48 protein-coding genes are annotated in these 56,795 nt (G+C 67.6%); 17 read left to right on the forward strand and 31 right to left on the reverse strand.

Going from position 1 to position 56,795, the window contains the following annotated elements; translation table 11 throughout:
* On the forward strand, window positions 1–402 hold a 402-nt coding region (locus HMPREF9056_RS03225; protein ID WP_034513605.1), incomplete at its 5' end, for a hydrolase.
* 103 nt (window positions 403–505) lie between these two features.
* On the forward strand, window positions 506–1,819 hold the full coding sequence (locus HMPREF9056_RS03230) for an AI-2E family transporter (RefSeq protein ID WP_009402757.1): 1,314 nt from the start codon (window positions 506–508) through the stop codon (window positions 1,817–1,819).
* A gap of 114 nt (window positions 1,820–1,933) precedes the next feature.
* Here HMPREF9056_RS03230 and HMPREF9056_RS13405 read toward each other — a convergent pair whose 3' ends face one another.
* The 8 genes from HMPREF9056_RS13405 to HMPREF9056_RS03265 form a co-directional block, all read right to left on the reverse strand.
* Window positions 1,934–2,203, reverse strand: coding sequence for a HepT-like ribonuclease domain-containing protein (locus tag HMPREF9056_RS13405; RefSeq protein WP_087942173.1), 270 nt, complete (start codon window positions 2,201–2,203; stop codon window positions 1,934–1,936).
* A gap of 57 nt (window positions 2,204–2,260) precedes the next feature.
* Window positions 2,261–2,746, reverse strand: coding sequence for a nucleotidyltransferase domain-containing protein (locus tag HMPREF9056_RS03235; RefSeq protein ID WP_009402759.1), 486 nt, complete (start codon window positions 2,744–2,746; stop codon window positions 2,261–2,263).
* Window positions 2,747–2,803: 57 nt separating this feature from the next.
* Window positions 2,804–3,751 carry a siderophore-interacting protein gene (locus HMPREF9056_RS03240; RefSeq protein WP_034513606.1) on the reverse strand — a complete coding sequence of 316 codons (948 nt, stop codon included), beginning with the start codon at window positions 3,749–3,751 and terminating at the stop codon, window positions 2,804–2,806.
* 370 nt (window positions 3,752–4,121) lie between these two features.
* The gene (locus tag HMPREF9056_RS03245; protein ID WP_009402762.1) at window positions 4,122–5,069 is read right to left on the reverse strand and encodes an ROK family glucokinase; all 948 of its coding nucleotides are present in this window, start codon (window positions 5,067–5,069) and stop codon (window positions 4,122–4,124) included.
* Between the two features lie 144 nt (window positions 5,070–5,213).
* Complete coding sequence (locus HMPREF9056_RS03250) at window positions 5,214–6,056, reverse strand: thioredoxin domain-containing protein (protein WP_172635233.1); 843 nt, start codon at window positions 6,054–6,056, stop codon at window positions 5,214–5,216.
* Between the two features lie 187 nt (window positions 6,057–6,243).
* Entirely contained in the window at window positions 6,244–6,717 is a 474-nt protein-coding gene (locus tag HMPREF9056_RS03255; RefSeq protein ID WP_009402764.1) for a CrcB family protein, read from the reverse strand.
* Window positions 6,714–7,136 carry a CrcB family protein gene (locus HMPREF9056_RS03260; RefSeq protein WP_009402765.1) on the reverse strand — a complete coding sequence of 141 codons (423 nt, stop codon included), beginning with the start codon at window positions 7,134–7,136 and terminating at the stop codon, window positions 6,714–6,716. The genes HMPREF9056_RS03255 and HMPREF9056_RS03260 overlap by 4 nt, the downstream gene beginning before the upstream one ends.
* A 139-nt stretch (window positions 7,137–7,275) precedes the next feature.
* Complete coding sequence (locus HMPREF9056_RS03265) at window positions 7,276–8,943, reverse strand: DUF2079 domain-containing protein (RefSeq protein WP_009402766.1); 1,668 nt, start codon at window positions 8,941–8,943, stop codon at window positions 7,276–7,278.
* A gap of 80 nt (window positions 8,944–9,023) precedes the next feature.
* Between HMPREF9056_RS03265 and HMPREF9056_RS03270 the strand changes: the two genes are divergently transcribed.
* From HMPREF9056_RS03270 to HMPREF9056_RS03280, 3 genes are all read left to right on the forward strand, one after another.
* Window positions 9,024–10,493, forward strand: coding sequence for an amino acid permease (locus HMPREF9056_RS03270; RefSeq protein ID WP_009402767.1), 1,470 nt, complete (start codon window positions 9,024–9,026; stop codon window positions 10,491–10,493).
* Window positions 10,490–11,344 (forward strand): inositol monophosphatase, encoded by an 855-nt coding sequence (locus tag HMPREF9056_RS03275; protein ID WP_009402768.1) that lies wholly within the window; start codon window positions 10,490–10,492, stop codon window positions 11,342–11,344. Before HMPREF9056_RS03270 ends, HMPREF9056_RS03275 begins: the two co-directional genes overlap by 4 nt.
* A 70-nt stretch (window positions 11,345–11,414) precedes the next feature.
* The gene (locus HMPREF9056_RS03280; RefSeq protein ID WP_009402771.1) at window positions 11,415–12,977 is read left to right on the forward strand and encodes an MFS transporter; all 1,563 of its coding nucleotides are present in this window, start codon (window positions 11,415–11,417) and stop codon (window positions 12,975–12,977) included.
* 119 nt (window positions 12,978–13,096) lie between these two features.
* Here HMPREF9056_RS03280 and HMPREF9056_RS03285 read toward each other — a convergent pair whose 3' ends face one another.
* On the reverse strand, window positions 13,097–14,365 hold the full coding sequence (locus HMPREF9056_RS03285; protein WP_034513609.1) for an SGNH/GDSL hydrolase family protein: 1,269 nt from the start codon (window positions 14,363–14,365) through the stop codon (window positions 13,097–13,099).
* Between the two features lie 287 nt (window positions 14,366–14,652).
* Here HMPREF9056_RS03285 and HMPREF9056_RS03290 point away from each other — a divergent pair, with 287 nt between their 5' ends.
* Window positions 14,653–16,410 carry an alpha/beta hydrolase gene (locus HMPREF9056_RS03290; RefSeq protein WP_253269912.1) on the forward strand — a complete coding sequence of 586 codons (1,758 nt, stop codon included), beginning with the start codon at window positions 14,653–14,655 and terminating at the stop codon, window positions 16,408–16,410.
* A gap of 48 nt (window positions 16,411–16,458) precedes the next feature.
* On the opposite strand, the gene HMPREF9056_RS03295 is transcribed toward HMPREF9056_RS03290, so the two are convergent.
* The 7 genes from HMPREF9056_RS03295 to HMPREF9056_RS03325 all read right to left on the reverse strand — a co-directional run bounded on the left by HMPREF9056_RS03295 (window position 16,459) and on the right by HMPREF9056_RS03325 (window position 24,030).
* Window positions 16,459–17,640 (reverse strand): SGNH/GDSL hydrolase family protein, encoded by a 1,182-nt coding sequence (locus HMPREF9056_RS03295; protein ID WP_009402777.1) that lies wholly within the window; start codon window positions 17,638–17,640, stop codon window positions 16,459–16,461.
* A gap of 375 nt (window positions 17,641–18,015) precedes the next feature.
* Complete coding sequence (locus tag HMPREF9056_RS03300; RefSeq protein ID WP_009402779.1) at window positions 18,016–18,720, reverse strand: response regulator transcription factor; 705 nt, start codon at window positions 18,718–18,720, stop codon at window positions 18,016–18,018.
* Window positions 18,717–19,901: a sensor histidine kinase gene (locus HMPREF9056_RS03305; RefSeq protein ID WP_157184997.1), complete on the reverse strand. Its 1,185-nt coding sequence runs from the start codon at window positions 19,899–19,901 to the stop codon at window positions 18,717–18,719. The genes HMPREF9056_RS03300 and HMPREF9056_RS03305 overlap by 4 nt, the downstream gene beginning before the upstream one ends.
* Window positions 19,902–20,070: 169 nt before the next feature.
* Window positions 20,071–20,823: a daptide-type RiPP biosynthesis methyltransferase gene (mpaM, locus tag HMPREF9056_RS03310; protein ID WP_009402782.1), complete on the reverse strand. Its 753-nt coding sequence runs from the start codon at window positions 20,821–20,823 to the stop codon at window positions 20,071–20,073.
* A 400-nt stretch (window positions 20,824–21,223) separates the two neighbouring features.
* Window positions 21,224–22,063, reverse strand: coding sequence for an ABC transporter permease (locus HMPREF9056_RS03315; RefSeq protein WP_034513611.1), 840 nt, complete (start codon window positions 22,061–22,063; stop codon window positions 21,224–21,226).
* Between the two features lie 54 nt (window positions 22,064–22,117).
* On the reverse strand, window positions 22,118–22,876 hold the full coding sequence (locus HMPREF9056_RS03320) for an ABC transporter permease (RefSeq protein WP_009402786.1): 759 nt from the start codon (window positions 22,874–22,876) through the stop codon (window positions 22,118–22,120).
* On the reverse strand, window positions 22,873–24,030 hold the full coding sequence (locus tag HMPREF9056_RS03325; RefSeq protein ID WP_009402787.1) for an ABC transporter ATP-binding protein: 1,158 nt from the start codon (window positions 24,028–24,030) through the stop codon (window positions 22,873–22,875). Before HMPREF9056_RS03325 ends, HMPREF9056_RS03320 begins: the two co-directional genes overlap by 4 nt.
* A 488-nt stretch (window positions 24,031–24,518) precedes the next feature.
* On the opposite strand from HMPREF9056_RS03325, the gene HMPREF9056_RS03330 reads away from it, so the two are divergent.
* From HMPREF9056_RS03330 to HMPREF9056_RS03340, 3 genes are all read left to right on the forward strand, one after another.
* The gene (locus HMPREF9056_RS03330) at window positions 24,519–24,674 is read left to right on the forward strand and encodes a lacticin 481 family lantibiotic (RefSeq protein WP_009402788.1); all 156 of its coding nucleotides are present in this window, start codon (window positions 24,519–24,521) and stop codon (window positions 24,672–24,674) included.
* Window positions 24,675–24,909: 235 nt separating this feature from the next.
* Complete coding sequence (locus HMPREF9056_RS03335; protein WP_087942174.1) at window positions 24,910–27,693, forward strand: type 2 lanthipeptide synthetase LanM family protein; 2,784 nt, start codon at window positions 24,910–24,912, stop codon at window positions 27,691–27,693.
* Complete coding sequence (locus HMPREF9056_RS03340) at window positions 27,683–29,782, forward strand: cysteine peptidase family C39 domain-containing protein (RefSeq protein WP_009402790.1); 2,100 nt, start codon at window positions 27,683–27,685, stop codon at window positions 29,780–29,782. The genes HMPREF9056_RS03335 and HMPREF9056_RS03340 overlap by 11 nt, the downstream gene beginning before the upstream one ends.
* A gap of 45 nt (window positions 29,783–29,827) precedes the next feature.
* Here HMPREF9056_RS03340 and HMPREF9056_RS03345 read toward each other — a convergent pair whose 3' ends face one another.
* The 9 genes from HMPREF9056_RS03345 to HMPREF9056_RS03385 form a co-directional block, all read right to left on the reverse strand.
* A complete protein-coding gene (locus HMPREF9056_RS03345) occupies window positions 29,828–30,577 on the reverse strand; it encodes an ABC transporter permease (protein WP_009402791.1) in 750 nt (249 codons plus the stop codon).
* Between the two features lies 1 nt (window position 30,578).
* Window positions 30,579–31,346 (reverse strand): lantibiotic ABC transporter permease, encoded by a 768-nt coding sequence (locus HMPREF9056_RS03350; protein WP_009402792.1) that lies wholly within the window; start codon window positions 31,344–31,346, stop codon window positions 30,579–30,581.
* Complete coding sequence (locus HMPREF9056_RS03355; protein ID WP_009402793.1) at window positions 31,343–32,251, reverse strand: ABC transporter ATP-binding protein; 909 nt, start codon at window positions 32,249–32,251, stop codon at window positions 31,343–31,345. Before HMPREF9056_RS03355 ends, HMPREF9056_RS03350 begins: the two co-directional genes overlap by 4 nt.
* A 264-nt stretch (window positions 32,252–32,515) precedes the next feature.
* Window positions 32,516–33,160 carry a methylated-DNA--[protein]-cysteine S-methyltransferase gene (locus HMPREF9056_RS03360; protein ID WP_009402794.1) on the reverse strand — a complete coding sequence of 215 codons (645 nt, stop codon included), beginning with the start codon at window positions 33,158–33,160 and terminating at the stop codon, window positions 32,516–32,518.
* Entirely contained in the window at window positions 33,157–33,651 is a 495-nt protein-coding gene (locus HMPREF9056_RS03365; RefSeq protein ID WP_157184999.1) for an RNA polymerase sigma factor, read from the reverse strand. The genes HMPREF9056_RS03360 and HMPREF9056_RS03365 overlap by 4 nt, the downstream gene beginning before the upstream one ends.
* A 161-nt stretch (window positions 33,652–33,812) precedes the next feature.
* Window positions 33,813–34,535: an SDR family NAD(P)-dependent oxidoreductase gene (locus tag HMPREF9056_RS03370; protein ID WP_034513615.1), complete on the reverse strand. Its 723-nt coding sequence runs from the start codon at window positions 34,533–34,535 to the stop codon at window positions 33,813–33,815.
* Window positions 34,536–34,681: 146 nt separating this feature from the next.
* Complete coding sequence (locus HMPREF9056_RS03375; protein ID WP_009402797.1) at window positions 34,682–35,404, reverse strand: response regulator transcription factor; 723 nt, start codon at window positions 35,402–35,404, stop codon at window positions 34,682–34,684.
* Window positions 35,401–36,675 (reverse strand): sensor histidine kinase, encoded by a 1,275-nt coding sequence (locus HMPREF9056_RS03380; RefSeq protein WP_009402798.1) that lies wholly within the window; start codon window positions 36,673–36,675, stop codon window positions 35,401–35,403. Before HMPREF9056_RS03380 ends, HMPREF9056_RS03375 begins: the two co-directional genes overlap by 4 nt.
* Before the next feature lie 39 nt (window positions 36,676–36,714).
* Window positions 36,715–39,669: a lysylphosphatidylglycerol synthase domain-containing protein gene (locus tag HMPREF9056_RS03385; protein ID WP_087942175.1), complete on the reverse strand. Its 2,955-nt coding sequence runs from the start codon at window positions 39,667–39,669 to the stop codon at window positions 36,715–36,717.
* Between the two features lie 157 nt (window positions 39,670–39,826).
* On the opposite strand from HMPREF9056_RS03385, the gene HMPREF9056_RS03390 reads away from it, so the two are divergent.
* The 3 genes from HMPREF9056_RS03390 (at window position 39,827) to HMPREF9056_RS03400 (ending at window position 41,869) form a co-directional block, all read left to right on the forward strand.
* A complete protein-coding gene (locus HMPREF9056_RS03390) occupies window positions 39,827–40,261 on the forward strand; it encodes a hypothetical protein (protein WP_034513617.1) in 435 nt (144 codons plus the stop codon).
* Between the two features lies 1 nt (window position 40,262).
* Window positions 40,263–40,649 carry a transcriptional regulator gene (locus HMPREF9056_RS03395; RefSeq protein ID WP_009402802.1) on the forward strand — a complete coding sequence of 129 codons (387 nt, stop codon included), beginning with the start codon at window positions 40,263–40,265 and terminating at the stop codon, window positions 40,647–40,649.
* Between the two features lie 236 nt (window positions 40,650–40,885).
* Window positions 40,886–41,869: an alpha/beta hydrolase family protein gene (locus HMPREF9056_RS03400; protein WP_009402803.1), complete on the forward strand. Its 984-nt coding sequence runs from the start codon at window positions 40,886–40,888 to the stop codon at window positions 41,867–41,869.
* Between the two features lie 183 nt (window positions 41,870–42,052).
* Here the strand turns inward: HMPREF9056_RS03400 and HMPREF9056_RS03405 are convergent, their stop codons facing one another.
* Genes HMPREF9056_RS03405 through HMPREF9056_RS03415 form a run of 3 tightly spaced genes read right to left on the reverse strand, consistent with a single transcriptional unit; the run spans window position 42,053 to window position 45,080 of the window.
* The gene (locus tag HMPREF9056_RS03405; protein ID WP_157185000.1) at window positions 42,053–42,940 is read right to left on the reverse strand and encodes an ABC transporter permease; all 888 of its coding nucleotides are present in this window, start codon (window positions 42,938–42,940) and stop codon (window positions 42,053–42,055) included.
* Between the two features lie 5 nt (window positions 42,941–42,945).
* Window positions 42,946–43,836, reverse strand: a complete 891-nt coding sequence (locus HMPREF9056_RS03410; protein ID WP_172635234.1) for an ABC transporter permease — start codon at window positions 43,834–43,836, stop codon at window positions 42,946–42,948.
* The gene (locus HMPREF9056_RS03415) at window positions 43,836–45,080 is read right to left on the reverse strand and encodes an ABC transporter ATP-binding protein (protein WP_034513640.1); all 1,245 of its coding nucleotides are present in this window, start codon (window positions 45,078–45,080) and stop codon (window positions 43,836–43,838) included. The genes HMPREF9056_RS03410 and HMPREF9056_RS03415 overlap by 1 nt, the downstream gene beginning before the upstream one ends.
* A gap of 143 nt (window positions 45,081–45,223) precedes the next feature.
* Here HMPREF9056_RS03415 and HMPREF9056_RS03420 point away from each other — a divergent pair, with 143 nt between their 5' ends.
* Window positions 45,224–46,849, forward strand: coding sequence for a sensor histidine kinase (locus HMPREF9056_RS03420; RefSeq protein ID WP_087942176.1), 1,626 nt, complete (start codon window positions 45,224–45,226; stop codon window positions 46,847–46,849).
* A gap of 127 nt (window positions 46,850–46,976) precedes the next feature.
* Entirely contained in the window at window positions 46,977–47,711 is a 735-nt protein-coding gene (locus HMPREF9056_RS03425) for a response regulator transcription factor (RefSeq protein ID WP_009402808.1), read from the forward strand.
* Between the two features lie 10 nt (window positions 47,712–47,721).
* Here HMPREF9056_RS03425 and pulA read toward each other — a convergent pair whose 3' ends face one another.
* Complete coding sequence (gene pulA, locus HMPREF9056_RS03430) at window positions 47,722–50,646, reverse strand: pullulanase-type alpha-1,6-glucosidase (protein ID WP_009402809.1); 2,925 nt, start codon at window positions 50,644–50,646, stop codon at window positions 47,722–47,724.
* Between the two features lie 341 nt (window positions 50,647–50,987).
* On the opposite strand from pulA, the gene HMPREF9056_RS13410 reads away from it, so the two are divergent.
* Both HMPREF9056_RS13410 and HMPREF9056_RS03435 read left to right on the forward strand, forming a co-directional pair.
* Window positions 50,988–53,105 (forward strand): hypothetical protein, encoded by a 2,118-nt coding sequence (locus HMPREF9056_RS13410; RefSeq protein ID WP_009402810.1) that lies wholly within the window; start codon window positions 50,988–50,990, stop codon window positions 53,103–53,105.
* Between the two features lie 358 nt (window positions 53,106–53,463).
* On the forward strand, window positions 53,464–53,886 hold the full coding sequence (locus tag HMPREF9056_RS03435; protein ID WP_009402812.1) for a hypothetical protein: 423 nt from the start codon (window positions 53,464–53,466) through the stop codon (window positions 53,884–53,886).
* Between the two features lie 77 nt (window positions 53,887–53,963).
* On the opposite strand, the gene HMPREF9056_RS03440 is transcribed toward HMPREF9056_RS03435, so the two are convergent.
* Together HMPREF9056_RS03440 and HMPREF9056_RS03445 are read right to left on the reverse strand one after the other, a co-directional pair.
* Entirely contained in the window at window positions 53,964–54,233 is a 270-nt protein-coding gene (locus HMPREF9056_RS03440) for a hypothetical protein (RefSeq protein WP_009402813.1), read from the reverse strand.
* A 3-nt stretch (window positions 54,234–54,236) separates the two neighbouring features.
* Window positions 54,237–55,208: an SPFH domain-containing protein gene (locus tag HMPREF9056_RS03445; protein ID WP_009402814.1), complete on the reverse strand. Its 972-nt coding sequence runs from the start codon at window positions 55,206–55,208 to the stop codon at window positions 54,237–54,239.
* 147 nt (window positions 55,209–55,355) lie between these two features.
* Here HMPREF9056_RS03445 and HMPREF9056_RS03450 point away from each other — a divergent pair, with 147 nt between their 5' ends.
* On the forward strand, window positions 55,356–56,708 hold the full coding sequence (locus HMPREF9056_RS03450; protein WP_034513619.1) for a replication-associated recombination protein A: 1,353 nt from the start codon (window positions 55,356–55,358) through the stop codon (window positions 56,706–56,708).
* Window positions 56,709–56,795 lie beyond the last annotated feature (87 nt).

Raw genomic sequence — 56,795 nt, forward strand, 5'->3', positions numbered from 1 at the left:
CTGGCCCGCGGTGCCGCCCGAGAGCGGGCCCGCGCCGCCGAGGTCGCCGATCTGCCGGCCGCCGTCGGCCGCGCCCTGGAGACCATGCCCGATGCCGAGGCCCTCCCGGGCGTATGGGCCTCCCAGCGTACCGACCCGGGCCTGCTGCTCTCCGGCGTCGTCACCCCCGAGATCCCCTGGGACGAGGCGATGGCCGCGCTCGACGTCCCCGCCCTGCTGCTCACCGGTGACCGGCCCGGCAGCGCCCGCGTGGGCCGCGAGGGCCTGGCCACCGCCGCCCGCAACCCCCGCATCACCCCGGTCCTCATCCCCGGAGCCGGCCACCAGGTGCGCCGCAGTGACCCGGAGACCTTCTACCGCGCCGTCGACCCCTGGCTGGCCGAGGTGCTGCCGGTGGGCTGAGCCCGCGGAACGCCGGCGCCCGAGCCTCGGGAGAGACGGAGAACTCCCGCGGCGCGCAGGGCCGCGTCGTTGGTCAGCTGCGCGCCCGTGGGAGGATGCGGGCATGGCAGCTGTGTCCGAGAAAGCCCGGAAGGCCTCCGTCCCCGTCCCTGGGGAGCGCACGCAGGGGGAGACCATCGCCTACCTCTTAGCGATGCTGACCATCGGCGCGGTGGGGCTCTACCTCATCAAGGACCTCTTCGCCCCGGCCTTTTTCGCCCTCACCCTCGTGGTGACGGTCCGGCCGCTGGTGTCCTGGATGACGCGCCACCACGTGCCCCGGGTGCTGGCGGCGACGACGGCGATCCTGCTCATCTTCACCTTCGTCGTCCTGCTGTTTGCGGCCCTGGCCGTCGCGGTGGCCCAGCTCGTCGACACTCTTCCGCAGTACGCCCCCAAGTTCCAGGCGATCTGGCGTCAGGCCGAGACCCAGCTCAACGGCATGGGGGTCGACCAGTCCACGGTGCTCAAGCAGGTCACCAACGTCCTGGACACCTCCAGGCTCGTCACGGTGGCGCAGACGATTCTGGCGCAGGTGACCTCGGCCAGCGCGATGCTCAGTGTTATGGCGATGGTGGTCGTCTTCCTCATGTTCGACACCGCCAAGATCGAGATCCGCACCGCGGCCCTCAACGTCCTCAAGCCGGGCATGGCCTCCGCCCTCGTCTCCTTCTGTGAGGCGGTGCGCTCCTACTGGATGGTCTCGACGGTGTTCGGCCTCATTGTGGCCGTCATCAACGTGCTGACTCTGTGGTACCTGGATGTGCCGATGGCCATCACCTGGGGCGTGGTCTCCTTCATCACCAACTACATCCCGAACATCGGGTTCGTCCTGGGCGTGGTCCCACCGGCGATCCTGGGGCTGGTGGACTCCGGGCCCTGGACGGCGCTGTGGGTCGTTCTGTCCTACGTGGTGGCGAACTTCGTCATCCAGTCCCTCGTCCAGCCCAAGTTCACCGGGGACGCGGTGGGGCTCAACACGACGACGACGTTCCTGTGCCTGCTGTTCTGGTCCACTGTCATCGGGGCGCTGGGGACGATCCTGGCGGTACCGCTGACCCTGTTCGTCAAGGCCCTCCTCATCGACTCCGACCCGCGCTCGCGCTGGGTGGGGATCTTCCTGTCCGCCGGCGACTCGCCTGTGCGCGACCCCGACGAGCTGGACGAGGACGTGCTCGATGAGCTGGACCTCGACGGTGACGGCGTCGGGGAGGCGGACCCCGACCACGGCCGTTCCGTCGTCGAGCAGGTTACCGAGAAGGCTGAGGCGGCACAGAAGCCTGAGAAGGCCGGGAAGGTTGAGAAGGCGGCCAGGGGCGCCGACGACGTCGATGGATCCATGCCGTCCGGCAGCCATCAACGCTTCCAGGCGGACTGATCGTCTGAGGGTTCGCCGGTCACCTCGGGGAATCGGCGACTGCGCCTTGCCACGAGAACGCAGTCCTGGCGGTAAAAGTAGTCCTCGACCAGGATCAGTGCATCAGGTCGCGGGTCAGGTCTCGTTCCAGGTACGGAGAGCCTCGACGACCGGTGGCAGATTGACTAAGACTGTCTGTCGGACGATGGCGTCGTCGATGAAACCGTAGTCGTGAGCGATGCGGTTACGCATTCCCCGCATCTTCGGCCACTGGCTGCCAAGAAGGTGTGCGCGGATGTCGGGGTCCAATGCTCCGAGTGCTTCCACCCCGGCCGAGAGTCTCATCGCGATCGCATCGATGACGATCTGGTCGGAGAGATCCCTCTCCGAGTGACTGATGGCGATATCAAAATGCTCGAGGGTTTTCCGAGATGATCTCGGTGGCCGTTCTACTGACGGGGCTCATAGCGGGACCGCCTCGGAGATGATTCGCTCGCGCATCGTCGGACGGATATTGGTGTCGGGCACCAGATCGACGTCGGTGTCGAGCACCGATCCCAGCTCCATCTCCAGCCCGGCCAGGTCCATGAGCCCGAGTGGTTGGTCCATGTGGAAGAGCAGGTCGATGTCGGAGCCCTCGTGCTCTCGGCCGGTGGCCACGGAGCCGAAGACACGGACATTCGAGCCGCCGGCAGCCTTGACCGTCTCGATGACCTCGTGGCGCGCGGACCGCAGGCGCCGGGCCAGTGGCGTGGTGCCGTGAAAGCGCAGAAGGCGGGAGACCTCCGGCTGGCTTCGACCGATCTGTCGGGCGATCTCCTTCTGGGACATGCCGTCTCTGGAGGCCTTGCGCACGGCCGTAACCAGCCGCTCCCGCGCCTGGCGGACCGCCTTATCCGTCTCCTGGGCGACGGCTGCCAGGTTCTCGGCCGGATCAGCGACAGACATGATCTCATCATAGCAAGTGCTATATCCGTGTCATCGAGGGTGTCGGAGCCCTCGGGCTCAGCCCTCGGCGCGGCCCTGGCGCCAGTAGCCCATGAAGGCCACGGAGCGCCGGTCGATGCCGCGCTCGCTGACCAGGTGACGGCGCATCGTCCGCACGGCGGCCGCCTCCCCGGCGAGCCACGCGTACAGGGTCGTGCGCTTGAGCGCGTCCCCGCCCTTGGCGTGGCGCGGCACGTCCCACAGCAGCTCACGGTCGACGTCGATCTCCTCGACCTCCTGCGGCACCCCCACCGGGCACAGCTCCTTGGCGGCCCGGCGCACACCCTCGACGAGCAGCTCACCGTGTGCGCGCCCGTTGCGCCCAACCACCCGCACCTCGATCCTGGGATGCACGGGCAGGTAAGGAGCATCCTCGTCACCGGGCATCTCGACGACGGCGACTCCCCGGGCGCTCGACGGCAGGTCCTCCAGGATCCGGGCGATCGCTGGTGCCGCCGTCTCGTCCCCGCCCAGCAGGTAGCGCTCGGTCACCCGCGGTGGCACGAAGTCCACGCCCCCGGCGTCGCCGTCCCACTGCCGGTTCGGTCCCAGCAGGACCGCCTCGGTACCGACCTCGGCCTCAAGGATCCACCGCGCGGCCGGGCCGAGCGGGTCGTGCACCACCATGTCGACATCCACCTCCGCACGCGTTCCGCCCGGACCCTCCGCCTCGTGGCGAACCGTGCGCGTCGTATAGGTGCGGATCGAGCACCGGTGCTCCTCGGGCAGCTTCATCAACCGGCCGTACCAGTCCTCGCCGTCGGGCAGCTGCTCATAACCCGACGCCGGCGCCGGCAGCACCAGCTTGATCCGCTGGTCCCAGCCCGGGTCGGCGTAGTGGACCAGATCGTCCCCGATGAAGGTGAAGCGTCGCATGGACGGCGTCACGTCGCGGATTGCCGCCACCGTGACATGGAAGAAGCGGAACGGGGACGTCGGTGAGGCGGACGGTCTGGCTGGGCTCATCTCGGGACTCCTTCGTGCGTCTGGCGGTGTGGTGTTGGGAAGCGCCTACGAGACCGCTCTGAGGACTGCTTGAGGCGGCTATCAGACGGCACCGGTGGTTGGCGATCGGATGGGGCTGCTCCCGTTCCTCCTCCGGTGCCGTGCGCGTCATGGCGGCCCTTGGGGAGGATGGTGGGCGTGGCGAAGACCGGACCGGAGATGGCCCCGGGGGACAGAGCGAGTATGGCGATGCTAACCGAGGGGAGGCATACCTAACAATGGGTGGGTTGGTGCAGTGCGGCACGCTGACGCCGCGTCATCGTCCGCGGTTCTCGCGGAAGACCGAACGGCCGCTGGTCTCCAAGGCGGGACCGAGGGTGGTGCCGGTTGCTCAGGGCTGGCGGGCCAGGTCCGCGGCGCCCACGAGTCCGGCCTCCTGGCCGCCCTCGGCCAGCACCACCGGGATGGTGGGACGATGGCCGCCCGCGGTGAGGTTGGCGGCGAAGGCCTTGCGCGTGGGGGCCAGCAGGATGTCGCCGGCCTCGGCCAGGCCCCCGGCGATGACGATGACCTCGGGGTCCAGCAGCGCGCACATGTCCGCCAGCCCCACCCCCAGCCAGTGGGTGAGCTGCTCGTAGCACTCCAGGGCGGCCGGGTCCCCCTCGCGGGCGGCCGCGGTGACGGCCTTGCCGGAGATGTGCTCCGGGTCGCCGCCGGAGAGCTCGATGATGCGGGCGGCGTAGGCCGGGCGGAACTGCGCCAGCTCCCAGCCGTTGACCCCCAGGGCCGTGCCGGCGCTGTAACGCTCCAGGCAGCCGCGCAGTCCGCAGCCGCAGGGGCGCCCGCCGGGGACGACGGTGATGTGCCCGATCTCCCCGCCGAAGCCGGCCGCCCCGCGCAGGAGGCGCCCGTCGACGATGATCGCCCCGCCCACGCCGGTGCCGATGGCCACGATCAGGGCGTTGCGCTTGCCGCGGGCCGCTCCGAAGCGGGCCTCGGCCCACCCGAAGGCGTTGGCGTCGTTCTCGACGACGACCGGCAGGCCCACACCCTCGGAGACGACGTCGCCGACGCGCATCCCCGTCCAGTCCAGGTTGGTGCCGTGCGCCATCGTGTTGCGGTCGGAGGACACGAAGCCCGCTGCCCCGATACCCACGGTGGCCGCGTCCGGGAAGTCCTCGCGCAGGCGCCGCACCACCGTGGTGATCGTGTCGATGATCGCCTGGCGGTCGGCGGCGGGCGAGTCACGCCGAATGGTCTGCAGAACCTGTCCGTCGTCGTCGACGACGCCGGCCGCGATCTTCGTCCCGCCGACATCCACGCCAATGCTCAGTGCCATGCCCCTGCTCCTTGTGAAAACGACCGTTGTTGACGTTGCCATCCGCGCCGCCGCTTGCTCAACGACCGATGAGATGAGTAGGGGAAGAATAACGTCCCCGGGCCCGCCGTGGTGACGAGTTCGGGGGACGGGAGGACGAGGTCGTCAGCGCGACGCCGTCGGCGCCGCGGAGGTCGTCGAGGTCGTGGCAGCCTTGGCCTTGGCGGCCTGGCTGTTGATGACGGCCTTCATGTAGTCGGCGTCCTGGAAGCCGCTGATGAAGGTCTCGCCCACGATCATGAACGGGGTGCCCGTGATGCCGATCGAGTGGGCGTGGTTCTTGGCCTCGGTGACGGCACTGACGGTCTCGGCGGCGTTCATGTCGCTGCGGAACTTCTCGATGTCCGCCACCCCGGCCCGCTTGGCGAAGGCGACCAGCGAGTCCTCGGTGTACTCCGGGTGGCCCTGGGGGTCGGCGGCGGCGTAGACGGCGTCGTGGAGCTCCCAGAACCTGCCCTGCTTGGCGGCGGCCCGGCCGGCCTGGGCGGCCAGGGGCGAGGTGGGGCTGATCTGGGCCAGATCGCGCCACTCGATGCGCAAGGTGCCCTGGTCCACCAGGTCGGCGAGCTCGGGCTCGACCTTCTGGGCGAACTGGGTGCAGTAGGGGCAGGCGAAGTCGGAGTAGATGACCATGACGACCGGGGCGTCGACCTTGCCCTTGGCCTGGGCGTCGGCGGGGTCGCGGTGGGTCTCGGCGTGAATGAGCTCCAGGGTCTGCGCGTCGGCCACCGGCGGTGCCGGCGTCGGCTCGGGGACCGCTGTGGCCGAGGCGGAGGTGGCCGCCCGGCCGGCGGCGGCGCCGTTATGGTGCCGGGAGGCGACGTTCTGCAGCAGCAGCGCGGCGAGGACCGCCAGGATGACGGCGATGACCACGAGGACGATCACCGTGGTGCGGTTGCCCCTCGACTGAGCAGGTGTCGGCGTCGGAGAAGGCGGCTGAACACTCATGGCAGGGAGTCTGTCAGAGGAGCGCCTCCCGGCGACACGCCTGATAGGGCTGGTGGGAGCACACTTCGTCACAGCCGTCTCAGAGGTGTCTCAGCGGCGGTCCCAACCTCACGGGCCGCTCACGAGCGGCTCACAGGGCGCTCACGAATGTCACTGGATGTCATCGGCGTCGGGCTGACGTCGTCGCTCACCTCAGGGCGGCACCCGCGAGCAGCCCGAGCCCGACGGTGCCCAGAGTCCCCGCCGTCATGAGGGCGGTGTGCCCGAGGGCCGGTCCCCACCGGCCCGCCAGGAGCAACCGCGCCCCCTCGACGCAGGCCGTGGAGAAGGTCGAGTACCCGCCCAGGAACCCGGTCCCCAGGACGGTCAGCGCCGTGGCGGCCCAGGACCCGGAGTCCGGGGACTCGCCCGCCCAGCCCACGAGCAGGCCCATGAGAAGGCAAGCCGACACGTTGACGACGACGGTGCCCCAGGGCATCCGCGGCGCCTGGGATACGCCGGAACGACGCCGTGTCGAAGCAGCCGCTGAGGCGGCCGCTCTCAGCCGGTTCACGTGGGTGTCGACACTCCAGCGGCAGGCCGCTCCCGCTCCGCCGGCCAGCGCCAGGGGGAGCCAGTCGGCGAGCCACCCCATCAGCCCGGTGGCCCCGGCCCCGCTCATGACGCCTCCCTGAGGGAGGGGCCGCCTTGACGGCCCCGGCGTCCCACCCGGCCGGCCAGCCACAGCCCGAGGCCGGCCGCCACCAGTCCGATCGCCGTCGACCCCAGGAGGTAGGCGGCACCGAGGGCCGGGTGCCCGCCGGCCTCCCCGGAGGCCAGGATCCGGTGGCTCTCCAGGATGAAGGTCGAGTGCGTCGTCAGGGCGCCGAGCACCCCTGTGCCCAGGGCCAGTCGCAGACGGGGGCGCTGCTCGCCGAGCGACCCGAGCAACAGCCCCAGGGCCAGGGCGCCGACGACGTTGATGGCCAGCGTCGTCGTCGGCAGGTGCCCGGGTGCAGCGGGCCAGGATCGCTCGAGGGCCGCGCGCACCAGGGTGCCCGCGCAGCCTCCCACGGCGACCAGGGTGAGCGATCCGGCCACCGACGGGGCCCGTCCGGCTGCTGAAGGGGAGGGCGGGGGTGCTGGCTCAGCTGCTGGAGTGGCAGACGGTGCGGGTACTTCCGTCTCGGGCTCGGAACCGGACACGGACCTGGTTCCGGTCGCGGACTCGGGCTCCGCCTCAGCCATTGCGCTTGGCGATCTGGAAGCCGTTCTTGTTGTAGATGACGCTGTAGCTCGCCCCCTGCTTGGAGTGCTGCTCGCCCCAGGCCGCGGCGTCGGAGACGTTCCACTGGTTGCCACCGCCGTTGCGGTTCATGACGACGTACTCCTTGTCCGGCCCGCTCGTCCCCATCCAGGAGACCTCGGCCCGGGGCACCAGGTAGGCCAGCATCGACAGGTCGGTCACCACTGTGGACCCCTCCGGGATGGTGGCGATGACCTCGCGAGCGGCGGCCACCCGCCGCGCCTCGGGGTCCTCCTTCTTGGTCTGGGCGTTGGGTGTGTTGAAGTTCTGGTTGGTGGCCTCCCACAGGGGCAGGTAGGGACCGGTCAGAACACCGGTGGCCACGACGGTCAGGATGCTCGTCGCGGTGACAGCGCGGTGCCGCAGCGGCACCGTGAGCCAGGTCGGGAAGGCGAGCGGCCGCCGGTACGGGCCCTCGGCGTCGGACTCACCGACGGCGGTACCGGCGCTGCCGGCATCCTCGGCCGGCGACTCGACGACGGCCCGGCCGTCGAGCCCCACCACCCTGACTGGGCGGCCGGCCAGGTAAGCGCCGTGCGCGCGGCGCCGGGCCACGACGTCGAGCAGCGCCCCGATCGCGATGGGCATGAGGGTGACGTTGTAGTGCCAGTTGTCCCACGCCCAGTAGAAGTCCACCGAGCCCAGAAACCGCCATGCCAACGTCGGCAGCACCACGAGCAGCCAGGGCGAGGTCAGCCCGACGACGCCGCTGGTGAGGATCAGCATGACGACGACCTTGACCTTCTGGATCAGGGCGTCGGGGGCGGCGGGCTTGTTCTCCGAGCTCAGTCCGTAGTCCCACACACCGTTGATGTTGAAGGCCGGCAGGAACACCAGGACGGAGAAGAGGAAGGCCGCGACCCCGCCGACGATCATGCCCACGCCCAGGCGCACGCCCCGACGCCGGTTGCGGGCGGCGGCATCGTCGGCCTCGCCGTCGGCTCCGTCGGCACGGGGCCCGCCGACCGTGCAGGTCCGGTAGCAGGTCGGCACCAGCGAGGTGAGGATGACGGCCACCCCGATCATGAGAACCGTCAGCCCCATGTCCTCCTTGACCAGGACCAGGGGCGCCGACCATGCAGTCACCGCCACCCAGCGCCGCTCCACGAAGGCCGCCGAGGCGAAGGCCAGCATCGGCATCGCGAAGGCGATCTCGTGGAACTGCGCAGCCACCGCCCCCTGCATCCCCCAGGACAAAACGTAGACGAGCCCCAGCGCGCCGCCCACCCACTGGTTCGTCAGCCGGCCGGCCAGGCGGGTCAGCGGCCAGGCCGAGACCGCCAGCAGCAGGTCCTGGGTGATGAGCAGGCTCAGGGGGGTGGGGAAGAGCCGCCAGATCGGCCCCAGCGTGATGAGGATCGGGTGGAAGTGGTCGCCCAAAAGGTTGAACCCGTCGCCCTTGACCGGCACGATCGGCGCCTGGAAGTGGGCGTAGGCCTTGGCCAGCTCGGAGAAGATCGCCAGGTCCCAGCTGGGGACCTGTTTCATCGTCTCCCACTGGACGATCGAGTAGTAGATCATCACCCAGGCGCCGATGACGACGACGATCGTGGCCGGGATCGAGTGGCGGATCTGGTCCCTGAGGTTCGCGGCGAGGTTCACGGCGCTGAGCCTACCCGTGTGAATCCGGGATGAACCTGGTGCCGCTAGGCTCGTGGCGTCACCCACGATCAGGAGACGAGATGTCCCAGACGCCGCAGTCCGCCGAATCCAGCCCGGCGGCCGACTCCTCAGCGCCGCATCCGCGGCCTGACCTCGACCAGCTGGTGGAGCACGACGCCGAGCCCCAGCTCCAGCGCCACCTCACCAACCGCCACGTCCAGCTCATCGCCATCGGCGGGGCGATCGGAACCGGACTGTTCATGGGCTCGGGAAAGACGATCTCCCTGGCCGGCCCGGGCGTGTTCGTCGTCTACGCGGTCATCGGCGCCGTCCTCTTCCTGGTCATGCGGGCCCTGGGCGAGGTGCTCCTGTCCAATCTGTCCTACAAGTCCTTCGCCGACGTCGCCCACGACCTCATTGGGCCGTGGGCCGGTTTCTTCGTGGGCTGGACCTACTACGTGTGCTGGCTGGTGACGGCGGTGGCCGAGGTCATCGTCATCACCGGGTACGTGAGGTTCTGGTGGCCGCACCTGCCGCTGTGGATCACGCCGGTGCTCACCGTGGTCCTGCTGTTCAGCCTCAACCTGGCCACCGTCAAGGCCTTCGGGGAGATCGAGTTCTGGTTCTCCATCATCAAGATCGTGGCCATCATGGCGCTCGTCGTCGTCGGGATCCTCATGGTGCTGCGCGGCTTCACGGCGCCCAACGGGGCCCCGGCCCAGCTGTCCAACATCTGGGAGGGCGGCCTGTTCCCCAATGGCCTGAGCGGATTCTTCGGAGCCTTCCAGATCGCCATCTTCGCCTTCGTGGGCACCGAGCTCGTGGGGACCGCCGCCGCTGAGGCCAAAGACCCCGAGGTCACCCTGCCCCGGGCCATCAACGCCATCCCGGTGCGCATCGTCCTGTTCTACCTGGGGGCGCTCGCGGCCATCATGGCCGTCACGCCGTGGCGGGAGATCGACCCCAAGGAGAGCCCCTTCGTGGCCATGTTCGCTCTGGCGGGGCTCGGCGTGGCCGCCAGTGTCGTCAACTTCGTGGTGCTCACGGCCGCGGCGTCGTCGGCCAACTCGGGGGTGTACTCCACCTCCCGGATGCTGTTCGGCCTGTCCTGGGCGGACAACGCGCCCCACCTCTTCCGCAGGCTGACGGCCCGCTCGGTGCCGGGCGTGTCCCTCATCGTCACCTGCGTCAGCCTGCTGACCTCGATCCCGCTGCTCTACACCTCCAAGTCCATCATCGACGCCTTCACGACGGTGACGACCGTGGCCAGCGTCCTGTTCATCCTCGTGTGGTGCGTCATCGTCGTGTGCTACCTGAGGTTCCTGAGCCTGCGGCCCGAGCTGCACGAGGCCAGCACCTTCCGCCTGCCCGGTGAGCGTGCGGCGGCCTGGCTGTGCCTGGCCTTCTTCGTGTTCGTCATCTGGACCCTCACCCAGGCCCACGACACCCGCGTCGCGGTCTTCGCCTCGCCCCTGTGGCTGGTCGCCCTCGGAGTGGCGTGGGTGGTTCACAGCCGTCGGCTCGCCAGGCAGCAGGAGCCTCGGCCGTGAGTGCGTCCGGTGGTGGGCGCAAGGCGGCTTCGACGTCGTCGGCGGACCTGGTGGACCTGCTCGCCCGTGCGGTGGGCGCGGTCCGTGAGGCGGCCGCCTTCGCCCTGGACCCGGGCGAGGAGCTGCGCGTCGAGGCCAAGGCGCACCGCAACGACCTGGTCACCCAGGTCGACCGTGGTGCCGAAGAGCGCATCGTCCGCCGCCTGGAGGCCACCGGCATTCCCATCCACGGCGAGGAGGCGCACCGCGTCGAGGACTTCGAGACCTATCGCGGGCGGGTCTGGGTGCTCGACCCCATCGACGGGACCCTCAACTACGTGTCCACCCACCGGGACTGGGCCATCTCGCTGGCCCTCGTCGACGACGGCGTGCCCGTGGTGGCGGTCGTCGCCGACCCCGTGGCCGGCCGGCTCTACACGGCCGTCCGCGGTCGGGGCGCCCGGGTCGAGCCGCTGACGGAGGGCGCAGCGGGCGCCGTCGGTGCCGCGCCGCGGGTCCTGGAGACGGTGGAGGACCTGCCCCTGAGCGAGGGCATGGTCATCGCCCACTACCAGCTCACGCAGGACGCGGGCATCGGTCGGGCCATCGAGGCCTCGCGGGGCATGCGCTGCTACGGGGCGGCCGCCCTGGAGATGACGGAGGTGGCTGCCGGCGGTGCGGTCGTCTACGCCCAGCCGCGGCTCCAGCCCTGGGACGTCGCGGCCGCCGCGCTTCTGTGCACCGAGACCGGGGTGGTCCTCACCCGGATGGACGGGGCGCCCTTCGACGTGCGCCGCGCCGGGTCGTTGCTCGTGGGCACGCCCGCCGCCCACGCCGAGGTACTGGAGTATCTCAGCCCTGATCGGTGCTAACCTTTGTAGCGGTCGTTTAGGTGTGGGGTCGCTTGCCGCCACCCGAGAACCCTCGCGAAAGGTGCGCCGCGTGAGGCAGGCACTCATCTTGCTACTGATATGCACCGCCAACTTCATGAACGTCCTGGACGTCACGGTCGTCTCCGTCGCGCTTCCCGACATGGGCGCCACCCTGGGCGCGTCGCTGAGCGAGCTCCAGTGGGTCGTCAACGCCTACACCCTGCCGCTCGGGACGCTTCTGATGTCGGCGGCGACGCTGAGCGGATCGGTGGGGCGGCTGCGCCTCTTCCGGTGGGGAATCGCCCTGTTCACGGCCGGTTCCCTGACCTGCGCGCTGGCACCGTCGGTGGACGTCCTGGACTGGAGCCGCTTCATCCAGGGCGCGGGTGGAGCGATCTTCCTGGGCGTCGGCGTCCCCATGATCTCCGACCGCTACCCGACCGGCCCCGCCCGAGCCCGGGCGATCGGGGTCTACGGGGCGGTCTCCGGCGCGGCCATCGCCCTGGGACCGCTCATCGGGGGCGGCCTCGTGCTACTGGCGGGCTGGCGCTCGATCTTCTGGGCCAACGTCCCAGTGGGCCTGGCGGTCTGGCTGGGCTCGCGCTGGGTTCCCGAGGCCGGAGCGGACCTGGGTGCCGCGGCGGCAGGCGCAGCAGCCAGGAAGGTCGACTGGCCGGGCACGGCCCTGTGCGTCGCTATGACAGGAGCGCTCACCCTCGCGCTCCTGCAGGGCAACACGTGGGGGTGGACCTCGCCCGCGATCGTCTCCCTGCTGGTTGGCTCCGTGGCACTGTTCGGTGCGTTCTACCTCGTCGAGAGACGGGCTGCCAGCCCCATGGTCGACGTCGGTATCCTCACCGAACCCACCTATGCCGGCAGCGTCATGGTCGGGTTCATCATCCAGGCGGCCCTCATCGGCCCGATGGCCTTCCTGTCCCTGTACGCGCAGAATATCTACCGGCTCACCCCGGCCCAGACCGGCCTGTGCTTTCTGCCCTTCAGCGCCTCCGCCCTCGTTGTCGCCGCCACCTGCGGGGGAGCGGTCCGACGGCGCGGGGCCAGGGCGAGCCTGCTGGGGATTGTGCTGGGCGGTGTCGTCGGCTCCTGCCTGCTCATGCTTCTGCGCGGATCGAGCACCTGGCTGGTCCTCATCCCCGGGCTGGTCCTGGCGGGTGCCGCCACGGGGGCCACGGGCACGATCGTCAACCAGCTGGCGGTCTCCTCAGCCGACGAGGACACTGCCGGAATGACCTCAGGGTTCTCCGCCTCTGCTCGTCAGCTCGGCATTGTCATGGGGGTCGCGGTCGTGGGCGTGAGCTACGAGCGTGTCATCCGGCGGGTGATGACTGCCTCCCTGGAGATCAGCGCCCTGGGTCGCGCGTCGGACCGGGAACATCTCGTCTCCCTGGTGGCCTCCGGTCAGGGGCTGCGCGCCCTGGACGGCTGGCCCACCGCGATGCCGGCCGGCGTGCGCTCGCAGCTGACGTCACTGGTCCGCGCCGCTACGGATGCGGGCCTCACCGTCAGCCTGGCGGTCGGGGTTGCCGCGATGCTCGCCGTGGCGATCTACCTGGCGCTCACCGTGCCCGGTCGGCGCGCGATGGCCGAGGACCCGCACATGTTCGCCTCGTGACCATGCACCTGTGCGGTCGTACCTTATGTCGCGCGTTCGAGGGGTAGAGGGTACGAGCAGGCGACCTACCCGACGAACGCGTGGGCGGTCGGGCCGTGCCGCTCGCCTGCCGCGGGTGGTCAGCCGGCGGCGGGGGAGGTCTGCGTGGTGAACTCCTCCTTGCCCTGGTTGTCGGTGACGACGGCGGTGATGACGGCCTGTTGGTCAGCGGGGACCATGACGGTGGCCCGGGCGCCGGTGAGGACCTCCTCGGTGCCGTCGGCGTGCTGGATGTACCAGTCGATGTTCGCGACCGCGCCGTCGGCGTCAGTGGAGGCCGAGGCGTCCAGGGAGAGCCGGTCATCGTCGCGGGTGAGGGTGAAGGCGCCGGTGGGGCGCATGTTGTCCGCCTGTGCCTGTGCGGCGGCGGGCTGATCCTGCGCGGCCTCCTGGCCCTGGGCGTTCAGGGCGTCCATGACGGAGGCTGCCATGGCCTTGTGGCCGTCGGCGTTGGGGTGGAATCTCCCGTCGTCGATGAGACCCTGGAACCAGGAGGACTGTTGGCCGCACAGCTCGTGTCCGGCGAAGGAGCCGGAGGGGTCGGTGAACTGGTAGCCGTAGCGCTGGGCGGCGGCCCTTGCGGCGGAGTTGAGGTCGTTGATCTTGGCGTTGATCCAGCGCTGGTCCACCTTGGTGACGCCTTCACAGCGTCCCGGGACCGGGAGGATCTGGCCGGCTCCATGTGGGGTGAACATGCGCGGGTAGCCGACAGCGACAACGGTTGCGTTGGGGGAACGTGCGGCGATGTCGCTCATGATGGTGTCGTAGCTGTAGATACCATCCTGTGTGGTCTTGCCGGCCAGGGCATCGATGGCGCCGTCGACCCGCTCGGAGACCTCCTTGTTGCCGGAGCAGTTGGAGAAGGGCGCGGCGGTGACGCACTTGGCGAAGATGCTGGAGAATCCGGCGTCATTGCCTCCGATGGAGAAGGTGACTAGGCCGATGGAGGAGCCCAGGTGGTCGAGCTGTGCGGGCTCCTTGCCGGGGGTCTTGGCCTCGTAGAAGTGCTTCGTGAAGGCGTTGGAGCAGGCCCCGAAGTCGAGCGTCTTGTCGGTTCGATTGGCGATGGAGTGCGCGTAAGCGGCCTCGGCTCGTTTGCAACCCTCATCGTCGTAGGGAGGTGCTCCGAAGCCGGAGGCATAGGAGTCTCCCAGAGCCACGTAGCCGCCTGCTGGCAAGGACAGTGCCTGGGGAGCGGAGTACACCGGGAGGCCGACGGCGGTGAAGGAGGCCAGTACCGTGGCGAGTAGGCCCAGGCGGATGGAACGGGCGGGGCGACGTCGTCGTGTTGGGGTGAGCAGTTGACTGGACGTGGTCGGGAGGGGGGATCGGTGGGAACGGTTGTGCACAGTGAGCTCCTCGACATTATGGAACTGCTGCTCAGGAAGAATACTATTGGTCGGTGAAATTGTGTGGGTGGCGGGGCCATGTGTCACAGAAGGAGGAGAAGCGAGTGGATCACCAGAAATCCATCAGTGCGCGATGCTCCCGACTGCCGGCTCATCCGATCGGATGAGCAGCCGCACTTCGGGCTGGGCGGCCCTCGTTCCGGAGTGCTGTCGCGGCGTGTCGAGTGGCAGGTGAGGTCGCTCCGAGTGGTGCGGTTGATGCAGGAAGCCTTTGTAGGATGCCGGGCATGAGAAAAACAGCGAGGCGGCGCTCGGCCGATCCAGGAAGTGCCGTCTCAATGCGAGCGTCCGTGCAGTCCGCGGTGACAGGGAGCTCGCCACGCCGTCGAACGAGCGTCAGCGCCTTAACGCTCCTCATCGGAGGGTGCCTGAGTGCCTGCGGGACAGGACTCACCCCCGCAGTAAGTGGCTCGGCCACCGTCGCGGGCCCGATCCCCTCCGGTCTGGAGTCCTTCTACCGCCAGACCGTCGACTGGTACCCCTGCGGAGCCACCGGCGGTATGGAGAAGACCGTCCAATCGAGTACCGCCACGACGTCGGAAGTAACGGTCGCTCCGAGCTTCGACAGCGCGAGCGGGACAGACGGCACCTCCGAGGGAACCGATGACGCCACCTTCAGCTGCGCCGTCGTCACCGTCCCCCTCGACTACACCAACCCTCAGGGCGAGTCCATCTCGATCGCCATGAAGAAGCGCGCGGCCGCCGGCGGCCACTCGCAAGGCACTCTGTTCATCAACCCCGGCGGCCCCGGCGACTCCGGGGTCGCCTTCGCCGAGCAGGCGGGCACCTCCTTCGCTCCCGAGCTGCTCAGCGCCTACGACATCATCGGCTTCGACCCGCGCGGGGTCGGTTCCTCCACGGCCATCACCTGCACCACCGACGACGAGTCGGCCGGCACTGCTGAGCCCTCCACAGCGGCGACCGCTGAGACAGCTTCGGGCACCGACTCCTTCGAGGAGTGGTCGGAGGCTACCCGGCAGTCCTTCCAGGACCTGGTCGCCCAGTGCGCCGCCGGCACCACGCCCGCCGCCCTGCTCGACCACGTCGACACCGTCTCCGCCGCCCGCGACCTCGACATCCTGCGGGCGCTGGCCGGTCAGGAGAAGCTGACTTACCTGGGCTTCTCCTACGGCACCTACCTGGGGGCCGTCTACGCCGAGAACTTCCCCGGCAACACGGGGCGCATGGTGCTCGATGGCGCGATCGACCCCGCCCTGTCCCTCGCCGACCAGGGACTGGGGCAGGCCACGGGCTTCGAGCAGGCACTGCGCACCTACGTCGACTACTGCCAGTCCTCCACCGGCTGCCCGCTGAGCGGTGGCACCGACGCCGGAGTCCAGCAGATCCGCAACCTCATCACCTCAGCAAACAGCACGCCCCTGCCGACCAGCGACCCGAACCGCACCGTGACCGGCTCGGACATCGTCACGGCCCTGAGCGAGTACCTCTACTCCTCCGAACAGGCCTGGGTACCTCTGACCAGCGCCCTGGACCAGGCCATCAACCATCGCGACGGTTCACTGCTCGCCGTCCAGGAGGACCAGGCCGCGGTCTCGAAGGACGACAGCGGCGGTGCCTTCCAGGCCATCACCTGCCTGGACTACCCGGTGGAGGACGACACGGCCACCTGGTCCGCGCAGTACGAGGAGGCCAAGCGCGTGGCCCCGATCTTCGGGAACACCTCGGTCGGCATGGACCTGGTGTGCAGCGTCTGGGGACACAACGGGACCCGCAAGCCCACACAGATCCACGCCCACGGCGCCGCGCCGATCCTCGTCGTGGGAACCACCGGGGACCCGGCCACCCCGTACGCCTGGTCGAAGTCCCTCGCCGAGCAGCTCGACTCCGGCCAGTTGCTGACCTGGGAGGGCAACGGGCACACCGCCTATGGCGGCGACGCCCCCTGCGTCAACGACGCCATCGACGCCTACCTGCTCTCCGGCACCATGCCCAAGGAGGGCCTGACCTGTCACGGCAGCGAGTAGGCTGCCGAGGTGAGTGGGCGGGCCGTGCCGCTCGCCTGCCGCGGGTGGTCAGCCGGCGGCGGACACCTGCGTGGTGAAGTCCTCCTTGCCCTGGTTGTCGGTGACGACGGCGGTGACGGAGACCTGCTCATCGGCGGGGACCGTGGTGGTGGCCCGGGCGCCGGTGAGGACCTCCTCGGTTCCATCGGCATGCTGGACGTACCAGTCGATGCCCGCGATCGCGCCGTCGGCGTCGGTGGAGGCTGAGGCGTCCAGGGAGAGTTGGTCGCCGTCGCGGGCGAGGGTGAAGGAGCCGGCGGGGCGCGTGTTGTCCACCTGTGCCTGTGCGGCGGCGGGCTGCTCCTGCGCGGCCTGCCGATTGTTCAGGGTGTTCATGATCGAGGAGGCCATGGCTTTGTGGCCGGCGGCGTTGGGGTGGAAGCGTCCGTCGTCGAGCAGTCCGTCGAACCAGGAGGTCTGCTTGCCGCACAGCTCGTGGCCGGCGAAGGAGCCGGAGGGGTCGGTGAACTGGTATCCGTGGCGTTGGGCAGTGGCCCTGAGAGCGGTGTTGAGCTCGTTGGTGCGGGCGTTGATCCAGCGCTGGTCCACCTTGGCGAGCCCCTGGCAACGGCCGGGAACCGGACCGCCTTTGCCACCCTGCCGAGTGAACATGCGCGGGTAGCCGACGGCGACGACGGTCGCATTGGGGGCGCGGGTGGCGATGTCGGTCATGATCGTGTCGTAGCTGTAGACGCCGGCCTGCTTGCCCTTGCCGGCCAGGGCATCGATGGTTGAGTCGACCGGCTCGGTGACCTCCTTGTCGCTGCTGCAGTTGGAGAAAGGAGGCTGGGTGGCGCACTCGGAGAGAATCTTGGCGAAGCCGGCGTCGTTACCGCCGATGGAAAAGGTGACCAAGCCGGTGGAGGCGTCCAGGTGATCGAGCTGGGCGGGTTCCTTCCAGGGAGTCCGGGCCTCGTAGAAGTGCTTGGTCCAGGCTCCCGCGCAGGCGCCGAAATCGAGTGTCTTGCCGGTCTTGTCGGCGACCTGATGCGCGTAGGCAGCTGTGGCCCGCTTGCACTTGTTGCCGTTCTCCACCTGCACGTCAGTGCCTTTGGCGTAGGGAGGAGCCCCGACGCCGGAGGCGTAGGAGTCGCCCAGGGCCACATAGCCACCTGTCGGTAGGGACGGCGCCAGGGACACGGAGTGGACTGAGGGGCCGACGGCGGTCAAGGCGGCCAGTACCGTGACCAATAGGCCGAAGTGGAGTGTGAGGCGCCGTGTACGGCCGACAGTGGTGGTCAGTGGTGTAGATAAACGCATCAGTCGGTTCGAGAGTGATAAATGACGTGTTGACATCAACGATATCGGGCCTTCTTGCTCAGTCCTATGAGGGCTTGTATCTGCTGTGAGGATATGTGTTTGTCCAGGTCAGAGACTGATGTCCCATTACCAAAAATATGGCCAGTTAAGATCTTTGCTGAAAGGGGCAAGAGCGAGTGAGAGAGCGAAGGCGAAGTGAAACATCATCGTTCCTTTCCGGATATCGGTGCTGGTGACGCACTAAGTATCTCCTGCTGGATAGTGGTGTGAATCACCCATCCGGATAGGTCGATCGGGTGATTCCGTTCAAACCAGATTGTGCTGTAGGGCGTATACCACTGCTCCCACCCGGTCCTGGACTCCGAGCTTGGCGATGATCGCGGAGACGTGAGTCTTGACCGTGGCCTCGCTGAGCCTCAACCGGGTCGCAATCTGCTTGTTGGTCTTGGCGTCGACGACAAGCGTCAGCACCTCCCGTTCTCGTTCTGACAGGGGGATCCCATGGGGGAGCGGGGAAGCGCTCTGCTGTGTCTGAGTCTGCTTCGAGGTGGACTCTGAGGGCTGGGCAGAGCCGTTTGCCCATAGTCTGGCCTGGTCGCTGATGATGGCCGATGATGTTGGAGACAGGACGAGATTGCCTGCGACCGCCTGCCGGATGGCGCCGGCCAAGGAGGATGCGCCATCCTCCTTGGCAACGAATCCGCGTACCCCCAAGGCCATGGCGTCGTCGACGATGGAGTCGGCTGTGAACGTGGTCAGGATAAGGATCGCAGTATCCGGGTTCTCCTCGAGAAGTGCTTTAGCCAGTGCAAGGCCATCCATCTTGGGCATCTGGATGTCCACGAGAACGGCCTGGACCTTACCGTCGACCTCCGAGGAGTGGAAGAGGTCGAGTGCCTCCTGGCCGTCCTTGGCTGTCCAGGCAACGACAATGTCGTCATTCTTGGACAGGAGATCTGTCAGCGTCTGACGGACCAGAGCGTCGTCGTCCGCGATACCAATGCTGATCATGACTCATCCTCGATAACGAGTGCGGGTGACTGTGAGAGAGGGATGAAGGCGGATGTCAACCAGGTGCCATTGTCCATCAGTGTGTCCAGTGAGCCGCCAATGGTTGAAAGTCTTTCCTGCATACCAAGTATGCCCATCCCGGAGGAGGGGAGCGTATGATGCGAAGCGGAGACCCCATTGGTCACCACCAGGCGAGCCTTATCCACGTCCTGACTCAGGGTGATGGTGACTGGCCGATCGCAGTCCGCGTGCCTAAGAACGTTAGAGCTCATCTCCCGAAGTACCCGGGAGAGAATAGCGGCTTGAAGACGGTTGTAGTGCCCATCTCCTCTGCACTGATAGGTCACGGAGTAGCCGGATGCGGACAGGTCATCGGCGACGGCGCGTACAGACTCCTCAAGATCCAGCACGACGGTTCCCAGCCCGGTGATACTTGCACGATCGGTGTTCTTGTCGTTGTTTCGTAGGGCTCGAAGCACGAGGCGTAGCTCGTGAAGCGAGTCGGCCGCGGTGGACTCGATCGCGGCGAACTCTTGCCGTGCGGCGGCGGGGTAGGAGGAGTCCGCGGCTGCGCGTTGCGCCCGCAAGGCGGTCTGGGACATCGAGTAGGCGACGAGGTCATGCATCTCACGTGCGATTTCCTCGCGGATAGAAGACAGCTGCTCAGTGGCGACGGAGATCTTTTGACGTAACGCCGCCTCCGTGCGACGGATCATTGATCCGGGAAGAAGGGTGCAGGCTGCGAGGAACAGCTGTGATGCCGCCACAGAGATAGGGCCTGTAGGGGTGATGACCGCCAGCGGGACAATGAGAGCAAGAGTTAGCGCAATCCGCAGAGGGAGGAACAGTCCCAGGTAGAAGAAGAAGACGGCGTTGGTTATCACCACATCGCCAGCGGGAACGTGCGGCACCTGAAGGAGCACGATCCAGAGGGCCAGATAGCCGAGAGATCCCGATATGGGGTATGCAGGAATGAGGGACAGAGTGATAACTGTTAAGAGAAGAAAGATGAGGCGTTCTGTGCTGGGTGAGTTGAAGAGGGTGAGCATCAGCACCAGGTTGATGACACCAACTATGGATCCGATAGCGGCATATCGCTGCCGGGATCGGGATGCACTCCATAGATGCACGCCCGACCACCAGTGGTGGCGGGCGGTGATCTCCTCTGAGAAGTTGCTCACAAAACTTTAATACCGGATAAATTATTGGTGTGTCAAGCGTTTTGTGAGAGTGAGGGCGGGGTCGACACCAAGCACCGCCCCGTCCTGGAGGCCATCCTGGCCCTTCGGCGGGCGCGCGATGCCGTTCCGGAGGACTCGGTGGTGGATTCAGTGGTGGACCAGCGGAGCGTCACCGTCGATTGACGGCGCCGAGGATGACGCTGATGTGGTGTGGCAGAACTGGATCAGGGGTGGAGCGTTGAGCGGCCAGAAAGAGGCTGGCTTCCTTGAGGTCGTTGACGAGGTCCTCGGGCGTGACGAGGTAGCGCTCGGAGACGTACTCCTTGTCACGGCAGCGCAGGATGGTGCGCCGCCTACGACCCGCATGGTCGATCTCCTCGGTGAGGTATGCATCTGGTCGGAGCCGGATTGTGCTGGTTGCGGCTGCGGCAGGGAGTACTCGATCAATGGAGGCGATGAGGGCGCCGCCGATCGCCAAATGGGCGGCCACGCATCGTATGGTGGCTCGTCGCTGTTCAGGGTTCAGGAGGGTGATGGTTGCCATGGGGAGGCAGACGGCCTTGAAGGACTCCTTGATGTCGAAGGAGACCATGTCCGCCTGCTGGATCTCCACCCGGCCTGCGATTCCCGATTGGATGGCCTGCCGTTCAGTCAGTCGTTCGGCGAGAAGACTGAGCACATCGATGCTGAGGTCGGTGGCGAGCACTCGGTGCCCAGCGGCTGCCATGGGCACAGTGACGCGCCCCGAGCCGCAGGCAAGTTCGAGGACCCGCAACCCGGCCAGTGTCTGGTCGGGCAGGATCTCGAGAAAATCGAGGATTGAGGCAATCTCAGTGTCGTCCCGGTGCGTGAGCTCGTGGTCATGGCGAGCACCGGTGCCGAAGGAAAGGCTGTCATGGCCCGCTGCTCGTACCTCAACCATAGGGGATCACCTCCTGAGGCTCCGTGGGGTGGTTGGCCGACTTGACCTCCAGACGCAGGCCTGAGCAGCAGGGGGCTTCGGTCGGATCGAACCGGCGGTAATCGTGCTGCGCAGGGCGCCGAGGGAGCAGGTATGGGCTGCGGCGGTTGCGGCAGGCCGGAGTCTGGCCCGCACCTGGAGTGAGTAACAAAATTGGCGGCAATGGCGTTTGGACATCAGCGTGTCCTTCCTGTCGGAGGAGCAGGATGCTCCCGATGTCACAGTTCAATGACGGTAAGAGGCTGATTCATGGAGTGAGGAACCTCAGTGTCCGAAGAGCCCTCGACTTGATGCTATTAATCCCCGTCACCTTGTCCGAGGAACCTCAGTGTCCGAAGAGCCCTCAGCAGCAGTCCACCAGTCAGTGCTGCTTCCTTCTTAGCGCTCGCCTGCTGAGGAGAACGGTGGCGGTGATGAGGATGGTGTTCCAGATGAGGAACCAGGCGATGCTCGCGGGTGTGGGCATGGCCAGTGTGCGGGCCTGCATGCCAATGCTGACCTGGGAGTATGGGTAGAGAGCACTTATCGGCGGAGCGACGAGGAGGATGGCCAGGCTGAGGAAGGAGGCTCCCATGCCGGTCAGGACGGTGGTGGCGAAACTGGGGACGTAGATGCCGACGAGCAGCTGGGCGGTCGCGATGGTGACGGCTCCGAAAGCCCCCAGGAAGGCCCAGGTGGTCACGGTAGCGATGTCGGCCGGAGTGAAGTGGAAACCCAGGGCTGCGCTGGCAGCCATGACGAGCAGGAGGAAGGCCATCTGGCAGTAGAAGGCGAACAGGGTGGTCAGGATGAGTTTGCCGGTGTAAGTGGTGATGGTTGCGCCGTAAGTGGCCATGCGGCGCCAGTTGTCGTGCTCGTGCTCCATGCGGGTCAGGCCGGCGGCGCGGAAGGTAATCAGCATGGGCAGGAAGAAGGTGCCCCACATCAGCCCGCCTTGGCCCCACACTACCTGCCAGGTGACGCCCTGATCGCGGAAGATCTCGGTGTTGTCCAGGTATTTGAACACGCCGCTGGCGGTGTTGAGGGCGGCCAGGGCCAGAGCGAAGGTGGCCAGGATCCAGGACCGTCTGGACTTGACGCGCTCGATGGCCAGGGGCACTAGGATCCGCTCGTGCAGCCGACTCGTCCTGGTGGTGGTTGGGCCCGTCTGGGGGAACTCGGGCATACCGGCGGGTGCAGCGGTACTGATTGCTGCGGTCATGGTGGTCTCCTCTTCGTTCTGGTTGGATGTCGTTTCCTAGCGAGCTGGGGGTGTCTAGCGCGTGATCTGTCGGCTAAAGACAGCCTGGGCCAGGGCTGTGGCGGCCAGGCCCATGACGATGACAAGGAGGGTGTAGGCACCCAGGTGCTCCAATGGGGCTATGCCGGTGGTGGTGCCCTCGCCGAACACCAAACGCACGGGGGAAAGCAGAGCGGGGTACTGCCAGGGCAGAACGATGGCTACTGAGCTGGGCATAAAGATATCGGTGAGGGTGCCGAGTAGGCCGCCCAGGGCACCGACGGTCAGCGTCAGGGCCTGGCGCTGGACGAGCATGGCCAGGACCAGGTGGATGGCGGTCATCGCGATGTTGGCTACGAGCAATCCACCCAGCCAGGTTGCGGTCATGCCCAGGTCGGTGGGCACACCGTTGGCAGTTGCCACCAGAGTGGTTATGGATACCAGGGCGATGACGGGGACCGAGCAGATGGCCAGGGCCGTGGTGAGCTTGGCCAGGAACAGGGAGGTGCGCGACTGGCCGTCAGCGAGGAGCTGGGACAACATGGTGCTGTCGTGCTCAGTGGCAGCCAGGCGCGAGGCCACCACTGCGGAGACGATCGGCGCGATCAGGGAGTGCACACCCGTGGCGTTACCGATGATGTAGCCTGTAGTTGCCGCGACACCGCTGGATATCCTGGCCAGGCTGATGACTGTGAGCGCTGTGGCCCAGACCAACTCCAAGCCGGTGGCCAGGCCGAGGGTCAGCCATAGACGCGACCTCTTGAGCTTGGAGATCTCCAGTCCTAGGGCTTTCATGCTCCCACCCTCCTCATCCCCTGGTAGGCGGTCTGCTGGGCTGGGTCTTGGTAAGCAGCCTGGGTGTAAGTGGGTACCGGTCGGGCTGGGGCCCGGCGGGGTCCTTGGGCGCCCGGGTAGCCGGGTGCCGGCGCCTGTGACGGAGTGCTCTGCCGCTGGACTGGCGCCTGACGGACGTGAGCGGGCTGGTGCGGCGCTCCGCGCGGTGGCTGCTGCTGGGTACTGGGCTGGCCCTGCGGGGGTGCCTGCTCGGTGATGTCCAGGAAGATCTGCTCCAGGGAGCGGCGTCTCAGCTCGACTCGGTAGATGCTGGTGCCTGCGGTGACCAGGGTGGTGACCAGCCGGGCGACGTGATCGTCGTCGTATGCGGGCATGATGATCTCGCCGTCCTGGACTGAACTGACCCGCCAGCCCTGAGCAGCCAGGGTCTGGGCAGTGGGGACCGCCTGCTCGGGGCGGGTGCGCACCACGATGTGGCCGGCCTCGGCCAGGGCAGACAGAGGACCTTGGTAGAGCAGATGGCCGTGGCTGATGATGCCGATGGTGTCGGCCATCTGCTCGATCTCGCTGAGCAGGTGACTGGAGACCATCACAGTGATCCCCCGGGAGGCTGGCAGGCTGGTGATCAGCTCGCGGATCTCGTGGATACCGGAGGGGTCCAACCCGTTGGTGGGCTCGTCCAGGATGAGGAGCTCGGGCTCTCCCAGCAGGGCCATGGCCAGACCTAACCGCTGCTTCATTCCCAGGGAGTAGTTCCGTGCCTGTTTGTTGGCTGCGTGGGACAGACCCACGGTATCCAGGGCCTGGTCGATGCTGGCTGCGCCCAGATGCTTGACCCGGCGCACGATGTCAAGGTTCTCCCGTCCGGTCAGGTGACCGTAGAAGGAGGGCTGCTCGATCAGGGAACCCACGCGGGCCAGTGTGCGTCCGGGTGAGAAGGGCTCCCCAAAGACCTCCACGCTCCCGTTGGTGGGGCGGGTCAGCCCGAGCAGCATCTTCATCGTGGTGGACTTACCCGCTCCGTTGGGGCCGAGGAAGCCGTAGACCTGCCTGGCGGGAACCTCCAGGCCGACACCACTGACTACTTCGGCATTTCCGTACCGCTTGGTCAGTCCTGTACTGCGCACCACCAGGTGCTGCCTGGTATTCAGCATTGCTGCGCTCCTTTCCGATTTCGTCGCCGCTAAGCGCGGGGACATCGACTGCATGATTTGAAAGGCGTATCCACTCTAACACCGTTAAGAAAATCCATGTGAATGATTCTGGTCCTACGAACGGGCTAGTCGATCGTCGTATTGACGTTCTGGAGTTGGGGTGCTCAAAGACGGTAGGTATCGGTCGATGGTAGCGAGATGCCGTCCACCTGTTGTGTCGACATCAGGAATCAGTGGCGATATCGCGCGCAGCAAATGCTGGCAGCCTGTTCAGAAAAAGAGGTCGTCCATGTGGGTCACCATATTCGCTCCCTTGATGGTGCGCGGGGGCGCGCCTAGCGTCGGTACCGAGGTTCAACTCCTGAGTCGCCAGTCTTGGAGAGTCTGGCGTCCGTTGAGCCGCCACAGGATTCGTCGATGATTCATCGATGAGCCGACAACATGAACAGCACCGTTAAAGGGCGGTGCGAACTCGAAAGGAGAACATCATGAGCAACATCAACATGCAGGCGGCAGCCGCCCTCGATGAGCTGAGTGACGCGGAGCTTGACCAGGTTCTGGGGGCTGGCAACGGCGTGTACTACACGCTTAGTCATGAGTGCCACATGAACAGTTGGCAGTTCATTTTCACGTGCTGCTCGTGAGTGCGCCCCGTCCTCGGTAGGCCTCGAGAGTGGTTGTGGGTAGGCCGGGCCGTCTGCCCGGTCTACCCACAATGCGCATCGCACATCGACAACATGAACGGTACCGCTAAAAAGTGGTGTGAACCCGAGGGGAGAATGTCATGCGGTTTATTTGCGGGCATGAAACATGTGCTCCCTGGTCTGGGTAAACGTAAACGATTGATGCAGCTGTCAATAATCCTCTGGGAGTAAGATTATGGGTCATTCACCTGAGATTCCGTTTTATACCTATGTATCCCTGTGGGGTGAGGATGTGGGTTCTTTAGCTAGGCGGTTCCTGCCTCCTCAGTATCTTCAGGGAGAAATTCTGGCTATAGTCGGTCCGGTTCTGGTGTATCTCATCAACGAGTACCGACTGCAGGATCAACTTGACGGGGACTCCCCGCAGAAACGTTACCGGGACTTCGAGGCCTTAGCCCGTCAGAAGGTGATCCCTGATGTCGCCTCCAGGTTCCCGGACGTTCTTGAGCGCCTTCATTCACGGCTCGACTCTCTTGAGTCCCTGTGCGCCACGGTGCGTCAGCGCTTCAAGGACGACTATGAGTCACTGGTAGCCGAGTCAATCCTTCCGCCCGAGGCTTCCGATCTTCTCCAGATCAAACCGATGGGAGACCTTCACGATGGAGCCGCCACGTGCAGGCTCTCCCTGAGTGGGGACGCGACTCTGTACTACAAGCCCCGGGAGTCCTCCGGTGAGCTCCTGGTGCAGGCGGTCTCCGACACGGTCGCGGCGGCGGCCGGAATCAGTGCGCTCCGAGTAACGCCACGGCTCAGTGCTCGTTCCGGGTACTCCTGGGTGCAGGAGATAAAATCCGAGCCGTGCTCAAATAAAGACGCGGTGAACGCCTACTACGAGAGGGTGGGGCACCTGCTCCTCGTGGCCTACCTGGTCGGGCTGACGGACCTTCACCACGAGAACATCCTGCCCGGAGCCGGCACCCCCTGCGTCGTCGACGCCGAGACCATGTTCAGCACCCCGTTGCGGCAGCCTGTCTCCATCACGCAGGCGATGCGCGATGTCAACGGCTCCATCATGTCCTCCGTCAGCGGCTCAGGCATGCTTCCCGTCGGTACCGGTAACGAGATGTACGGGGGTGACGTCAGTGGACTGTCCCAGGGCAGGTGGCAAAGAGAGTCGCGGGCGCTTGTCAACCTCGGCCGCGACGACGTCAAGTTCACCAAGCAGGTTCTGGAGCACACTGACACGTCCCATCTGCCGCACGTCGTCGAGGACGGTGAGTCCGCCGCTCTGCAGCCGATGAACCACGTCGATGCCATAGTCCGGGGCTTCACGAGGTCTTACAGGGCGGCGGTAGAAGCCCGACGGGATATTGCTCTGCTGGTGGCCGACCGCGCCCCCAACGTCCAGTGCCGGCTTCTCGCCCGCAGGACCGCTGAGTACAGCATGTTCATGAGCTACCTATGGTCCGTGACCAGGATTGGTCGGCAGGAGGAGATCTATGAGTACCTTCGCCGCCGGTCCGAGGGCCTTTCCGAGCAGGTCGTCTCCTCTGAGATTGCCCAGATGAACGAGGGCAGCATTCCGATCTTCTGGTGCTCGGGAGACTCCACGGACGTCTATGACCCGAGCGGGGCGTTGGTGGCCAGTCTGGAAGCACCTCCTACCCACGGCGTGTACTCGGTCCTTGACGCGCTTGGCGACGACGACCTTGCCCTCCAGCAGAGGCTCATCCGCTTCGCCTTTGACAGCGAAACGACGCTGTCTCTCCAGAGTCCCCGGCGTATGAGGTACGAGCGCGGGCCCCAGACACCCGCGCACTCTGCGTACGAGGGGGCGAAGGACCTTTACAGGACAATATGCAAGTCTGCGGTCAGTTCCGAGTCGGACGGCTCTGTCAACTGGCTGAGTCTGGCAGTCGACGACCACGACGCGCTGGAGCTGCGCCCGCTCGCGGGGTCGCTCTACTCGGGAACACCGGGGCTCGCGGTGGGGCTCCTGAGCTACCGTGAGCTCACTGGCGACCGCAGCATGGATCCTGTGCTGCGCAGCATCGGCCGGGAGGCTCTCGAGTCCTACAGGCGAGGTCTAGCCGCGAAGCAGGCGCTCTTCTCCTACTACAACGGGACCCTGGGGTACCTTCCTGTTCTTCGAGCTCTTGGCGCCCAGGGCCTGACAGACGCTGACGCGGACCAGCTGACCCACGACTTCGTGGACACGTGCGCCTCGGTCCCTCTTGACGACCTCGATGCGGACGTCATCGGTGGGGCCGCCGGGACGATCATGGCGCTGGCAATCCTCCCGGACCGTCAGCAGGCCGAGCCGCTCATCGCTCGACTGGCCGACTACCTGGTCGGCCTACGTGACAGCGGCTGGGCCGTTCCCAGACCCCGGGCCATCGACAACGCCAGCTTCGCCCACGGTGCCAGTGGGGTCGCCACCGCACTGCTTCATGCTGCCGCGGTCACCGGTCGTGATGAGTACCGCGACTCCTGGAGGGCGGCCTGGAAGCACGACGAACGCTTCCGACGTCGGAACACCTGGGTGGACATGCGTCGAGACGACGGGCTTCCCAGCGCTAACTGGTGCCACGGACTCACCGGGCTCATGCTGGCCAGGTGCCGGTGGCTTGACCTTGACGACGAGCATGACCTGCTCTCACCCGACGAGCGTGCAGCCGTCAGTGACGAGCTGCTGCTTACTGCAGACGGGGTGGAGAAGTACGGGCTTGGGCTTGACACCTTTGCCGTCTGCCACGGCGTGGCAGGAAATCTTCTCGCCCTTGAGAACGTCGCCCACCGGCTTCCAGGCAGGTCCTGGGAGGATGAGTGGACGAGCATGAGTAGCTTCGGGATCACCAAGGACTGGCTGTGCGGCCTGAGTGGCCACTTCCAGTCGTACTCCGCGATGAGCGGGCTGCCCGGCATTCTGCACGCACTCGCCGAGCACGCCATGCCGGGCAGCCGCATGTCGCCGCTGCTCCTTCCAAGCCTTGACTGGGGTGGTAGCCATGCGCGTTAAGTTCCGGATGCAGACCGGAGAGCAGGACTGCCTTCTGGCCTGCTACTCCATGGCAGTCTCGTCCCTGGGGATCGACCTCCTCCCTCACGAGCTCTACGACGGTGATGCCCTGCCTGCGGATGGACTGAAAGCCAGCTACCTGAGGCAGATCGATCAGTCCATCGGCACCCGCACCCGCGCCTACCGGGATCCCGGGGCAGAATGGACACGTGAGGTGTTCACCTCCTTCAATGGCCCGGCGATCGCGCACTGGAACTCGAACCACTTCGTGGTGGTCGCCTCGATGTCACGTACCCACGTCCGCGTGTTCGACCCTGCTCTTGGCAGACTCCGCCTACCGCTGGAGGACTTCTACCGCTCCTTTGCCGGAGTGTGGATCCTCGTCGAGCAGGAGCGTCCTCCGGCTCTGGCGCCCCGTTCTCGGCCGCCTTCCGCTGTCCGAGTCTTCTTCTCCCGGTACCTGTGGCTGCTGTTCCTCGGTCTGACGATCGGTCAGGCAGCCTCCATGGCAGTTGCCGCCGGGGTGCGTACTGTCCTCGGTGCAGAGTATCTCTGGCCGATCACTATCGGCCTGGGAGTGGTGCTTGTCCTTTTGTACCTGGCGTCCGGTCTGATGCTAACTGCTGCTCAGCGTGGTCTGACGGGCAGGTTTGAGCGGCGCTACTCGGAATCACTCTTCCGCTCGGTGCTGAGGCGGCCCTACCTGTTCTTCAAGAGCCAGACCGTCGGGTCCCTGATCGAGGTCATCAGCCTGCGGGGAACGATCAGGGACGTCATCCTCTCCTCAGCGATCCCGGCTGCCATCAACTTCCTCTCCGTCATGGTCCTGGTGGTCTACCTGGCGTGGATATCCATGCCCCTGACCCTCCTGACGTGCGGGGTATCGCTGCTGTTCAGCATCCTGGCTGGACTTGCCGTCCAGAGGGAGCGTGACGCCAGTCAGAACTATGTCCAGCGCCAGATCGCCTTCACCTCAGCCATTCAGCAGGATATTCACTCTGTGGATGAGACCAAGGTGACCCGGACGGAGGACCAGGTGGCGGCACGCTGGTCAGCGGAGAACAATCGTCTGGCCGAGGCGTTCAAGACGACCCTGGGCGCCCAGAACCTCAGCGCGGGAGTCCAACGCGTCTACTATGGCGTCTCCCTGGTCGTCGTCGCGGCCTTCAGCGTCAGCCTCTACCGTTCGGGGCACGTCGGCATGCCTGATGTGGTGCTGTTCCAGTCGGGGGTGGGCATGCTGGCCGGAGCGACATCGGAGCTTCAGACCTTCTTCGTCTCCTGGGCAAAGGCTGCGGTCTTTGAGCAGAAGCAGGCTCCTCTTCGGGAGGAGCCCGAGGAGCAGCGCCGCGACGTCGTACTCGCTGACTCGCCGGCGTTCATCACGGCACGCGACCTGTCCTGCACCTACCCAGGTGGTGAACCGGTCTTCGCTCCTATCTCATTGACCATCGGTCAAGGAGAGCATGTGGCCATCATCGGGGAGTCAGGGTCAGGAAAATCCACCCTGCTGCACGCGCTCATGGGCCTGCTGCCGCACGACGGAACGGTCCAGTACGGGGACGGGTGGGACCGGTCGGGGCTGGGGGTGGTGCTGCCCGGCATGTCGCTCTACACCGGCACTGTGCGCGACAACCTGGTGGCTGACGGCGTGGACTGCACCGACGCCGACATCTGGGAGGCGCTTGCCGCAGTGAACCTCGCGGATACCGTCTCCCGCCTGCCTCGGGGGCTTGACTCCGCTGTCTTCGAGTCCGGCCGGAACTTCTCCTCCGGTCAGGCGCAGCGGATGCTCGTGGCCAGGTCCCTCATACGAGGCCGCCACTGCATCTTCTGGGACGAGGCGCTCAGTGGAGTGGACGCGAGCACGCGCGAGAGCATCTACCGGAACGTCTTCCAGTCCGACACGTACCGTGGCGTCACGATCATCGCTGTCAGCCACCAGATGGATATTCTGAGCCGGGTTGACCGAGTCGTTTATGTCAAGGGCAACCACAGCGCGCCGGTTATCGGCGTGCCGACCGCCCTGGAGCACACGAGCAGGCGGTACAAGAGGTTCGTTGCCAGCGCTAATCTGCTCGCCGCATAGACGTGCAGCCGAGCGCCCTCTTCTTCGTCGGCGCGGAAGGCGTCCTCAGCCCCCTCGGGTGTCGGATCGCTCAAGCGCCACGGAGGTGGCCAGCACGACGACGGCGCTCAGGGCCGCGCTGATACCGACCGTGACGGCAGCGCTCGTCCAGGTGAGGTCCTGGGCGGCGAAGACAAGGGCAGCACCATCGCTGGTGGCGCCGATCTGCGTCGTGCGGGTGACCAGGGCGTGCGGCAGGAGCCAGGCCGCCGGAATGTGCACCAGCAGCGCCGTCGTCCCCGCTCCCGTCAGCGCCAGACCGATCGCCACCGGCGCGGCGAAGGACCGGGTGAAGGCCGACAGACCCGACTGGAGGGCGCACACGGGTGCGCAGGCCACCGTGATCAGCAGCCCCACGATCAGGTACCGCGACGGCAGGATGCCCGGCAGCCCGAGGACGAGTGCCCCGACGGCGGCCGCCGCCATCACCAGGACGAGCTGCATGACGGCCGCGAGCAGCCAGGCAGCAGCGGCCTTGGCCGCCACCGTCCTCCACGTGGGGACGGGTGCGCTCATGAGTGCCAGCCCGTTAGACCCCTGGTGCTCAACCCTCCAGACGAGGGATGCCAGGACGCCGAGGGATACGGGGAGCAGCACCATCCCGTAGAAGCCGATGGACCGCACCCACAGGAGCTGCCAGTCCGTAGGACGCACGAGCATGCACGCGCAGAGGACCGAGACCGTCGGCAGCACGAGTACCACGCCCCAGCTCGCCGAGCGGCGCAGCTTGAGGAACTCGATGATGACGGAGGACATCTCACACCCCCTGATGATCGAAACGGATAGTGACCAGCGCAAACAGTGCGACCCCGACGCCGGTCAGAACCGTGAGGCCGACCAGGTGCGTATCGAGGTCCACCAGATCCGTCCCGACGAAGTCCGCAGGGACGATGAGCCCGTAGGCGGTCCACGGGCTCAGGTACCGCGCCCACAGCGGCATGACCGGGGCGAAGACGCTGAGGAGAATGCCGATCAGCCCCAGTGCCAGCGGCCCGAGCTGGTTCTCCACCCGCGCCGAGGCGAGCAGCTGCGCGCCCAGCACGGCGAGGTTGATGGCCGTCAGGCCCGCTACCAGTGCGAGCAGCCGGGGAACCGGCACCGGAGCCGTCAGTCCGACGGCGCGGCCGACGATGACCACGAGCGCTCCCCAGGCCGCCGGGATGGGGAGGATGAGCAGCCCCAGGGCAAGGAGCTTCACCCGGCACAGCCGGCCCGGGGTGGTGCCCGCGGTCGCCGAGGACATCCAGCCCTGCCCCGAGTGCTCCACCTCCACCTGACGGCTCGCCATGACGGCCAGGAGAAGCGGTGAGGTGAGTCCGACGGCGCCATGAAGGCTGACCATGAGGAGCCGCCACCCGTCGCCGTCGGCGTCGAACCGGTGGTTGACCAGCCCCGAGTTCAAGGCCGACAGAACAGTGATCGAGCAAACCCCCAGCAGGAGGAGCGCAGTGATGAGCCCGATCCGCAGGTGGCGCATCTTGGCGTACTCATTGCGCACCATCCTCGTCGCCGACCCGGTCCTCATAACCCTCCCCCTTGAGTGAGAGCCATGAAGACGTCCTCCAGGGTCTGCTCCTCCTGGCGGACCTCGTGCACCCCGATGCCCTCGCGGACCAGGAGTGTGACGACGTCGGCCCTGGCCTGCCGGCTCAGGCCCGGGACCCGCAGCAGCCCGTGCTCACGGGCGGACGCCGTTCCTCGTGCGAACAGGAGACGGGCGGCGGCCGGCGGGTCCGAGCAGCCCAGAAGCGTGTCCGGCGCGGAGGCGCTCATGAGCTCGGTGCGCGTTCCCTGGAAGAGGAGCCCGCCGTGCGAGACGATCCCCAGCACGGTGGCGACGCGGTCGATCTCGCCCAGCAGGTGAGAGGAGACGATGACTGTGACGCCGTCGGCCGCCAACGACCTCAGGAGTCGGCGGATCTCCTCGATTCCGGCGGGGTCGAGGCCGTTCGTCGGCTCATCGAGGACGAGCAGCGAGGGCCTGCGCGCCAGCGCCATGGCGATGCCCAGGCGCTGCTTCATGCCCAGGGAGTACTCGCGGACCCGCTTGTCCATCTGCCCGCCCAGGCGCACGGTGTCCACCGCGTCCTTGACGTAGCGGTCGGGGACGTCGAGCAGGCGCTGGACGATCCTCATGTTCTCGGCGCCGGTGAGGTGCCCGTAGCCGGGCGGGGACTCGATGAGCGAGCCGATGTGGGCCAGGTGCCGGCGTCGAGTGCTCCGGTTCATCGGCTCCCCGCCGATGAGCACCTGGCCGGCGCTCGGCTGCACCAGGGAGAGCAGCATCTTCATGGTCGTGGACTTGCCCGAGCCGTTGGGGCCGAGGAATCCGTAGACGGCGCCCCGAGGTACGCGCAGGTTGAGGCGGTCGACGACGGTGCGCCGTCCGTAGCGCTTGGAGAGATCAATGGTGCGTACGAGGTCGTTCATGCCCCCGAGCCTCCCCGCCGGGGCGGCCTCCTACCTCCGCCGCGAGGAGCAGCCTCGACTATGCAATGTGCATAGAGGGGGTTGAGGGTGATGGTGCCGCTCTGAACCTGCTCCGCCCATCAACCGGCGGGCTCCCGTTGACACCGGCGAGGCCTGCGGCGGTATCGACAACCTACTTTCTGGTCGAGAACTGCGCTTTCTCGCAGGCAGCTGGGCCCAGGTCGCTGCGATTCGCAGACATCTCGTACGTCGTTCTGGAGGCGTTCACACGGCGTTCTCCAGTGTCAGCAGCGCATGCTTCACGTCCAATCCCCCGATGTAGCCGCCCAGACTGCCATCAGTGCGCAGCACGCGGTGACAGGGCACCACCACCGGCAGCGGATTCGTCGCGCAAGCGGTTCCGACCGCGCGGACAGCCTTCGGGTTGCCGACGCACTCGGCGACCTCCTTGTAGGACTGCGTGTGTCCGTAACCGATGTGCGGGAGGTATCGCTGGACGACCTGGCGGAATCCTGACGACAACGTGTAGTCCAGCGGAACGTCGAACACACGCCGTTTACCTGCGAAGTACTCGTCCATCTCGGCGGCAACTACATCAAGTCTGCGGGGTGCTTCCAGTACTCGCGGGCTGATCCTGGTTGCCAACGTCTCCAGCGCGGTGTCGAATCCTTCACGTTCGAACGCCACTCGTACTAGGCCGTTGTAAGTCGCCGCGAGCAGCAGCGGGCCGACGGAGGTGTCGATAGTGCGGTAAGCGACATCCAGTAGACCATCGCGATCAGCCGCGGCTGTGAGTCGGGCGTGCAATCTGTCCAAATCGACACGATCGACCGGGAATGGGGAGGCCATGTCCGCCGTCTGCTCGGTGTCGGCAGGACGAATACCTTCTCCTTTGGTCATATCGGTCATCGAAGTGCTTCTTTCGTCTGTTCTTCCGCGTAGATCTTTCTCAAGTTCCTGATGCCGTCGGCCGTCGCACGACGTACCGCCTCGGTGCTGCCGCCGATCAGCGCTGCTGTCTCCGCATGTGGGAGCCCTCCGAAGTAGTGGTAGGCGACGGCGAGGCGTTGGCGCTCCGGGAGAGCTGCAACAGCCGACCAGACTCCATGCTCGTCTTCATCGGGATTTCCAAGCGGTGACCGCTGCTCGGGAAGATCCTCGGCGGGAGTCGCGTGACGTGCCCTGGCTCGGAGGATGTCGATCGTCTTGCGCTGGGCGACACGGACCAGCCAGGCTTCGATGTTCGTGTCGTTGCTCAGGTCCGGCCAGGCGCGCAACGCGGCCAGGAAGGTTTCCGACCAAGCATCTTCCGCGTCTGGGCTTGGACCGAGCACGGCACGACACACTCGGAACACGGTCTCTCCATGTTCCTTCACGGCTTGTTCGAACGGATCTTTCATCTTCATCCCAAGGTATACGTAGGCGCCGGGGGAAATGCGAGCCCGGCAGTCTCAGGTCGCTCATGGCGACAAGATTCCGCTGCCGACCTTGATGGGATGGCCGACGAGCGAGTGAAGAACGGTTGTCCAGGTCGGGAGGCGGCCTGGACAACCGTCGCTACTCACCAGGGGACGATGCCGTCGCTGTCGATGAAGGTACCTGAGCGTGCGTCGTCGGGCAGGGTGGCGGCAGACACGACGACCTTGGCGGCTTGCGTCACCGTCAATGGCGCTTGCTCCCGGTTGATGGGAGTCAGGTCGGTCTGTACGAATCCGGGGCAGACCGAACTGACCTTGATCGAGGTGTCGGCCAGTGCCTTGGCGAGCATGATCGTGATGCTGTTGAGGGCTGCCTTCGAGCTCTGGTAGGCGGGCACGATCATGTCGTAGTAGGGGGAGCGTGGATCAGTTTGATCGGTGAGCGATCCCATTGTCGACGACACATTCACGATCCGCCCCTGTGGGGACCTTCGTAGTTGAGGGAGGAACGCCTCCAGCACGGCGACCGGTCCGAAGACGTTCGTAGCGTACGTCTGCTGGAACAGGCCCAGATCGACAACTTCAGCGGCCTGGCTGGTTGCTTCCGGGAGCACACCGGCGTTGTTGATCAGAATGTCTAGTCCACCGTGATGCTCGTCGATCCAGGCGGCTGACCGACGGATGGATGGTGGGTCAGTCACATCGAGTTGAACCGAGGTCGCCCCGCCGCCGATTCGACGTGCGACCTCAGCCCCATCGCCCGCTTGACGAGCGCCGACGATGACGGTCATACCTTGACCGGCCAGTTCCTCGGCGACGGCGCGACCCAGGCCGCGATTACCTCCCGTTATCAGGACTGTGGTCATAATTCCTCCTCCTGGAGTGCTAGTGAGCGCGGGTTGCGCGCATTCACCGGGTAGTCGCGTCAGAGACTCGAAACGTGAGATGCGTGTGAGCAGATGCTCGAACGCATCGTCAGTGTCAGAGGAGCAACGGTGACCGTTCCTTGTGCTTACGGCTCCACGTGCCCGTCCCGTTGCAAGTCCCGATCCGCCCGGCCTGCGTCTTTGCGCGGGGTGACCAGGCCCGACTCGTAGGCCAGGACGACCGCCTGCGCCCGGTCCCGTAGCCCCAGCTTGCCCAGGATCCGGCTGACATGGACCCGCACCGTCCCCTCGGCGACACACAGGTCGTGAGCGATGGCCTCATTGGACAGCCCGCGGGCGACGCGCGCCAGGACCTCGCGCTCGCGGGCGGTCAGGTCCGCCAGGGCCCGAAACCTGTCATCGCCGTCGTCGACCACCGGGGGCGGGAGGGCGAAGTGCTCGATGAGCCTGCGGGTGGTGGAGGGGGCCATGACCGCGTCGCCGCCGTGCACATGGTGGATCGCGGCCATGAGCTCCTCCAGGGAGGCGTCCTTGAGGAGGAAGCCGCTGGCGCCCGCCCGGATCGCCTCGTAGGCGTACTCGTCGAGGTCGAAGGTGGTCAGGACAATGACTCGGGGGCCGCCGGCGCCGCCCCGGGTGATGGTGCGCGTCGCCTCGATCCCGTTCATTCGCGGCATGCGCACGTCCATGAGGACGATATCCGCCTCGACCCGCTCGATCAGGTCGACGGCGGCGCGTCCGTCCTCCGCCTCCCCGACGACCTCGACTCCCTCCTGGGTCTCCAGCAGCATGCGGAAACCGAGTCGGTACATCTCCTGGTCGTCGACGAGGATGAGTCGAAGAGTCATGCACCCTCCTCGGTGGTTTCCGGTTTCGGAGACTTCGGGGGCTCTGTGGATTCCTGCTCCGACCGCTCCTCCCACGGCAGCACCGCTCGGAGGCGGAAGCCACCTTCGTCTCGAGGTCCCGCCTCCAGCGTGCCCCTGTGAGAGGCGACCCGCTCGCGCATACCTGTCAGACCGTGCCCGGGAACCGTGGGCACGGTCTCCGCGGGCAGGCCTCCGCCGTCGTCGAGGACCTCGACGACGATGCCCGCGGGCTCCCGGCGTACACGGACCTCGACGCTGCTGACGGTGCCGGCGTGCCGACGCGCGTTGGCCAGTCCCTCCTGGACGATCCGGTAGACGGTCAGGCCGATCCCTGCCGGCAGGTGCAGGGTGTCCGGCATCTCGAGTCGGGCCGGCAGACCTGTGCCCCGGGCCTCGGCGACCAGTTCCGCCAGATCCCGCTCGCCGGGCTGAGGGGCATGCGGAACCTCGTCCTCGCCGCGCAGGATGGCCAGCATCCGGCGCATGTCGCCCAGGGCCTCGCGCCCGGTGTCTCGGACGCGGCGCATGGCCACCGCCGCCCGGTCCGGATCCGAAGCGGCCGTCGCTGCCGCGCCGTCGGCGACGACCACCATGACCCCCAGGCCGTGGGAGACGATGTCGTGGATCTCGCGGGCGATTCGTGAGCGCTCCTGGCGCTCGGCCTGCTCGTGGCGCAGTTCGGCCTCGCGCAGCCGATACTCGGTGCTGCGCGCCAGGGCGGCCAGGTGGGCGCGGCGCGTGCGCTTCAGAACGCCTGCGGTCCAGGCCCACAGGACGGCGACGACGCAGAGCGCGGGCAGACTCAGGCGGCTGTACCCCATTCGGAGCACAGGGATGAAGGCCGCAATGACCCAGGTGCTGACGAGCGCCGCGCAGGGCAGGGAGATCGCCGACCGCCTGGCGGCGGCCAGGTGGTGGACCAGCAGCGCCAGCAGGAGGTCCACGGGAAGGACACTGGATCCCGGGCCCACCGGGAGCTGGGCCCAGGCGAGGAGAATCGCCACCGCGAAGGCGATTGTGGGGGAGTGGTGTCGCAGCAGCCAGCACAGTCCGAGTCCAGCACTGACTGCCTCCAGCAGCCACAGCTGCGTTGTCGACGCCGCGGTGAGGGGGAGGGCGAGCTGGTTGTAGCCCAGGATGAGGGCGAGCACTGTGAGGTCGACGGCGCGGCGGTGACGCTCCAGCCATCGCTGGGGCCAGGGCGCAGAAACCTTCCCCGGGCTCGACGACGGCTCGGGCCTGTGCTCCATGTCCCCAGATTACGGGCCGATCGTCGGCGGTGGCGGTGCCTACAGGTCCCCGACCTTCTGGAGGCGCTGGAGACTGAGCCAGCCCACCGGGATCGGGATCCAGAAGGTGACCAGGCGGTAGACGATCGCCGTGGACAGCGCCACCCCGTAGGGGACGCCGGCGGCCACGAGCCCCGCCGTCAGGGCTAGCTCGACCGGTCCGATACCACCGGGGGAGGGCACGATGGAGCCCACCGTGTTGGAGGCCAGGTAGGTGATGGCCAGGACCGCGAAGGGCACCGTGTAGCCGAAGGCCCACAGGCTCGCGCTGAAGGACAGGATGTAGGACAGGCTCAGCATGAGCGCGCCGCCCACCCCCAGGGCCAGGCGCACCGGGTTGGACATGACCCACACGAGCCGCGGCCACACCTGGCGATAGGTCGGCTCGATCTTGGCCCACGTCCAGCCGCGCGCCCGGGGAACGACCAGCACGACCGCCGCCACCACGACGATGGCGCCTGCCGCCACCAGCATCCACCCCGACGGCAGGGTCAGTCCCGTGGACTGGCCGGTCATGGCCGCCAGCACCACGAGCAGCACCACCGTGACGACGAACTGGACCACCTGGACCAGGGCCACCGTGGCCACGCCGACTGCCGTCGGCACGCCCTTGCGGTTGAGGAATCGCAGGTTGATGGCCGCCCCGCCCACACCGGCCGGTGCCACGAGGGAGATGACGGCACTGGCCAGGTGCACCTCGGTGGAGCGCCACAACGAGAGCCGTTCGGGACTGAAGGCCACCAGCGTCAGCCCGGCGCCCACGTAGGTCGCCACGGAGAAGGCCAGGGCCGCCAGCATCCACCAGATGTTGGCCTGTGAGACGGCAGCGCTGACCTGCTGGAAGTCCATCCCCGCCATCAGCGTCCACACCGCGACCAGCCCGACCACCACCATGAGAACAACACGCGTGGAGAATCGGTTGAGGCGTGCCGGCTCGGCGTCGGCCGTCGGAGTGAGGGTCACGAGGGCGTCGCGCAGGTCCTGGAGCACCTGCCGGCTGGCCCCGCGCCGCCCCATGACCTCACGGGTCTGGCGTGGCAGCACCACCCGCTGGAGCATGGGGGCTATCGAGGCCAGCTGCGCCATGGTCAGCGAGCGGGAGGCGGCGTCGATGGCACGCTCAGCGCCCACGCTCAGGGCGGTCAGCGCCAGAGCCTGGGCCAGGTCCACGCGGCGGGAGAGCTCGGAGGAGATCGTCTCGCCCGAGGCCCAGTCCAGGAGCCACAGCTGCCCGGTCTCGTCGACGACGACGCTCGAGGCATCGATGCTGCCGTGGGCCAGTCCTGCGGCGTGGGCGCGCTGGAGCTGGCCCCACAGCTGGTCCAGGACGTTGTCGTCGACCTCGGTCCCCAGGTCCTGGATGGAACGGGCGCCGACGACGTGGTCGGTCACCATGAGCACCGACTCGGCGGCCTCGGCCATGCCCAGCAGGCCGGGGGTGCGCACACGGGCGCGGCGCGCCTCCATCGTCATGAGGGCGGCGTGCTCGGCGGCCGGCCGCAGGGACAGGTCGCGGGTGGGGGACAGGCCCTTGATGCGGATCTGGTCCCAGATGTTGGACAGGAAGCCGGCCACCTGCCGGTCGGCATCGAGGAGGGTGACGTTGCGGCGCTCGCCGGCCGAGTCCCACACGGCGTACATCCGGTGGACCGAGGCCCGCTCCTGGGAGAGGGCCTCGCTGGAGGCCTCGGCGAGGACCGCGGCCAGGTCGACGTCGGTGGCCGGCCTGATCGTGTTGGCGCCGACTGGGTCCGCTGCGGCCGGCTCGGTGGCCGACTCGGTGCCCGGCGCGGAGGCGGGGCTGGTGGAGGGCTCGGCGGCGGGACTGCCGGCCGGGTCGGCGACCCCACCGACGGGGTGAGCGGGAGGTGGCGTCTCAACCGCTGTCCGCGGGTCGGCCGGCACGCCGTCGACGACGTCCGTCGAGGTGGCCGACGCCAACGGGGCCTCGCGGACCTGCTCACGGACCTGCTCGGTGTAGCCCAGGGGCGCGTCAGTGGTGACGACCCAGGCGCGCGCCTCGGGGGCGCGGTCCATGCGGACCACGCGCACGGCGTCGATCCCGGCCCGCCGCAGTGCGCGCACGAGCGTCACCCCGTGGGCGCGGCGGTCCTCCACGCCGAAGACGTAACGGACCAGCAGACCGACGGCGCGGCCCAGCAGCAGGGACAGCACCGCGCCGGGCAGGGTCAGGGCACCGCGCAGGACCGCCAGGCCGAGGACCACCAACATGGCCGCCCAGCCCGAGCGCATCGTCGTCGAGCTGTTGCGGTCACCGGCGCCCGTGAGCAGGCCCGCCATAGAGGCGAAGACCGTGGAGACGCCCAGCTGGGCGGTACCTGAGGCGGTGACCGTCAGCCCCATGACCAGGGCGGTCGGCCCCCACATGACCAATCCGGTCATGGCGGCGAGGGCAACCACGTACCCGGCGAGCCCCGACAGGACGGCCTGGCCGCAGGAGCGCCAGGAGCGGCGCAGGAGGCGGTCGAGCAGCACGGCCAGCGGCACGATGAATGTGGTCAGACCCTCAACGGCCTGCAGGGGGAAGAGGAGGATGCGGCGCAGCACCACCGCCAGCGCGTTCTGAACGTCCTGGGTGACGCCGGTCGTTGTCTGGCGGGCATAGATCGCCAGGATGAGGACGGCGCCGACACCCAGGAGGGTCAGAGTCAGGTCGAGCAGGTCCTCGGTGCGGCGCAGGCGGTGCGCGGTGGTGTCCACCAGAAGCGTCGTCGAGCACGGGGCGGTGGGGTCGTGGGGGGTTGGCCCGGGTGCCGGGGCGACGCCGATGACCGGGATGCCGACCGGCGAGGTGGAGGCCGATCCGGCCGACGGCGTGGAGGCGGGTGACGACGGAATGGTTCTCGGGGGAGCGGTGGTGAGTGACTCGGTGGGCGCCGGGGCGTCGGTGAGGTCTCCTGCCGACGAGGGTGAGCCTGGTGCCGCATCTGTCATGGAGTTGATTCTAGGAGGCGAGTCTGTGCAAGCCCTCCTACGCCGGGAGGACCCGCGTGCGGAGGTATTGGCGACAAAGTAGTTTGCATTGCAAACCTGATGACGTTATCCTGGAGATGGTTTGAAACGCAAACCACTTTGAGCAAGGGAGTTCATGATGAGCGCCGTGTCCCAACAGCAAGAAGTTCCGGTGGGGCCCGATGAGGCTCTCGCCGTCGTCAACGCTCAGCAGCAGACCTATCTCAAGCGGCACGAGATCAAGCCGGCCCCGCTCCTGACCGCCTGGGGTCTGGCCTGGCTGATCGGCTACGTCGCCCTCGCCCTCTACCGCGAGCCGGACTACGGCCTGCCAAGGGCTCCGTACCTTTTCTTCTGCGGCTGCCTGACGGTCGCTCTCCTGTTCACTGTCGCCTACATCGTCCCCAAGGCGCGCGGCATCCGCGGCCGAAGCAGTCGTGAGGGCACCTACTACGGCCTTGCCTGGGCTCTCGGGATGCCGTGGGCCTGGTGGATCATGTCCGTGGCCGGTGGAGGCGGCATGCTGGTGGCCGCCGCCGTCAGTGCCGCGGCGGGTGCGAAGCGAGGTGCGTGACATGTCCGGGAAGGCGCGGGTCGAGCGGACCGGAGGGCCGGCGGGCTCTGAGACCTGGGCGGCGAGGCCGACGGAGCTGGCCGGTGCGGCCGCCTCCGACGTCGACATCGATCCGGTCATCCACGCCCAGGCCCGTTTGCGGATCATGGCGACCCTGGCCGCCGTGCCGGTCGGCGATGAGCTGCACTTCCCGCGGCTGCGTGAGCTGCTGGACATGACGGCCGGCAACCTGTCCGCCCATCTGTCCAAGCTCGAGGGGGCGGGCTACGTCCAGCAGAACAAGACTTACGCCGGGCGCAGTCCCGCCACCTATCTGGCGCTGACCCCTGAGGGGCGGGTGGCCTTCGAGCGGTACGTGCGCAACCTGCGTGCTCTGCTCGACGCCTGACGGTCGAGGTGCCCGATCGTGGTCAGGGGTGTTATTAACCGCACGGTCGGAGTATGGTGTGAAACAAGTCTCATAGGTGGATGCCGATGGCGGTACTCCTGTGAGACGTCGTCGTAAGGGCCGGTCGGTACCCGCCGGCCGGCCGGGCTCCGTGGTGGGCGCCTCGTCCGCCCCGTCATTCCCGTCGCCATCTCCGTCAGTGCCTCCGTCACTGTGGACAACCCCAAGGACATGCCATGCCTCTCAGCTCACAGACCCATCTCCAGCCCGGCCGGCAGGCCGCTCATCGGATCAACCGGCGCACCCTGCTCAAGGGGGTGGGCGGGATCGCCGCCGCCTCCTTCGTCGGGGGCGGCACCGTCATCGCCGGATCTGCCCCGGCACAGGCCGCCCTCAACGTGGCCCAGCACGAGGACCAGGGCCGCATGCAGTACTACAAGCTGGCCACGCCGTCGATCGGTTGGCTGCCCCGCGTCAACGTGCTGCTGCCCGACGGCTACGACGCCACCCGCCGCTACCCGGTGCTCTACCTGCTGCACGGCGGCGGCGAGGACTACTCGACCTTCGACACGAAGTACGACATCCGCAACCACACCGCGGGGCGCGACCTCATCGTCGTCATGCCCGACGGCGGGGCGGCCGGCTGGTACTCCGACCCCGAGTCCTCCAACGTGGGGCCGCGCAACTGGGAGACCTTCCACGTGGGCGAGCTCATCCCCTGGGTCGACGCCACCTTCAGCACCATTGCCCAGCCCTCCGGGCGCGCCGTCTCCGGCTTCTCCATGGGTGGCTTTGGGGCCCTGAAGTACGCCGCGAAGCACCCCGAGCTCTTCGGGTCTGTCTCGAGCCACTCGGGGCCGGCGGACCTGCGCATCCAGGACGGCGCGGTGGTCCACTGGGCGAACTTCACCGCCGGAGCCACCGACCTCAAGGGCGGCACGATCTACGGGATCCCGTGGGACCAGACGCGCGTGAGCGCCGACAACCCGGTCGAGCACGTGGAGAGCTACCGGGGTAAGCGCGTCTTCCTCGTGTGCGGCACCGAGAGTGATCGGTACGAGAGCGTCGTCCTGCCCAGCCAGCAGAGCTTCGAGAAGGCGCTCGCCGGCGCCGGTATCGACTACGAGCGCTATGAGGACACCGGCGCCCATATTGTGCGCTGGGGTCGCATCCAGCAGGACATCGACTCCATGCTCAACTTCCTCACCAAGGCCGGGTGAGTGCGGGACCCGCTGTAGGCCGTTTCGGAGAAACGTTCGTCGTCGGCGACTGCGTTCTTCGTCGGGGGACGTACTTTTCCCGCAGACGACTGAGATCTGCCCTCAGCCATCTGCGGGAAAACGCAGTTCTCGCAGGAGATGTACGTACCCGACGGTGCCGAGCGGGTGCACTGGGCCGATTTGCTAGCGCACGCCGCCAGTGCGACGGGCGACGAGGGCCAGCAGGCCCCACATGACAGCGCCGATGCAGACAATGGCGAACACGAGAGGAAGCATGCTCGCCGCGTCCAGTTTCCCTGCCGTCGACACAGCCGACGATCCCAGGGTCAGGGTCTCGCTGAGGATGCCCTGCGGGACGAGGTAGATCAGGGGGTTCTGACTCGCCAGAAGGCCGAAACCCACGACGCAGCCGAGGAAGGCGACCGCCACGGGTGCGGCGAAGGATCGCATGAGCATGCTCAGCAGCGACTGCACCGCGACCAGTGGCAGCGCGCCCAGGGTGGCCAGCAGGCCGGAGGCGACGAAGGCTGTTGGTATTGCCGGCCCCAAGCCCGCGACGGCGATGCCCGCCAACCAGGCCAGCGTCAGCAGAACGCCCTGCATGGCCAGGACCGGGACGAGGATGACCAGGGTTTTGGCCAGTGCCACAGCCGTCGGAGAGTGCGAGGTGGTGCGCATCGCGTTCCAGCTCGTGCCCCGGTGCTCCACGCGCCATACGGTCGAGGCCAGCAGGGCAATCCCCAGGGAACAGAACATCATCGAGTAGAAGAGGGTGATCTGCGAGCTGAGCGAGATCCACCCTTCGAATGACTCGCGATTCATGATGAAGTTGACCGTACCTGTGATGACGGCCAGAAGCGGCAGTAGAACGGCGACGACCCATGCCGAGGAGCGCCTGAGCTTGATGGCCTCGGCGGCCAGCAGGGAGGTGAAGCCGCTTCGGCTACTACTGCCGCTGCTGTCCGGTGCCGTGGGCTCGGCCGGGGCGGGACGGGCGCTGGAGCTGGCCGGGGCGGGTCGTGTGAAGCCGGCGCCGCGGGGCATGGTGGAAGCGTTGACGGGTGTGCTCATGGGGATCACCTCTCGATCCGGTCGAGCCGGTGGGTAGCGAAAGCGAAGGCAAGTGTGGTCAGGATCAAGAATCCCGTGATCCAGGCCGATGGCGGACTGATGTACTCGTAACCGGTCTTGTCTCCGGACGTGATGAATCTGGTGGGGATGATAACGGTGTAGTAGCCCCAGGGGAGGAGGCGGGCCACTGAGACCGGGGCCAACAGCATGAAGGCACCGGTGAAACCGCCCAGCAGTCCCGCGCTCACGACGACCAGCTGGTTCTCCACCACGGCGGCGAGCCACAGGTGGAAGGCGCACATGGTCAGGTCCACGGTGATGAGCAGGATCGTATAGGTGACCCAAGGGCCGACGTCGAGCGGGACACTGATGCCCATAATGCGGGCGAAGACGATGAGGACTGCGTTCTGGAGGACGACGGCCGGGACGATGACAACCGTCAGCGCCGCGAGCTTGACCCGGCACAGGGCCCCGGGTGTCAGGCCCGAGGTGGCGGCCAGGTTCCACCCGGCCCCGCTGTGCTCGATATCGGTCTGCCGGCTGGCGAGGACCGCGGCGAAGACCGCGCCGGTCATTGCGTTGAAGAAGGCGGTGTTCAGCAACAGCATCGCCCACGGCTTGGCGGCTGGGTCGGCGAAGGACTTGATCGTCGACTGGCTGAACAGATTGGTGCTGCTCAGTGCTACCGAGGCGATGACGAGCAGCGCGGTCACCAGCAGCACCCGCAGGCGGCGCATCTTGAGGATCTCGACGCGCACGGACGTGAAAAGACCGGGCGCGGTCCGGGTACTGCGGGAGCCGCGTGCTGACGGCGCAGGTCTCGTTGAGCCGGCGATTCCGGCTGCGGCGGGGGGCTGGGAGGGGACGGGGGCTGACGAGAGCGCGGCGCTGGTCATCACAGGACACCTCCTCCCCGGCCGGTGAGGTCCATAAAGACGTCCTCTAGGCTCTGGGCCTCGCGGCGCACCTCGTGCAGCTCGACGCCCGCGGCGGCCAGCCGACTGATGAGCTCGGCGACGGCGCCCTTCGACATCCCCGGAATGCGCACGCCCTGCGGCACCAGTGCCGGACCGCTCGGCTGACCGGATGCGCCGGAAGCTTGAGCCGGCACGAGCCCAGCCAGGGTCTGCGGGTCCAGGACGGCCTGCGGCGTCGGGGTGTCGATGAGGATGTCCGGCACCGAGCGCTCCATGAGCTCGGCGCGCGTGCCCTGGAAGACGAGGCGCCCGGCCGACAGGATGCCGAGCGTGGAGGCCATGCGGTCGATCTCGTCGAGCAGGTGGCTGGAGACCATGACGGTGACGCCCTCGCCGGCGAGCTCGACCAGGAGGCGGCGCACCTCCTCGATACCGGCCGGGTCCAGGCCGTTGGTGGGCTCGTCGAGGATGAGCAGCTCGGGCTCTCGGGCCAGCGCCAGCGCGATGCCGAGGCGCTGTTTCATACCCATGGAGTAGGTGCGCACCAGGCGGTCCTTGTGCTCGGTCAGGCGCACGAGGGCGAGGGCGCGGCTGACCTGCTGCTCGCTCAGTCCCTGCATCTTGGCAGCGATCCCCATGTTCTCCGCGCCCGTGAGGTGGCCGTAGCCGGGCGGGTTCTCGATCATGGAGCCGGTGCGCGACATGATCTCAGCGCGCGTGGCCGGGGTGAAGGGCCGCCCGAGCACGCTGATCCGCCCTCGCGTGGGCGCCAGGAGCCCGAGCAGCATCTTCATGGTCGTCGACTTGCCCGAGCCGTTGGGACCGAGGAAGCCGTAGACGCTTCCGCGCGGCACCACGAGGTTGAGGCCCTCGACGACGGTGCGCTTGCCGAAGGTCTTGGTGAGGTCCTGGGTGAGGACGACGGCGTCGTCGGCACTGGATGAGTGCGCCAGGCCGGCCTGCGGGAGGGGCGTCGGCCGGGCGGGCGCTGCGTTGGGAGGCACGATGCCGGGCGCTGTGGCGTTCACGGGCCCGCCAGGAAGCGGGGCACCGACGTCGGGGCTGACCCGGGTGAAGGGCTGCTGGAAGGCCTGGGCGGGGGCGCCCGAGCGGGGCGCCTGCGCCAGGGCCGTCTGCCCGGGCGCGGGCTGGGGTCGGAGGCCGGCGGAGCGCGTCGGCAGCGGTGCGGATGGACTGGGTGGGAAGCGGTGTGAAGTCGTCATGGCGTCAAGCCTGCTCGCACCCGGACGGGCGATCATCAGCCCGTGGTCTGCTTCCTGAATCGGCGTGCTGGCCAGGCTCATACCCGAGTATGAAATCCCGGCCGGGGCCTCCGAGGCGCCGGGGGCGACGGTACGGTTCAGGCATGAGAAAAGGGCGACGGGCCGGTGCGGCGCAGGCGGGATCGGTGACGTCCGGGCCGACGTCGCCCCGCCCCGTGCCGCTAGCCGGCACCATTCCGGCCGCCTGGCGCTACCCGAGCTCGGGCCCGTGGACGACGGTGAGCGACGTCGTCATCGCCATGGCCTTCGTCTTCCTGTGCCTCATCGGCCGGCCGGATCCGGAACCGGGGCTCGGATTCATCCAAAGGGCAGCGCCGGTGCTCTACCTCCTTCTGCTGGGCGCCTGCGCCCTGGCCATGGTGGTGAGGCGGCACTCTCCGCTGCTCTTCATCGTCGTGGCCGGCGTCTGCCTGACGGCGCACCTGGTGCTGTTCACCGAGTTCTCCATCTTCTTCATCATCACGGGGCTCGTCGCGGTGGAGACGACCCAGTCCCGGCTGGAGGCGCCGTGGCGATGGGTGGGGCTCGTCCTCGAGCTGGTGGGGGCGGCCATGGCGACGACGCGGGCGCACGAGCTCATCGGCGACCAGGTCCACGCGGGCGTCGGACGGTTGATTCTCCTCACCAACGCCTGGCTGGTCGTGGCGGTGGCCGCTTTCGTCGGTGCCGCGCGGCGTCGCAGCCGGGACCGCTACAACCAGGCCTTCGAGCGGGCCGCGGTGCTCGAGGCGCAGCAGGCCGCCGAGCGGCGGCTCGCGGTCATCGAGACCCAGCAGCGCATCGCCCGCGACGTCCACGACCTGCTCGGCCACAGCCTCACCGTCATCGCCATGCAGGCCGAGGGCGCCCGCGCCATCCTGGCCACCGACCCGGCCGCCGCCGACGAGGCCCTGGCCGTCATCGGGGAGACCTCCCGCCGCTCGGTGGACGAGGTGCACGCCCTGGTCGACATGCTGCGCTCCGACGCCCAGGAGGCCGGGCCGCCCGACAGCGCCGCGGCCGCCGGAAGCGAGGCGATCGCCGCGCCTGGTTCCGGCTCCGCTGCTGGTCGCGCCTCTGATGCCGGCGTTGTCGATGCGGGAGGTCTCGGTGCTGCCGGCCGTTCTACCGGTGGTGGCGGCACTGCTGACGCCGTTGCCCCCGGAGCCGAGGGCGGTGCCGAAACCGCAGAGGCGGCGTCGGGCCAGGAGCGGGGTGCGGACCTCCTGTGGGAACCGGTGCGCCAGGCGCAGCGGGCAGGACTGCCGGTCACCCTGGCGACCGACCCGGCCGGCCGGCTCCCGGAGCCTGCGGCGCAGGTCCTCCACCGGGTGGTCCAGGAGTCGCTGACCAATGTGCTGCGCCACGCCCCCGGCGCGGCCACGAGTGTCTCGCTGCGCACCGGGGCCGGCCGGGGCGTCCTCGTCGTCGAGAACGCCCCGGCGCCGGAGCCCCCGACAGGAGACGCGGACCCTACGCCGAGGACCGACAACCGTTCGTATCGCGAGGACGTGGGGGAACAGGCGGACGCAACGCCAGCAGACACATCGCACGAGTCGGCCACGGTGCCCCGCCTCGCGGTGAGCGCATCCGCAGATCCGAAGCATCGGGGCTTCGGCCTCATCGGCATGCGTGACCGAGTCACCGACCTCGGTGGCGCCTTCGCCGCCGGGCCCACGCCCGAGGGCGGCTGGCGGGTGACGGCGCAGTTCCCCACCTCTCCGGAATGAGAACCAATCGCGGTTATATGGCGAACCTCGCAGGGCGTCGTCGGCACTTCGTCGGTACAAAGCCGCACAGGCTGAACCTGGAGAGCGGATACTTCCGGTGAGTCGACGTCAAGGAGGGGAGGCACCTGTGATCCGCCTGGGTCTGGCCGATGACGAGCCGCTGTTCACCATGGGGCTGGCTATGCTGCTGGGGGCGCAGCCGGATATGGAGGTCGTCTGGCGGGCCGTCGACGGCAACGATGCCCTCACGCACAACGCCGCCGACCCGGTCGACGTCCTCCTCCTCGATGTGCAGATGCCGGGCCTCGACGGCCTGGCCGCCACCCGCGAGCTCATGGCCCGCGGCACCACCGGGAAGGTCGTCATCCTGACCACCTTCGACACCGACGGCTACGTCATGGGCGCCATCGAGGCCGGCGCGGCCGGCTTCCTGCTCAAGAACACCCCGCCCCAGGACCTCATCACCGCGATCCGCACCGTCCACGACGGCGACTCCGTCATCTCCCCGGGGCCCACGCGCCGTCTTCTCGCCGCCGTGCGCACCGGTCAGGTCAGCGGGACGCGAGCCGGGGACGGTGCCGGACGCCACGCCTCCGAGGACTCGGTCGAGGCGGTCCGGGCGGCGGAGGCCTCCCGGCAGGTCGCGGCCCTCACCCAGCGCGAGCGCGAGATCCTGGCGCTTATCGCCCTGGGTCTCACCAACCAGGAGATCTGCGACCGCGAGTGGCTGTCCATGCCCACGGTCAAGACCCACGTGAGCCACCTGCTGTCCAAGACCGGCTGCCGGGATCGGGTTCAACTGGTGCTGCTGGCCCTGCGCGGCGGCGTCGTCGACCTCGCCGACGTCCTGGGGCGGGCCTGAGGACGAGCGCTCAGGCCGTCTGCCGCTGTATCAGGACGGCCACGGTGCGTGCCGGAACCGAGATCGTGCCGCTGGCGCGGTCGAAGCCGGTGCGGCGCACCACCTCGTCGGCGCCCTCAGCCTGGATGGGGGAGAGGCGGAGGTCCCGGCCAGCCAGCTCGGGCAGCGACTGGGTGAGCACCTGCCCCGAGGCGTTGAAGACCACCAGGACGGCGTCGAGCTCGGGGTCCACGTCCCGTCCGCCCCGGGTGTCGTCGATGAGCATGACGATCACCCCCGCCGGCGCGCCGAAGCCCGCCCCCGGGAAGCTCAGCTTGTCCTGAATGAGGCGGGCGGAGCCCAGGCTGAACAGCGGCGTCGAGGCGCGCAGCCGCAGCAGGTCCAGGGCCTGGGAACGGGCCGCCGCGATCTCCTCGGGCGAGGGCCGCAGCCAGTCGTCCTGCAGCAGCGGCCCCTGGATCGCCCAGGAGCCCTCGTTGCGGCTGGCCGGTGGCAGGCCCCGCCCGAAGCCGTTGAACTGCCCCGTGAAGTCAATGGCGTTGAACCAGTCCCCGGAGTTGTAGGAGTCCCGGTCCAGGGACTTGCTGCGCAGCAGCTCGGTGCCCGCGCTCCAGAAGGCCGGCGACTGCGCCAGCGTCACCGTGGCCAGGCACACCGTGTTCATCCGCACCCGCTCGGCCACCGGCATGCCCTGAGGAAGCTTGTAGGCCAGCAGGTCATAGAGCGTCTCGTTGTCGTGGGCGTCGACGTAGTTGACGTTCTCCTGGGGGTGGGAGGCGAAGGCCGCCGGCGCCCCGTTGTGGATGAGGTCGATCCCGCGGCGTACCGTCCCGTCCGAGATCGTCATGACGTAGTCCTTGAGGTTGCCCGCCAGGCCCAGGCGCACCAGGTCGGTGCGGTGGGCCAGGTCCGCCGACTGCTCGTTCCAGGTGCGGTGGTCCAGGCCGCTGGGCTGGGTGAGCAGGCCGGTGCCGAAACCCTGGAAGATGCGATGGTCGGGGTCGAAGGCGCCCCCGCCGTGGACGGCGTCGCGCAGGCGGTCGTTGAAGGCGCCGATCCCGGTGCCGTCGAGCTGGCCCTGGGTTGCCTGCACGAACAGGGCGTTGCCCGCGACCTCACCGAAGTTCCAGCCCTCCCCGTAGAGGTAGACCGAGCGGCCGTCGACGCCGTCGGCCTCCATGGTCAGCTCGTCCAGGGCCGCCCGTACGTGCTCCATGACGGTGCGCGGGTGGTGGCCCATGAGATCGAAGCGGAAGCCGTCGACCCGGTACCAGCGCACCCAGCGCACCACCGAGTCGACCATGAGGCGCTCGCACAGGGCGTGCTCCGTGGCCGTGTTGGCGCAGCAGGTCGAGGACGTCACCCGCCCGACGGCGTCGAGCCGGTGGTAGTAGCCGGGAACCACCTGGTCCAGGACGCTGCGTGGGTCCTGCCCGCAGGCGGCCGTGTGGTTGTAGACCTGGTCGAGGACCACCTGGAGGCCCAGGTCGTGCAGAGCCCCCACCATCTCGCGGAACTCGACGACGCGCGCCCCGCCGTCCTGGTGGCCCTCGGTCGCGTAGGAGCCCTCGGGTGCGCCCCAGTGGAGGGGGTCGTAGCCCCAGTTGTAGGCGTCGTCGTCGGCCACCTCCGCGACGGCCGCCTGCTGATCGGCTGAGGCCGGGTGCGCCCCGGCGGGGATGCGCGGGGAACGCTGGGAGCCGCGGTGCTCGGGGATGGTGGCGATGTCGAAGGTGGGCAGCAGGTGGATCGTGTTCATGCCGGCCTGCGCCAGCTCGGCCAGATGGCGCACGCCCGCGGAGCCGGCCACGGTGAAGGCCCGGTAGGTGCCGCGCAGCTCGGGTGGGACGGTCTCGTCGGCGGCGGAGAAGTCCCGCAGGTGGAGCTCGTAGATGCTGCGGGCCGAGTCGTTGCGGACCGCGGGCGCAGGGGTCTCAGCCCACTGCTCGGGGGACAGATGCGGGTCGGCCAGATCGACGGCGACCGAGCGGGTTGAGTCGGTCGTCAGCGCCACCGAGTAGGGGTCGGTGACGATATTGGTCTCCACCTGCAAGGTGGAGGGCACGTAGACCCGCACCTCCCACAGGTACTGGCAGCCGGCCGTTATGGGGGAGCCGGGCTGGTTCTGATCGGGAGCGCCGCCGGCCTCGCTCGCACCGGTGGCGGCCGGCGGATCGGGACGGCTGTCGATGACCCAGCGGCCGTCGTCGTGGCGGACCGCCGGGGTGCGTCTCGGTGGTCCGGGGACATCCGGTACCGAGCCCAGAGGGTCGCCGGTCTCCCATGTCAGGAGGGTCACGGCTTGCGCGGTGGGCGCCCACAGGGCGAAGGAGGGACGGCCACCTGAGAAGGTGACGCCCAGCTCGGCGCGGGTGGCGGCCTCGGCGTAGAGGCGGTCCAGGAGGATGGCGGTCTGCACCCCGGTGAAGGCGTCGAGGCGGGCGCCGCCGACGTCGGCGGCCTCGGTGGGGTCCGGGACCCCGACGTACTGGGCGATCGCGATCTGGCCGGTCAGGGCGGAGGCGACGGCGTCGTCGCCGAGCAGGGGGGTGCCGGCGACGTCGGTCGTGCTCAGGGCGATGTAGCCCTCCAGGTGGGGGTGCGTGGTCAGGATGTCGCCGGGCAGGTTCCCGACGATGCGCAGGGGCGTGATTGTCGGGGCGGGCGTGTCGTCCGCGCCCAGGATCCGGCCGTGGACGGCCGCCGCGCCGCCGTCGGGCGCTGTGATGAGACGCAGGGCGAGGCCGGAGCCGGGGACGGGCTCGCCGGCGTCGGTGACGACGACTCCGCGGTCCATACCCCGGGGCAGCAGGGACAGTGGCCACGCCAGAAGAGTGGGGGTGACCCAGTAGGCGCGCTGCTCCTCGCTGCCCGCCACAGGTGGGAAGGCCGCGGCGGCGTCGAGTGTGCAGGTGATCGAGTAGGTGAAGGTCATGGTGGTGTCCTCCTGAACGGAGACGCCCAGGGGCGCCGCCGGTCCTGCCGGTCGTGTCGCGTGCGGCCTCGTGGGGCGGGGGCCGCGAGTGGTCCCGTTCACCTCGTAGTCTCCCCTGGGCCATGGGCCGCTGTCATCCCGATGGTGGGAGCTGTCCTGACCGGCCTGCGGCTCCGGGCGGGGACGTTCGACGCCGTTGGGGGCAGGAATCCCGTCCCCGCACGCGTGGGATGTCTCCGTCCGTGCAAAAAGTCCCTGACCTCGTGGAATGTTCCTGTAGCTGACCGAGTGGTTCGCACTCCCCATTGTCCGCCCTGCCTCGAGAAAATGAGACTGGCGCTATGAGCGATGAGGAGACGTCACAGTTCGATGGCCCTGATGAGCAATCAGATTCGTCTGTCGTGGACTCCCGACGGCGGTTACGGCGTCAATGGATGGTCTTCAGCCTTCTCATTGGGGCCAGCCTGGCGGCGGGGATTGCGGCCCTCGTTCTGACGCTCAGGGGGTTCGTTGGTGCCTTGCGCTCGCCGTTGCCCGTGAGTGATGAGTCGTGGTGCATCTGGGCGGTACTGATTGCGGTGGTCGTCTTGTGTGCCGGCTGGGTGATACGTCCATCTCGCCGGATGACTGCTGGTAGCTTCTGGGGTGCGGCCATTATTCTCGCTCTCACTTCCTTCTTTGCCTATCCCCTCCTCAGGTCAGGCGTTTCCAACATCAATGAGTCAGGTGCGGCTATGCCTGACTATATTGGCCGATTGATTACCGCATGGGTCTGTTTTGCTATTGCCGTCCTCGCCAATATTGCAGGGCGTGTATGTGGTCGTGCATCCTTGTCGGCCCCAGAGAGCCGGGGCAGTTCTTCCTCCTCTGAAGCCAACGACGACGCGGACCAGGACATCGCCATGAGTGATGACCTGGCCAGGCTGCTGTCCAGGCTCCCGTTTCCCAGGGAATCTCGGCGCGAGGAGACTGCAGAGGGTGCTGGCTGGAGGCGTATGAACGAGTATGCGCTGCGTCTCGGGCTGGGGGTCGTTGGTGCTGCGACCGCTACGGCGCTCGCTGTCACGGCTCCGACAGTTATCAGCAAACGCATTGATCCGTTTACCCGAATCACAACCAGCGCCCTATCCAGTCATGATGGTTATCCGACTGTGGAGGAGATGGCGACGGCGGCCGGCCGGGAGCAGTCGACGGCTGCTGCCCCGCTCTGGGAGGTCCCGTTCGGTTTCGGTGAAGCGGATGTGGACCAGATTCTTGCTGGAGTGCGTGGTGCGGCTGTCATCACCAGCCGTGGTGTCTACGGCTTGGATTCCTCGACAGGTGAGGTTACATGGTCCTTTGCCGCTGCTGATCTGGAGGGGTCTTCCGATAAGAACGTCATCGGATTGCTGAGAGGTGTGGATGTCTATGCTGGGGAGTCTGCCTTCACGTCGCCCAATGGGGCATGGCTTGCCTATGCTTTCGACGTCACGCCAGAAGACAGTGCTGGTGGTATCTCGCCTCTGGAAGACCTCACGCGTATCGTGGTCCTCAATACGGACACCGGCCGCATCGCCCTTGACACTCAAGTCGCCGGATCGGCGCCGACCGTGCAGCTGACCGATTCCACGGCTGTCATCAACCGTCGGGTCTACGATATTTCCAGCGGTCGTGAGCTCTCGCCGTTGGATGATGAGAAGACTGTGATCCCGGGGCCCGGAGGTCATTCCGCGGTTCTTACTCGGGACAAGTATCAGAATCTGGAGACATCCTCCTCGGTAATTACGGAACCTCTGTCTGATCGATATTTTCGTGAAACTGGGTCCGAGCAATGGAGGTATGACGGTCAGCATGACAGCATTACGGCCAGGGTGGTTGATGGGCAAGTTATCAATGTTGGCGGTTGGGTTGTCAATGATGACTATGCAAAGGCGATTCAAAATATCGACACCGGCAGAACCGTGTCCCTCAACAACAAAGGAGAGTCGAGTAGCTGGCGCATCGTGGGTATTGAGGCCAGCGCTCAGGCTGTGTCCACCTGGAGCGTTCAGGACTATGTTGATGGTGATGCTGGGAGCTATGGTCACCCGTTAGAGTTAAATGTCTTCGATACTCGTTCGGGAAAGGTGGCGGCCATCGATCCGGCTGGAACATACCGTACCGTCTTCAGTGGTGGTCGTGCGCCAGGGGTCTCATACTCAGGGGCGGTGGATACTGCTTTATTCTCGGCGCGCGTGGATGATGGCCTTCGCGCTGGAATCTATGACGATCTCGTCGTTGAACAGAATGATGCGGCTCGTCAGCATGATGCGGTTGCTGGTCGCAGTGGCAGCCGTCCCGAACCTCCGTGGGTCAGTATCTCGCTGCCGCAGTTCAGCTCCGAGGGCAATCCTGTAGCACTGTGCCCGGGCGGCGTCATCGTCTCCATCGAATCCACAGCTGTGGGCAAGGCGATCACTGCCAGAAAGGCTCCTCGATAGCGACGTCTCAAGGCGGAGTGTAGGGTGGCGTCTGTTCATCGTCAGCCAGTGCTGCGACCCCGAGATCGGACGCCGATTGCGCCACTACTGGATCGAGCAGCCCATCTCCTTCCTGACTGAGGTCTTCGACGGGCTCATTCGCGTCGGCGAGTTGCGGAGATGACGCTGAAAGCGTGCGCGCAGGTTTCTGACGCAGCACGTGCATCAGTTCCGATTGACGCATGGTTGCCGGAAGGAGAGTGAGGTGGCGGGGCCGTGAACTGGAGATCAAGGACGTGGCGGCACGCGCGTCAGCCTGAGGCGAGCAGCTGCCGTCGGGGTGGGCCGATTTCTGGCAGTGGGAGTCGGTGACGGTGCCATGAGTCGGTACTGCGCGGTGGTGCGGGTGGTTTTCGCCGTCGCCTTTCTGGGTGGGGCGCTGATCCACATCTACTTCGGGCTCTTCTCGCCGCACAGCTACGCGCCCTTCGCCGACACGGCCCTGTGGCCCTGGCTCGCGGAGCTGTGGTGGGGCTTCGTCATGGCGAACATCGGCTGGTTGAGCCCGGCGGCGGCCGCCTTCGAGGTCGCGGTCGGTCTCGGGCTGCTCGCCCGCGGGTGCGCACGAAGGATGGCAGTCCTGGCGGCGCTGGGGTTCTTCGCCTTCATCCTGGTCCTGGGCTACTCCTGGCCGGCGGATGGCTGGTGGGAGGACTTCCTCAAGAACCGCGCCGGCACCCTGGTCATGGCGGCCGCGCTGGCGCCCCTTCTGCGGGCGCCGGACCGGTCGCGCCGCGCGTAGGCGCAGGGCCGGCCCACCCAGAACGTGGGGCAGGCCGGGCCGGACCGTCGAGTCTCAGCTGCAGCGGGCCACGTTGCCTACTCGCTGTTCCCAGCAGGGCCGAGGTCATCGGTCGGCTCGGTGGTGCGGCTCTTGCTGCCGCCCTCCCCGCCGTCCTTGCGCGGCCGGCCCCGTCCGCGCATGGGGGCGGCCTTGACGCCGCGCCCGGCGTCGTCGAGCGCGCGGCGCAGCAGGACCTCGATCTGGGCGTTGACCGAGCGCAGGTCGTCCGCCGCCCACTTGGCGATGGCCGAGTGGACGGCGGGGTCCAGCCGGAGCAGGACCTGCTTGCGCTCTTTACCGGCCACGGCTCAAGCGTAGAGGGAGCCGGTGTTGACGACGGGCTGGGTGCGCTGGTCGGAGCAGAGCACCACCAGGAGGTTGGAGACCATCTGGGCGCGGCGCTCCTCGTCCATGGTGACGATGTCGTCCGCCTCGAGACGCTTGAGGGCCTGGTCGACCATGGTGACGGCGCCCTCGACGATCTGCTCGCGGGCCGCGATGACGGCGCCGGCCTGCTGGCGCTGGAGCATCGCCTGGGCGATCTCGGGGGCGTAGGCCAGCGAGGAGATGCGCACCTCGACGATCTCCAGGCCTGCCAGCGCCACCCGGGCCGCGACCTCGGCCGCCAGCTCGGCGGAGACGAGGTCCGTGCCTCCGCGCAGCGAGGTCTCGCCCGGGCCCGGCCCGTCGTAGGGGTGGGTGGTGGCCACGTGGCGCAGCGCGGACTCGGCCTGGGCCTTGATGAACTCCTCGTAGGCCTCGACGGCGAAGACGGCGCGGGCGGTGTCGGCCACCTGCCACACGACGATGGCGGCGATGTTGACGGGGTTGCCGTCCAGGTCGTTGACCTTGAGCTCGTTGGTCTCGAAGTTGTGGACCTTGATGGAGACCTTCCGGCCGGCGGTCAGTGGCGGGACGAGCGCGAGGCCCGTGTGACGCACGGTGCCGATGTAGCGGCCGAGGAACTGACGGACGCTGGTCTCTCCGGGCACCACGACGGTGAAGCTGCTGAACAGCGGAAGGGCGATGAGGAGCCCGACGCTCCCGGCGACGATGCGTAGTACGGCTCCCGGCTCGCCCGCGTCGGCGGCGACGCCGCCGACGATGAGGAGGGTGATCGATCCGGCGGTGAGCGCCAGGATGAGGAGCAGGGCGAGGAAGGCGGGGCCGGAGCCCGCGGCTCGGGCCGGCTTCTCCGTGATGTCGACGCGGCTGGAGGCGTGCTCGGGGGCGTTGATGGGTTGGTCCGAGGCGTCGGTGGAAACGGGGGACGTGGGCATGAGAACCTCCTTGAGTCAGCAAAATGATATCTATTTTTTGGAGAGGTGCAAGCGACGCCGGTGGATCGAGTGGGGTGGTGCGGGTCGGAGGAGTCGGACAGGCGGGCGGCCGGTATTGATGTCACCGCCAGGTCCTACGCTCGGGGCATGGCTCGTTACGCGCCCGAACCGGACTCGCCCTCACTGTTCGACGCCGCCGGCCCCGACGGCTCCGGCCCCGTCGACGACCCGTCCCGCCCGCTGGCCGACCGGCTGCGCCCACGAGCGCTCGACGATGTCGTCGGCCAGGACCAGCTGCTCGCCCCCGGCGCCCCGCTGGGCCGCATGGTCGCCTCCGGCCGCCTGTCCTCCATCGTCCTGTGGGGCCCGCCGGGTTGCGGCAAGACGACGGTCGCCCGACTCCTGGCCGACCGCACCGGCCTGGTCTTCGAGCAGGTCTCGGCGACCTTCTCCGGGGTGGCCGACCTGCGCAAGGTCTTCGCCGCTGCTGCTCGCCGCCGCGAGATCGGGCAGGGCACGCTCCTGTTCGTCGACGAGATCCACCGCTTCAACCGCGCCCAGCAGGACTCCTTCCTGCCCTATGTCGAGGACGGGACGGTCGTCCTGGTCGGCGCGACCACCGAGAACCCGAGCTTCGAGCTGAACGGCGCCCTCCTGTCGCGCTGCCAGGTCATGGTCCTGCGCCGCCTGGACGAGGTCGCCCTGACCGAGCTGCTGGCGCGCGCCGAGTCCCTGACGGGCCGCAGCCTGGCCCTGACCGAGGAGGCCCGCACCGCCCTGCTGTCCATGGCCGACGGCGACGGTCGCTACCTGCTGGGCATGGTTGAGCAGGTCCTCGCCGCCCAGGGTGCGGGCGGCCCGGAGTCGCTCGACATCGAGGGGCTGCACGCCGTCGTCGCCTCCCGGGCGCCCCTGTACGACAAGTCCCGCGAGGAGCACTACAACCTCATCTCCGCCCTGCACAAGTCGATGCGCGGCTCCGATCCGGATGCCGCCCTGTACTGGTTGGCGCGCATGCTGGGCGGGGGCGAGGACCCGCTCTACGTGGCGCGCAGGCTGGTGCGATTCGCCAGCGAGGACGTCGGCATGGCCGACCCGGCCGCTCTCCAGACGACGCTGGTGGCCTGGGACGCCTACGAGCGCCTGGGCTCACCCGAGGGAGAGCTCGCCATCGCGCAGGCGGTCGTCTACCTGGCCACAGCACCCAAGTCGATCGCCGTCTACCGCGGCTACGGCCGGGCGGCGCGCCTGGCGCGCGAGACCGGTTCGCTCATGCCGCCGGCCCACATCCTCAACGCCCCCACCCGTCTCATGAAGGAGCTCGGTTACGGCGAGGGCTACGAGTACGACCCGGACACGGCCGACGGCTTCTCCGGCGCGGACTACCTGCCCGACGGCGTCGAGCGGCAGCCCCTCTACGAGCCCACGGCCAACGGCCACGAGCGCCGCATCCGTGAGCGGCTGGAGCACTGGCAGGGCCTGCGGGCGCGTAAGCGCTGACCTCTCGACGCCGAGCCCTGGCATCGAGCCGGGCATTCTTCGCGTAGCCCTACAGAAATTCTGCCCGGCTACGTGAAGAATGCCCGG

It is taken from the genome of Actinomyces sp. oral taxon 170 str. F0386 (assembly GCF_000195595.1).
In the GTDB taxonomy this organism is placed as follows: Bacteria; Actinomycetota; Actinomycetes; order Actinomycetales; family Actinomycetaceae; genus Actinomyces.

What these genes read in the sequence shown, in the direction of transcription:
- HMPREF9056_RS03385 (WP_087942175.1), bottom strand. Translation starts at nt 39,669, where the DNA reads ATGACAGATGCGGCACCAGGCTCACCCTCGTCGGCAGGAGACCTCACC.
- HMPREF9056_RS03255 (WP_009402764.1), bottom strand. Translation starts at nt 6,717, where the DNA reads ATGAGCGGGGCCGGGGCCACCGGGCTGATGGGGTGGCTCGCCGACTGG.
- pulA (WP_009402809.1), bottom strand. Translation starts at nt 50,646, where the DNA reads ATGACCTTCACCTACTCGATCACCTGCACACTCGACGCCGCCGCGGCC.
- HMPREF9056_RS03370 (WP_034513615.1), bottom strand. Translation starts at nt 34,535, where the DNA reads ATGACCACAGTCCTGATAACGGGAGGTAATCGCGGCCTGGGTCGCGCC.
- mpaM (WP_009402782.1), bottom strand. Translation starts at nt 20,823, where the DNA reads ATGGTTGAGGTACGAGCAGCGGGCCATGACAGCCTTTCCTTCGGCACC.
- HMPREF9056_RS03300 (WP_009402779.1), bottom strand. Translation starts at nt 18,720, where the DNA reads ATGATCAGCATTGGTATCGCGGACGACGACGCTCTGGTCCGTCAGACG.
- HMPREF9056_RS03410 (WP_172635234.1), bottom strand. Translation starts at nt 43,836, where the DNA reads ATGACCAGCGCCGCGCTCTCGTCAGCCCCCGTCCCCTCCCAGCCCCCC.
- HMPREF9056_RS03270 (WP_009402767.1), top strand. Translation starts at nt 9,024, where the DNA reads ATGTCCCAGACGCCGCAGTCCGCCGAATCCAGCCCGGCGGCCGACTCC.
- HMPREF9056_RS03435 (WP_009402812.1), top strand. Translation starts at nt 53,464, where the DNA reads ATGAGTCGGTACTGCGCGGTGGTGCGGGTGGTTTTCGCCGTCGCCTTT.
- HMPREF9056_RS03325 (WP_009402787.1), bottom strand. Translation starts at nt 24,030, where the DNA reads ATGCTGAATACCAGGCAGCACCTGGTGGTGCGCAGTACAGGACTGACC.
- HMPREF9056_RS03320 (WP_009402786.1), bottom strand. Translation starts at nt 22,876, where the DNA reads ATGAAAGCCCTAGGACTGGAGATCTCCAAGCTCAAGAGGTCGCGTCTA.
- HMPREF9056_RS03345 (WP_009402791.1), bottom strand. Translation starts at nt 30,577, where the DNA reads ATGTCCTCCGTCATCATCGAGTTCCTCAAGCTGCGCCGCTCGGCGAGC.
- HMPREF9056_RS03290 (WP_253269912.1), top strand. Translation starts at nt 14,653, where the DNA reads ATGAGAAAAACAGCGAGGCGGCGCTCGGCCGATCCAGGAAGTGCCGTC.
- HMPREF9056_RS03340 (WP_009402790.1), top strand. Translation starts at nt 27,683, where the DNA reads ATGCGCGTTAAGTTCCGGATGCAGACCGGAGAGCAGGACTGCCTTCTG.
- HMPREF9056_RS03355 (WP_009402793.1), bottom strand. Translation starts at nt 32,251, where the DNA reads ATGAACGACCTCGTACGCACCATTGATCTCTCCAAGCGCTACGGACGG.
- HMPREF9056_RS03315 (WP_034513611.1), bottom strand. Translation starts at nt 22,063, where the DNA reads ATGACCGCAGCAATCAGTACCGCTGCACCCGCCGGTATGCCCGAGTTC.
- HMPREF9056_RS03390 (WP_034513617.1), top strand. Translation starts at nt 39,827, where the DNA reads ATGAGCGCCGTGTCCCAACAGCAAGAAGTTCCGGTGGGGCCCGATGAG.
- HMPREF9056_RS03335 (WP_087942174.1), top strand. Translation starts at nt 24,910, where the DNA reads ATGGGTCATTCACCTGAGATTCCGTTTTATACCTATGTATCCCTGTGG.
- HMPREF9056_RS03245 (WP_009402762.1), bottom strand. Translation starts at nt 5,069, where the DNA reads ATGGCACTGAGCATTGGCGTGGATGTCGGCGGGACGAAGATCGCGGCC.
- HMPREF9056_RS13410 (WP_009402810.1), top strand. Translation starts at nt 50,988, where the DNA reads ATGAGCGATGAGGAGACGTCACAGTTCGATGGCCCTGATGAGCAATCA.
- HMPREF9056_RS03405 (WP_157185000.1), bottom strand. Translation starts at nt 42,940, where the DNA reads ATGAGCACACCCGTCAACGCTTCCACCATGCCCCGCGGCGCCGGCTTC.
- HMPREF9056_RS03395 (WP_009402802.1), top strand. Translation starts at nt 40,263, where the DNA reads ATGTCCGGGAAGGCGCGGGTCGAGCGGACCGGAGGGCCGGCGGGCTCT.
- HMPREF9056_RS03230 (WP_009402757.1), top strand. Translation starts at nt 506, where the DNA reads ATGGCAGCTGTGTCCGAGAAAGCCCGGAAGGCCTCCGTCCCCGTCCCT.
- HMPREF9056_RS03420 (WP_087942176.1), top strand. Translation starts at nt 45,224, where the DNA reads ATGAGAAAAGGGCGACGGGCCGGTGCGGCGCAGGCGGGATCGGTGACG.
- HMPREF9056_RS03240 (WP_034513606.1), bottom strand. Translation starts at nt 3,751, where the DNA reads ATGAGCCCAGCCAGACCGTCCGCCTCACCGACGTCCCCGTTCCGCTTC.
- HMPREF9056_RS03445 (WP_009402814.1), bottom strand. Translation starts at nt 55,208, where the DNA reads ATGCCCACGTCCCCCGTTTCCACCGACGCCTCGGACCAACCCATCAAC.
- HMPREF9056_RS03235 (WP_009402759.1), bottom strand. Translation starts at nt 2,746, where the DNA reads ATGTCTGTCGCTGATCCGGCCGAGAACCTGGCAGCCGTCGCCCAGGAG.
- HMPREF9056_RS03330 (WP_009402788.1), top strand. Translation starts at nt 24,519, where the DNA reads ATGAGCAACATCAACATGCAGGCGGCAGCCGCCCTCGATGAGCTGAGT.
- HMPREF9056_RS03380 (WP_009402798.1), bottom strand. Translation starts at nt 36,675, where the DNA reads ATGGAGCACAGGCCCGAGCCGTCGTCGAGCCCGGGGAAGGTTTCTGCG.
- HMPREF9056_RS03350 (WP_009402792.1), bottom strand. Translation starts at nt 31,346, where the DNA reads ATGAGGACCGGGTCGGCGACGAGGATGGTGCGCAATGAGTACGCCAAG.
- HMPREF9056_RS03400 (WP_009402803.1), top strand. Translation starts at nt 40,886, where the DNA reads ATGCCTCTCAGCTCACAGACCCATCTCCAGCCCGGCCGGCAGGCCGCT.
- HMPREF9056_RS03365 (WP_157184999.1), bottom strand. Translation starts at nt 33,651, where the DNA reads ATGAAAGATCCGTTCGAACAAGCCGTGAAGGAACATGGAGAGACCGTG.
- HMPREF9056_RS03360 (WP_009402794.1), bottom strand. Translation starts at nt 33,160, where the DNA reads ATGACCGATATGACCAAAGGAGAAGGTATTCGTCCTGCCGACACCGAG.
- HMPREF9056_RS03250 (WP_172635233.1), bottom strand. Translation starts at nt 6,056, where the DNA reads ATGAGTGTTCAGCCGCCTTCTCCGACGCCGACACCTGCTCAGTCGAGG.
- HMPREF9056_RS03450 (WP_034513619.1), top strand. Translation starts at nt 55,356, where the DNA reads ATGGCTCGTTACGCGCCCGAACCGGACTCGCCCTCACTGTTCGACGCC.
- HMPREF9056_RS03415 (WP_034513640.1), bottom strand. Translation starts at nt 45,080, where the DNA reads ATGACGACTTCACACCGCTTCCCACCCAGTCCATCCGCACCGCTGCCG.
- HMPREF9056_RS03375 (WP_009402797.1), bottom strand. Translation starts at nt 35,404, where the DNA reads ATGACTCTTCGACTCATCCTCGTCGACGACCAGGAGATGTACCGACTC.